The following is a 56,660-nucleotide window of genomic DNA, read 5'->3' on the forward strand; positions in this document are numbered from 1 at the left end:
TAAAATAAGCTACAGTTCTAACACGAAGCAGTTTAGTTTTTAGTTAATTTATTCAGTTTGTGGGAACCCCGGCTTTTAGCCGGGGTTTTTTTAGTTGAGCAACTGTCTATATTTTTCTTGTTTCCCTGGTTTAACAGCATCACAAACAAGTGCTTTTTTAATTACAGACGGTTCGGTGGTTTGGTTGGTAGCTAGCTCATAATATTCTTGAACAGTAAACTTGGCTGGGTGTTCTTGTTGTAAAATAAATTCGTCCCCTACCTTTACAGTTCCTTCTTCCAATACCTTTATATAGGTGCCAGGACTAGGATATTCTAAAAATTCTTTAATCACAGCGGCATTATTAAACCTAATCCCTAATTTAAAACAAGGTTGTCTAGGTTCAGATATTTGGACCAGAGCACTACCAACTTTATAAATATTACCAATATAAAGTTGCGTTTCATCAAAACTAGTTACGGTAAGGTTTTCTCCAAACATGCCATAGTGCCAATCTAGATTTGGATATTTTTCTTTCCAATACGGATAATGGTGTGTGGAATACAAATAGCATGCTTTGTAAACTCCTCCATGATGTTTTCTGTCAATCACGTTGTCTGATTTTACATCTGTTTTACCTAGGAAAATAGGTTGATTTATTGGCTTTTTAAAGATGCCCGTTTGGACTTCTTTTTTGCGCCATATTACTGTGGTCCTTTCTCCAAGGTTAGTACTTACTATTTTCATAGTTTTAAAGATAGCTATATGCCCAGTAGATTAGAACAAATTGCAAGGGAATCCGTAATAGTAAAATCCATTTTGGAATACCAGCCGCGGCTTTTTCACTACTCAACATGTAAAAATGAATGCTAAAAAATAGAATTAACATTAAAATTAAAGCGTAAATAGCCCAGTCTTTGGTGCTTGGAAAACACAGACCTACTGCTACGGCTATTTCTGCAACACCACTCCAGAGCACTAGCGTTTTGTGTGCGGGTAAATAACGCGGCATTACACGCATAAAAACTTTTGGTTTTATCAAGTGCATTGTTCCTGCAAATCCATACAAAAAAGCCATTAAATAAAGGTGCCAAGGCATAAAAGTTAGTTTTAAGATTTAAAATACCAAAAGGGAATGGTTTCTTCAACAGTGACTACCAAAGAATCTTTTTCTTTTTTCTTTCGCACTAAATTGATAACATGATTACCTTCGTTTAAGTCTCTTATATTTAAATAGGTTATAAAGCCCAGTAAATCTCTTTCGTCTGTGGTGGCAATAAAATCGGCATCTCTCATAACACCATCAATGGTAAAGTAATGCATTTGATTAAAAACTTTTAAATACTTTTTGCGTAAACTAGAAAGTTTTTTGCTATTTGCCATCGAACTGTCAGAATTATTGATGGTTAAATTAAAAAGTTCTGTTCTAATGCCCCGTTTGTCTATTTCTGGTTTTAGAATACTATCAAAATTAAACACTAAATCGTCTAAATCTTTTGAGTACGGCAAGGTGATTTCTAAATAATTGTTCTGTATTAATTTAGAAGGGATAACCATTTTTCCAGGCATGTCTTGTTTTTTTGTTAGCATATCCCGGTAACTATTTTTATGAGCAAAAACATTATTAGATGTTTCTAAATCATTAAAATAATTGGTATTACTATATTCAATATTTACAATCAGCGCAATAATTATATAAATAGGCAACAAGAAAAATATAATTCGCTTACCGAATTTATTATCTAAAAAATTATAGGTTAACGCCCTGTATAAAAAAGAAAACGTAATAAAGCTGAACACCCAGTAAATTGGAAAGTAGAGCTTGCTTACCCATTTATTCTTTTTTAGTAGGCCTTGGGTGATAAAATCTATAAATACAATTATTCCTCCTAAATTTAATACCATAAAAATAATGACGGAAAGTACTTGTAACCAGTCAGGATAACCTTTGCTAGTAATTAAGGTATGCAATAATATGGAATTGATGGCAAGTACAATGAAGAAAGAGAAAAAGTAAAATATTAACAAAAAAGTAAGGGCAAAGATGATACTGCAGTAGTTTTCTAGATTAGCTATATATCTATCAAACGGACCAATATTTTTTGCTAAGTGCTTTTCAAATTTTTTGGAGTAGTTTAATTTTTCGTAATTGATGTCGCCAGAAACATACCTTAATCCTAAAGAGCCTATCCATAACCCCCTAAGAATAATATGCGTGATTAAATTAAAGATTAAAATATACACGGAAACAAGTGCCAAAGAATGGCTAAAGACACTAAGTTCATTGCCAATATAGTTGGCTATAGCGCCTTGTTCTCTCAAAGGTTCTATTGCATTAAAAAGCCCATAAAGGACAAAACCTGAAAGTAATAATTCTAGTTCCCAACTTTGCTGTTGTAAAGCATCTAAAAAACGTTTAAAACTTGGAGTACGGTAATCTGTATTCAATTTGTGAGTTGGTTTAAAACCCAAGATACCTAAATAATTAAAATACTATCTAAAAACTGTATTGAAGACTTAAGTCTTTTTTTTGTGTATTAAAAGTTGATTTTACCTATTGAAACAATATTCAATATTCTTTAAACTCAAGAAAAATTAAGTAATTGATAATACTGTAGCTTAGAATTGGCTGTATGGTCAATCAAGTATATATTTAACCCATTCAATAAAGCAGACCGAATGCCAAGCAAACCAAAAATAGCACCAAAGGAACTTTATAATTATGTAAAGACCTCTTATTACAATTTTAGCCATAATAAGATGGCAAATAAGGCGCTAAAAACTATTGAAAAGGAAAAAGGGAAAGCAAACCCTAAAGAACTAAAATTGGCAGAAGCTTATGCTAAAGATATATTGGGTTGGAAAGGGTATGCCCCTTGGTTAAAAGCATATACAGCTATGGCTGGGGAATTTAAAGAAGGGTGGTTGCCAGAAAATTATTTTGGAAACGTAGTTGTTCCAAAACTTCAAGGAGAGGTTGGTAAAACATCATTCTTAAAACCACTTTCTAAAAGACTGTTTGAAAGTGACGCTTTCTCTGATATAGGTTACTTAGTTAATCGTTCATTTTATGATAAGAATTATAAAATATGTTCCGCTTCAGAAATAAAAGAGAAATTATTCTCAGAATCTGGTAAGATTGTTTTTAAGTTGAATAATTCTTTCCAAGGTAGGGGAGTTTTTGTGCTAGAGCAAGCTACATTTAATACAAAACAGGTGGTTAAATTTGGTGCTGGGGTGTTTCAGAATTACATAGAACAGCATTCCTTTTTTAATCAAATTATGCCTAACTCTGTTGCGACCATTCGCTTATTAACGGTTCTGGATGATTTTGGAGAATCATCTTTAAGAGCTGCTTATTTGCGAGTTGGCAGAAATAAGGATTCTCATGTAAAATCTAGTTCTCAAATTGTAGTTCCTATAGCCTTAGATTCCGGAAATTTGAACGAACTGGGGCACTCCAAAATGTGGTTTACTATTAAAGAACATCCAGATACTAATTTTAAGTTTAAAGGGGAGCAGATACCAAGATTTAAAGAAATGGTAGAAACCGTATTAACAATGCAGAAGAAAATGTCTTTTGTTCGATGTATTGGTTGGGATGTAGTTTTAGATAAAGATGACAAAATACAAGTTATGGAATGGAACGGATTCCATACGGGTATTGGTTTTGCAGAATTTACTCAAGGACCATGTTTTAAAAATTTAGGATGGGAACACTTGTGGAAAGAATAAAAAAACCGTCTAAAGTCTATTTAAAGACTTTAGACGGTTTTATATATATAGATTCCTGACTTTGCAGGAAGTAGTGTAACACTACTTAATCATCTCGTAACTTCTAGAGATAAATTTGGTCAATTCTTCACCCTTTAATAGGCCCTTAGATAAACGTGCTAAATCTAAAGATTGACTTATTAATCGTTCTTTTTTCTTTGCCGTTTTAGTGTTTAGAATTTCACCAACTAATTCGTGGTTTGTATTCACAATAAGATTATACATATCTGGCATATTCCCCATTCCAAACATACCACCGCCACCAGTCTGTTGCATATCTTTCATTCTACGCATAAATTCTGGTTCTGTGATAATAAAAGGCTGGGCGGTGCTATCCATAGCTTCTAATTGTACAGTGTAGGTACTATTTTCTCCTAAAACGCCTTCTAAATCAGCCTTTAATTTATCTTTTTCTTCATCAGATAACTTAGAAATAGTATTATCCTCTTTTTTAATAAGATTGTCTACATGGTCAGCATCTACACGAGCAAAACTTACATTTTCCTTAGAGGTTTCTAATTTCTGAATCAAGTGTGGTACAATAGGAGAGTCTAATAATAAAACCTCATAACCTTTTGCTTTGGCAGCTTCAATATAACTATGTTGGTTTTCTTGGTTAGAAGCATAAAGTAAAACTAATTTACCATCTTTATCGGTTTGGCTTTCCTTAGTCTTTTCTTGTAGTTCTTCAAATGTGTAAAATTTTCCATCTACCGTAGGGTACAAAGCAAATTTTTCTGCGCGATCATAGAATTTGTCTTCAGAAAGCATTCCGTATTCTATGACCACTTTAATATCATTCCATTTTTGTTCAAAATCTTCTCTGTTGTCTTTGAACAAGGAGTTTAGCTTGTCTGCAACCTTTTTAGTGATATAAGAAGATATTTTCTTTACCGCACCATCTGCTTGTAGATAAGAACGGGATACGTTTAAGGGAATGTCTGGTGAATCTATTACCCCGCGTAACATGGTCAAGAACTCTGGAACAATACCCTCTACATTATCCGTAACAAATACTTGATTTTGGTAAAGCTGTATTTTGTCTTTCTGTATGTTTAAGTCGTTTGTAAGCTTAGGAAAATAAAGAATACCCGTAAGATTAAATGGGTAATCTACATTTAAGTGAATGTTAAATAGCGGCTCTTCAAACTGCATAGGATAAAGTTCCCGGTAGAAGTTTTTGTAATCTTCACTTTCAAGGTCCGTTGGTTTTTTAGTCCAAGCAGGGTTAGGGTTATTAATAATGTTGTCTACTTCTTGTGTAGGCGCTGGGTCATCTTCTTTAGCATCTTCTGGTTTAGGTAGAGTTTCTGTACGTGTGCCAAATTTAATAGGTATTGGCATAAACTTGTTGTACTTAGTCAACAACTCCCTAATTTTAGCTTCTTCTAAAAACTCAGTAGAGTCCTCGGCTACATGCAACACTATTTCTGTTCCGCGCTCTGTTTTATTAGCTTCAGAAAGTTCAAATGTTGGAGAACCATCACAGACCCAACGTACCGCAGGTTCATCTTTAAAACTTTTGGTAATTATTTCTACTTTCTCTGCTACCATAAAAGCGGAGTAAAAACCAAGACCAAAATGGCCTATTATGCCCGTGTCTTTGCCAGAATCTTTGTATTTATCTAAAAATTCTTCTGCACCAGAGAATGCTACTTCGTTTATGTATTTTTTAACTTCATCCTCTGTCATACCAATTCCCTGGTCAATAATGTGGATTTTTTTAGCATCCTTATCCACTTTAACCTCTATCATTGGATTGCCGTAATCTACCTTTGCCTCACCAATTGCAGTAAGGTGTTTTAGCTTTAGGGTAGCATCTGTTGCATTAGAAACCAATTCTCTCAAAAAGATTTCATGGTCACTATACAAGAATTTTTTAATTAATGGAAAGATGTTTTCTACAGAAACATTGATTTTACCTGTTGCCATTCTTATCTGTATTTAGTTGTTTTTTGTTAGACTGTTATAAACTTTTTACTGTTGGCTTTTAGTCAAAAAAAATACCATTCTGTAAAAACTGACAAACTGGCATTTGGGGTTAAAAATTAGATATTAAGAAAGTTTAACACAAATTAATATGTTTAACATAATGCAAAATAAATTAAACATAATTATATTTGTATTGTTGTGGTGAAAAAAATGCTATGAAAAAGATACTCTACAACAAGAGTTGTTTATTTATTGGTTAGGTTGTTGAAAGTGCACTTTTGCTAGAAGGTGCACTTTCTTTTTTCTTGTTGTAACTTTAGGTTGAAATAAATAAAAAATTAATTAAACAATATTTTAGATATGGCTACAAAAAGTACTGCTTCCAAAATGACAGAAGATAAAATTTTGGGTTTTTATATGGATGAGGTTCTGGAACAAGAAGCCTATCCAAAATCAGTTTATAAGTTCTGTAAGAATCATAAGATTAAAGAAGAAGAGTTTTACACATTTTTTGGTTCGTTTGAGGCCTTAAAGGAGCGTGTTTGGCATAAATTTTATGAGAATACTATTAATGTATTGCACAAGAATGGCGAATACACCTCTTTTACAAATAAAGAAAAATTGTTAAGCTTTTATTACACATTTTTTGAGGTGTTAACCCTTAATAGGAGTTATGTTCTTTATGTTTTAGGGGAGCACGTAACTATGCCAGATAGGGTAAAGGAATTGAAGTCGTTAAGACCCAAGGTTAAGGCATTTGCAAAAGATTTGGTAGAGGCAGGGAATGAAGGCAAAACCTTGAAGATTACAAAAAAGAACCCCCAAGTTTTTGCAGAAGGAGCATGGTTTCAATTTTTGTTTCTGCTTAGATTTTGGGTAAAGGATAGTTCTGCTGGATTTGAAAAAACAGATATGGCTATAGAAAAGTCTGTAACTACAGTTTTTGATGTTTTTGATAATACACCTCTAGATAGTCTGTTAGATTTTGGAAAATTCTTGTACAAGGAAACCGTAACTAAATAATGGAGTAGAATGAAAACATTGGATAAAATACCAACAGGTAAGTTGGAACGTGCAGGGAAATTGGTAAAGACCGGTGTTAAAATTGGTGGCAACTACGTTAAATACTATGGTGCTAAATTAATAGATGCAGAAAAGGCTAAAGAGCAATTAAATGAAGATAATGCAGAAGATATTTATGACGGATTAAAGGATTTAAAGGGTAGTGCATTAAAAGTAGCTCAAATGCTTAGCATGGAAAAAAATTTGCTACCCAATGCTTATGTAGAAAAATTTTCTTTGTCTCAATTTTCGGTACCTCCATTATCTGCCCCGTTAGTACGTAAAACTTTTAAAAAGTACTTAAATAAATATCCTGAAGAAGTTTTTGATTCGTTTGAAAAAGATAGTGTCAACGCCGCGAGTATAGGCCAAGTACATAGGGCTGAAAAAAATGGAAAAAAATTGGCAGTTAAGATTCAATATCCAGGAGTTGCAAATAGTATTAGCAGTGATTTGGCTTTAGTGAAACCTGTGGCAATACGGATGTTTAATCTGCAGGGCAAAGATTCTGATAAGTTTTTTAAAGAGGTAGAAGGTAAGTTGTTAGAAGAAACAGATTATGTTTTGGAGTTGCAACAAAGCCAAGAAATTACAACAGCTTGCAAGAGCATACCTAATATGCGTTTTCCATCGTATTATCCAGAGTTGTCTAGTGAACGTATTTTAACTATGGATTGGATGCAGGGGAAACATCTGAGTGAGTTTGCCAAGACAAATTTCTCTCAAGAAGTAGGTGATAAGCTAGGTCAGGCACTTTGGGATTTTTATATGTTTCAAATTCATGGCTTAAAAAAAGTGCATGCAGACCCTCACCCAGGTAATTTTTTGGTTAATGATGCGCACGAATTAATTGCCATAGACTTTGGTTGTATTAAGTTAATACCAGATAGTTTTTATGTGCCTTATTTTGAACTGGCAGAAAAGGATAACATATCTAATCCAACAATTTTTTCAGATAAGTTGTATGAACTAGAGATATTAATGCCGACAGATACGGACCAGGAATTACAATTTTTTACAGAACTATTCAAAGAAATGCTTACGCTCTTCACTTCGCCTTTCCATGAGGATACCTTTGATTTCGGAGATGAAAAATTCTGGGGGCAAATTGCAAATTTAAGTGAGCGTTATTCCAAAGATCCGCAAATCCGTAAAATGAATGGGAACAGGGGTTCCAAGCATTTTTTATACATGAACAGAACTTTCTTTGGGTTGTACAATTTACTGCATGACCTTAAAGCTAAAGTAGAAGTAAATAATTTTAGGAAATACCTTTAAACTATATTATTTCTTTAGATAGTTGCTTTTAATTTAGCATTTCTTAATTTGCACCGCTAAATTTTTTAAAATCCAAAAAATAAAGGTGATGTTCGCCTCTAAAAACTAAAATTGTGGCTATGTACAATGCTAAGATAAAAGGGCTTGGGTTCTACGTCCCAGAAAATGTAGTAACTAATGATGATTTGTCCAAAATCATGGACACTAGTGATGAATGGATTCAGGAGCGTACAGGGATTCAAGAACGGAGACACGTTGTAGGAGGTGGTGATACTACAACTTCTATGGGTGTAAAAGCTGCAAAAGTTGCAATAGAACGGGCTGGCCTTGATAAAGACGATATAGATTTTATCATATTTGCTACCCTTAGTCCAGACTATTATTTTCCTGGTCCAGGGGTGCTTGTGCAAAGAGACTTGGGTATTAAAACGGTTGGGGCATTAGATGTGCGTAACCAATGTTCTGGGTTTGTTTACGCACTTTCTGTAGCGGACCAATATATAAAAAGTGGTATGTACAAAAACATTCTTGTGATTGGCTCAGAAGTACATAGCAAGGGGTTAGATATGACTACCCGTGGTAGAGGTGTTTCTGTGATTTTTGGAGACGGAGCTGGTGCTGCCGTGGTTAGTAGGGCAGAAGAAGGTAGTAAAAGTGGAATTTTATCTAGTCACTTGCACTCAGAAGGGCAACATGCGGAAGAATTATCTGTGATTGCGCCAGGTATGGGCAAAAGATGGGTGACAGATATCATTGCTGATAATGATACAGAAGACACTTCTTACTTCCCGTACATGAACGGACAATTTGTTTTTAAAAATGCGGTAGTTAGGTTTAGTGAGGTAATTAAAGAGGGGTTAAAAGCAAACGATTTGCAACCGCAAGATATAGATATGTTAATTCCACACCAAGCAAATTTAAGGATTGCACAATTTGTGCAAAACAAATTTGGGCTAGCAGATGATCAGGTGTATAATAATATTATGAGTTATGGTAATACAACAGCTGCTTCTATTCCAATTGCATTAACAGAAGCTTGGGAGCAAGGAAAAATTAAAGAAGGAGATTTAGTAGTGTTAGCTGCTTTTGGTAGTGGATTTACTTGGGGTAGTGTAATCTTACGTTGGTAACAGAAAAATGCCCTAGCTACAAATTGCTAGGGCAAGACAGACCTTTGGAAAAACTAACCAACCAAAAAACATTTCAAAGGTCGTTCCGTTTTTCTGCTAACATTATTAACTTATATAATAGACTGTAAAAAAGGGTTAGATGTTACAGTAAAACAAAAAAAAGAAATATCTGTAAAGAAGTAGCCCCGGGATTAACCGGGGCTTTTTACATTGATAAGCTATACTAAACACTAACCATTAACTATAAAAAATACAGTCTTACCAATGAGTTTGTAACTTATATATTTTATAAGACGTAAGAATAAATGATTCGTTACGACTAAAAATTACAATTAACAGTATTTTAATATTATGGAGACTACTTTAGTCTTTGGAGCCTCATTAAAACCTAATAGATATAGCAATATGGCTATTAAAAGGCTTCAAGAAAAAAATGTGCCGACAGTAGCTTATGGTCTGAAGGCTGGTTTGGTTCATTCTATACAAATTACGACCAATTTGGCGGAAATTCCAAAAATTGATGTGGTTACTTTGTACATAAATCCGAGCCGTCAGAAAGAATTTTACCAAGATATCATCAACCTAGAACCTAGAAAAGTAATATTCAATCCAGGTACGGAAAATCCAGAATTCTATGAGCTTCTTAAAGTTCATGGGATAGAGGTGCAGGTTGCTTGCACCTTGGTTTTGTTAGCTACAAATCAATATTAAGCAGGTTTTTTAATGGCATAAAGACCAATAAACGTTAAAAGGCCATTAAGTGGTAGCAATTCGTAACCCAGAACATAACCACCTAAATGCTTAGGGTCTATGGCGGCAATAGAGCTAATAATTATTACAGAAACTATGGCTACTACCCAAACCCACTTATCGTGTATTTGGTAGTTGGTAAATATTCCAAAGGCAAACAAACCAAGTAATGGCCCATACGTATATCCAGCTACGGTAAGTAAGCTGTCTATAACATTGCTGTTTAAGATGTATTTAAATGCAATGATAACAATGACTAGGGCTAAGCTCATATAAATGTGGGTTTGTTTTCTTACCTTCTTCTGCTTTGCTTCTGTTTTTTTGTCAATTTTTAAAAAATCTACACAAAACGAAGTAGTTAAAGAAGTTAGAGCGCTATCTGCGCTAGAATAAGCAGCGGCAATTAATCCTAGCATAAAAGTAATGCTGAGTACTAACCCTAAGCCAGAATTGAGTGCTATCTCTGGGAATAGCAAATCTGTCTTTGGATTGCCATCTAATAGCGGTAAGCTTATGTTGTTGTGGCCTGCATATATAAATAAAAGAGCACCTAACAACATAAACATAAAAGTAACGCCTACTAGGACAATGCTAAAAGAAACCATGTTTTTCTGTGCATCTTTTAAGTTTTTGCAAGTAAGGTTTTTTTGCATCATATCTTGATCTAAACCTGTCATGCAAATGGTGATGAACATACCGCCAAGGAACGATTTTAAAAAATGATTCTTCGCTTTAAAATTGTCTGTAAATACAATTCTACTGTAATTTTTAAATTCTTCTGAAGATAGAAAATCACTGAACGTCCAGTTTAATTTGTCTAGAATAAGAAGTATTGATAGCAACACTGCAATAATCATAAAAGAGGTTTGTAGTGTGTCTGTCCAAACTATTGTTTTTATTCCCCCTTTATTGGTGTAAATCCAAATGAGTAAAACAGAAAGAATTACTGTAATTTCAAAAGGTATGTGGAAGGCGTCAAAAACAAATTGCTGCAGTACTATAGCTACTAAAAACAGTCTAAAGGCTGCGCCCAGTACACGAGAAATAAAGAAGAAAAATGCTCCCGTTTTATGGCTGGTGGGTCCAAATCGTTCTAAAAGATACTCATAAATGGAGGTTAAATTAAGTCTGTAATAAATAGGTAAAAGCACAAAAGCGACAACAAAGTAACCTACTAAATAGCCAAAAACTACCTGCATGTAACTAAATTGTGAGCTATCTACCCAGCCAGGTACAGATATAAAGGTGACTCCAGATAAAGAGGCGCCAACCATGCCAAAAGCAACCAAATACCAAGGAGATTGCCTACCAGCTTTAAAAAAATCAGCATTACTATCATTCTTACCTGTAAAATAAGATATGCTCATAAGAACAAGAAAGTACCCAGCTATTAGGATGAGGATTTGGATAGCACTCATAAAATTGGATTAAAATACAAAGAACAACAACTTTGAGCAGAAGATAAAATCGTAATTTTGCAATATGGAATTTTCGTCTAAATTGTTGGAGAATGCGGTGTACGAGATGTCTCAATTACCCGGTATTGGTAAGCGAACTGCCTTAAGATTGGTGTTGCATTTATTAAGGCAGCCAGAGCAGCAAACCTACCATTTAGCAAATGCTATAGTTAAGTTAAAAGACGAAATTAATTTTTGTAAAAATTGTAATAATATATCGGATACAGTACTATGTGAAATTTGCGCAAACCCAAAAAGGGAAGCTTCAATTATATGCGTAGTAGAGGATATTAGAGATGTTATGGCAATAGAGAATACGTCTCAATTTTTAGGGCATTACCATGTATTGGGCGGTAAAATTTCTCCTATGGAAGGGATTGGGCCACAAGACTTATCCATTATTCCTTTAATTAACAAAGTTAAAGAAGGTAAGGTAGCCGAGCTCATTTTTGCATTAAGTGCATCAATGGAAGGAGATACCACCAATTTTTACATTTATAAGCAGTTAGAGGGTTTAACGGTTAAAACATCTACCATTGCTAGAGGGATTGCTGTTGGGGACGAATTAGAATATGCAGATGAAGTTACTCTAGGAAGAAGCATCTTAAATAGAATACCTTACGAAAATTCCTTAAAGACAAATTAATATGCACTGCATAATAAAATAGGGATTTAATTGTTATTTTTGCAAAATAAAAGGACTCAAACACACTCTTATTAAGAATATGTCAAAATTTGAATTGAAATTACCGCAAATGGGGGAGAGTGTTGCAGAAGCAACATTGACCTCTTGGTTAAAAGAAGTAGGGGATACTATAGAAATGGACGAGGCTGTTTTTGAAGTAGCAACGGACAAGGTAGACTCAGAGGTGCCTTCTGAGGTAGAAGGCATTTTGGTAGAAAAGAAATTTGATGTAGACGATGTTGTAAAAGTAGGGGATGTTGTTGCAATTATAGAAATTGAGGGTGAAGGTGCTGTAGCGATTACTGCGGCAGCAGTGGAAGAAGAACCTGCACTGGAAAAAGAAGCAGCGGTTTTAGAAGAGCAGATAAACCATGTTAAAAATGATGTATCTCCTGCTGGTGAAGAAGTATCATCTTCAGATAGGTTTTATAGTCCATTAGTAAAAAATATAGCTAAAGAAGAAGGTGTTTCTTTGGCAGAATTAGATGCTATAGAAGGAACGGGATTAGAGGGTCGTGTAACTAAAAATGATATTTTAGATTACGTGGCACAACGTACTTCTGGTGGTGCCATAGCGGAGCCGATAGTACCTCCGAAACAAGAAGCTCAAGTTTTAAAAGAACCAAAAACAGCTTCTGCACCTGCTGCCAAAGCTACTCCTGTAATAGCTAAGGATGGAGATGAGCTTATACCTTTAAGTAGAATGGGTAAGCTAATTGCACACCATATGGCAGAAAGCGTGTCTACCTCCGCTCATGTGCAAAGTTTTATAGAGGTAGATGTTACCAATGTGGTCAATTGGAGAAATAAGGTTAAAAATGAATTCCAAAAAAGAGAAGGAGAAAAGTTAACTTTTACACCCATCTTTATGGAGGCTATAGCAATGGCACTTAAGAAATATCCATTGATGAATATAAGTTTAGATGGGGATACCGTTGTTAAAAAGCGTAATATTAATTTAGGTATGGCTGCCGCTCTGCCAGATGGTAATTTAATTGTTCCTGTAATTAAAAATGCAGACCAGTTGAATTTGGTAGGCATGGCAAAGATGGTGAATGATTTGGCTAACAGAGCCAGAGCTAACAAATTAAAGCCAGATGAGGTTAAAGATGGCACCTACACCGTTACAAACATTGGTAGTTTTGGTAGTGTTTTTGGAACGCCAATCATCAATCAGCCACAAGTGGGGATTTTAGCCTTAGGAGCAATTAGGAAAATTCCATCGGTAATAGAAACACCAGAAGGGGACTTAATAGGTGTACGTAGTAAAATGTATCTATCACACAGTTATGACCATAGGGTGGTAAACGGTGCTTTAGGAGGTATGTTTGTTAAAGCGGTAGCAGATTACCTAGAAGCCTGGGATATTAATAGGGAAATCTAGGCTTTCTTAGAAAAGCCAGTATCTTTGCGCCCCAACGTAAGCAAAGTTTATGGAATTAAAATTAGCTAAACCCATTTGTTTTTTCGATTTAGAAACTACAGGAACAAATGTGGCAAAGGACCGTATTGTAGAAATTTCAATATTAAAGGTTTTTCCTAACGGTAATAAAGAAAGTAAAACTTGGCTGGTAAATCCAGAAATGGAAATACCAGCAGAAGTAGTTGCGGTACATGGTATTTCTAATGATAAAGTGGCTCATGAGCCAACATTTAAACAATTATCAAAAGAAATCTATAATATGATTAAGGATAGTGATTTAGCCGGATTTAATTCGGATAGATTTGATATTCCTTTATTAGCAGAAGAAATGCTACGCGCAGAAGTAGATTTTGATATGAAGCATATGGTTTCTGTAGATGTGCAAACCATTTTTCATAAAATGGAGCAAAGAACATTGTCTGCGGCATATAAATTTTACTGCAACAAATCTTTAGAAGATGCTCATAGTGCGGCAGCAGATACCAATGCAACCTATGAGGTGCTTTTAGCACAATTAGACCGTTATCCAGAGCTGGAAAATAATATCAAAAAACTTTCAGAATTTACAACTAGAAGAAAAGCGCTTGATTTTGCAGGTTTTATAGCAAAAGACAAAAAAGGTGAACCAATCTTTACCTTTGGTAAGCATAAAAACAAAAAAGTAGAAGAGGTTTTAGAAAAAGAACCTGGCTATTATGGTTGGATTATGAATGCAGACTTTCCATTGTATACCAAAAAAGTTTTAACGCAGTTAAAATTGAGCAAACTAAACAATAAGTTGTCTTAATGCGTTTGTTTTGGTTTTTTTTGCTTTGTAGTGTAGCAATTACAGGACAAGAAGTAGATTTTGAGGGTTATATTAAAGATGTAGATACAAAAGAGCCAATACCTTTTGTAAATATAAGTTTTTTAAACACCTTAGTCGGTACTTCAACTGATGAAGCAGGCCATTTTTTATTGACTATTCCTGAGCCTGTTTTGCAAAAGCAAGTGCATATATCTTCTATAGGTTATAAAGATACTATAGTAGCAGCAAATACTATTTTTCTAAAGAAAGGCTTTTACATAAAGGCAGAAGCGATGGCTTTAGAAGAGGTGGTCTTGGCAGAAGATTTTGGGGATAGTAAGGTATTAAATCCCGTAAGTAGCTATAGCATCACAAGCGGTTTTGATGCTTCCTCTACTCCTTGGATTCTAGCACTTTACTTTCCAAACATTGGTGCGGCAAAAAAATATCTAGAAAAAGTAACTATTTTTTTCAGAGATAAAAACGAGTTCACCCGAGACCGAGCAAAATTTAGGTTAAGGTTTTTTGGGGTAGACCCAATTACTAAAGAGCCAACCGTAGACTTAACCCGTAAAAGTTTGGTTTTAGAAGCGGTAAAAGGAAAAGAATTTACAGCGATAGATGTGACTGCTATGAAGTTGAAAATGCCAAAAGAAGGGGTTTATGTGGGGTTAGAGTGGCTCTTTATACCTTACAATTGGTATAAAAAGGATGAAAAAGATAATATTACCAATAAACCAAGAATAGAAGATAGGTTTGCTCCAACTTTTGGCGGTGTTTACACTACCAATAGCAATTATAAAGTGTATGTTTATGGTATGGGAGCATGGAGGCCTTTTGATGTAAAAGCAAGAGGCAATAGTCAGCATTTTATCCCAGCGGTGAGTTTAAAAATTGGTCAAAAACTATAATGCTTTTTAGCTATGAAATTAATTTGCATAGGCAGAAATTATGCTGCGCATATAGATGAGCTTAATAACGAACGTCCTACGGAACCAGTGGTGTTTATAAAACCAGATTCTGCTGTTTTGCCTAAGGAACAAGATTTTTATATTCCAGAGTTTTCATCAGATATACACTATGAAGTGGAAGTTTTGGTGAAAATTAAAAAGGTGGGAAAGCACATAGACCAAAAATTTGCGCATAAGTATTATGATGAAGTAAGTTTGGGTATAGATTTTACAGCAAGAGACCTACAATCAAAGCTTAAAGAAAAAGGATTGCCTTGGGAAAAAGCTAAGGGTTTTGATGGTGCTGCAGTAATAGGGAAATGGTTGCCTAAAGAAAAATTTAAGAATTTAAACAATCTTAAATTTTCTTTACATAAAAACGATACGTTAGTCCAAGACGGAGATACTGCCTTGATGCTTTGGAAAATAGATGAGCTTATTGCGTATGTATCTTCCTATTTTATGCTTAAAAAAGGAGATGTAATCTTTACGGGAACGCCAGCAGGTGTTGGAAAAGTCTTGCCTAATGATTACCTTGACGGTTATATAGAAAATGACCAAATTTTTTCAATCAACATAAAATAATGATTTATAGTCTAGATAAGATTAACGAGATGGCGGATGGCGATCAAGACTTCGTAGTCTCCGTAATTTCGGTTTTTCTAGAAGAAGTGCCGTCTGATGTAGCTGCTCTAGAAAACGCTATTGCTGCAAAAGATTACGAACAGATTCGTAAAATGGCACATAAAATCAAGCCCAATGTAGACCTGCTTGGTATGGAACAAACTCGTGCTAATGCTTTAGATTTAGAAACCTTAGGCAAGAATCAGGGGGACATGGACGAAATCGAAAAAAAGTTCCCAATGCTAAAATTAGATATTGAGCAGGTAATTGGTGAGCTAAAAACAGATTTTAAACTCTAGTTAAAGTAAAATAACCCCGTCGTTTTTTCTTAATTTTGCATGCTTAAAAGCTGGTTTATCTGGCAATTAACGTAAGTATTATGCAAGCAGAAATCATTACCATTGGTGATGAGATTTTAATTGGGCAAATTGTAGATACCAACGCTACGTACATGTCCAAAGCCTTGAATAAGATTGGGGTGTCCGTCTATCAAATTACTTCTATACAAGATACCAAAGCTCATATTTTAGAAGCTTTTGAAGCGGCTAAATCCAGGGTAGATTTGGTATTGATTACGGGAGGTCTGGGACCCACAAAGGATGATGTTACCAAATTTGCTTTATGTGAGTACTTTGATGATGTATTGGTAAAGAATGATGCGGTCCTTGAGCATATAGAGATGCTTTTTGAAAAATACGTTTCTACACCTATTTCGGATATGAATCGGCAGCAAGCGCAGGTTCCGAGCAAAGCGGAGGTGCTCCATAATCAATGGGGTACAGCCCCTGGAATGTGGTTGCAAAAAGATGGAGTTGTTTTTGTTTCCATGCCGGGTGTACCTTATGAGATGAAGAATTTAATGGAGCATCAAGTAATACCCCGTATCGTAAAGCGTTTTGATAGACCTTATATCATCCATAGAACCATAAATACATATGGCTTAGGAGAGAGTGCTATAGCAGAAAGAATAGAAACGTGGGAGAATAATTTACCGTCTCCTATTAAACTGGCCTATTTGCCTAGTTTAGGTAAAGTAAGATTGCGTTTAAGTGCAACAGGGAAGCAACAAGAAGTTTTAGCAGCTCAAGTAGAAGAACAAGTGCAACTATTACTGCCACAGATTAAGGATATCGTTTTTGGCGAAGAAAGTGATGAAGAAATAGAAGCAACAATAGGTAGAGCTTTGAATAGACTAGGAAAAAAACTAGCAACAGCAGAAAGCTTTACCGGAGGTAAAATTGCCAATCAATTGTTAGCTATTCCTGGGGCATCAGGTTATTTTAGAGGTAGTATGGTCACCTATGCAACAGATACTAAAATTAACGTTTTGGGAGTTCCTGAGAATGTTATTGAGAACTATTCCGTGGTAAGTGCAGAAGTAGCCAAGGCCATGGTAGAGCGTATAATGATTATTATGGAGGCAGATTTTGCTATTGCAACTACGGGCAATGCGGGGCCATCAAAAGGAGACTCAGATGCAGAAGTAGGTACTGTTTTTATAGCAATTGGCAGTCCAAGTGGTGTTACTGTGCATAATTTTAATTTTGGAGACCACCGGGAACGTGTTGTAAATAGGGCGGTAGGCAAGGCATTAGAACTTTTGCAAAAAGAAATTTTAAATTTCTGAGTTAGAATTTTGTACGTCTAAAAGAAATATCTAAATTTGCACCCTCAATAAAATCAAGCAAAATTTAAGGAGATGTCCAGAATTTGTGAAGTTACAGGAAAAAAGGTGATGTTTGGAAACAACGTGTCCTTCTCTATCAATAAAACGAAAAGAAGATTTGACGCTAATATTTTCAAAAAGAAGTTCTACATCCCTGAGGAAGACCGATGGGTTACAATGAACGTTTCTTCTAAAGGAATCAAGATAATTAACAAAAAAGGGATCTCTGCTGTCTTGAAGGACTTGAGAGCCAACGGTTTTGTTAAGTAAAAAACAGTAAAAGATGGCAAAGAAAGGGAATAGAATTCAGGTGATTTTAGAGTGTACTGAGCACAAGGAGTCTGGTATGCCAGGTACTTCTAGGTACATTACTACTAAAAATAAAAAGAATACGCCAGACAGAATGGAGATTAAAAAATTTAATCCAATTCTTAAGCGTATGACTGTACATAAAGAAATTAAATAAGTTAGGCCATGGCTAAGAAGACAGTAGCAACACTACAAAGTAGTTCAAAAAGATTAACTAAAGCTATCAAAATGGTTAAGTCTCCAAAGAGTGGAGCTTACACTTTTGTTGAGTCTGTTATGGCACCAGAATTGGTGAATGATTGGTTAAATAGCAAGTAGGCTATACCAAAAAAAGATTTTATAGACCGTCCTCGATTATTTTCGGGGACGGTTTTTTATTGCATTATAATGAACTTGTTGCCAAAACGGTTTGCTTTAAATATTTAGATGCAGTTCTACCTATTTAAATGAGCGTACTTTCCTATATTTGACTATCTTTTGTAAAAGCTCATGAGTTTATTTAAAAATATATTTTCCAAAGACAAAAAAGAGACCCTAGATAAGGGTTTAGAAAAGAGTAAGACCAGTTTTTTTGGAAAACTAACTAAAGCCGTTGCGGGTAAATCCAAGGTAGATGATGAAGTATTGGATAACCTAGAAGAGGTTTTGGTAACTTCTGATGTAGGTGTAAATACTACTTTAAAAATCATTGATCGTATAGAAGAACGGGTTTCTAAGGACAAATATTTAGGAACGGAAGAATTAAATAGCATACTTAGAGAGGAGATTGCAGGTTTACTTTCTGAAACCCATAGCGGAGAAGATAAAGAATTTGCTATCCCTACAGACAAAAAGCCCTACGTAATAATGGTAGTGGGTGTCAATGGAGTAGGTAAAACCACAACTATTGGTAAATTGGCTTATCAATTTAAAAAACAAGGTAAAAAGGTGGTCCTCGGTGCCGCAGATACATTTAGAGCTGCTGCTATTGACCAATTACAAGTTTGGGCAGAACGTGTAGATGTGCCAATTATAAAACAGAAGATGGGTAGTGATCCTGCTTCTGTAGCATTTGATACTTTAAATTCTGCCGTATCAGAAGGGGCAGATGTTGTGCTTGTAGATACTGCAGGGCGCTTACATAATAAGGTGAATTTAATGAACGAGTTGTCTAAGGTTAAACGTGTAATGCAAAAAGTAGTACCAGATGCGCCGCACGAGGTACTTTTAGTATTAGATGGCTCAACGGGTCAGAATGCGTTCGAACAAGCAAAGCAGTTTACTAAAGCTACAGAAGTAAGCAGTTTGGCTGTAACTAAGTTAGATGGTACAGCTAAAGGTGGTGTGGTAATTGGTATTTCTGACCAATTCCAAATTCCGGTAAAGTATATTGGTGTAGGTGAGGGTATAGAAGATTTACAGGTTTTTAATAAGTTTGAGTTTGTAGATTCTTTTTTTAAAATGTAATTATGTGTTATGACGTTAAAGCGCAATTAAAAACGCAATTAAAGCGCGCTAAACGTCACGGAGATTCAACAGCGATTCAAGAAATTGAAGAAAAGCTTGCTCCATTAACAGATTTGCCGTTGTACCATGCATCAGGTTTTCAACATCCAAAACTATTTATATACCCTACAGAAACACCATATCTTCCTGTAATTGCTACATGGGGCTTAATACCTCATTGGGTTACTTCTATAGAACAAAAAAATCAGTTATGGAACAAAACCATAAACGCTCGTGGTGAAACACTGCTAGAAAAAGCTTCTTTTAGAGTGCCTGCGTTACGGCAAAGATGTTTGGTTTATGTTGATGGTTTTTATGAACATCATCATCTAAACAAACACGCTTATCCTTTTTACATCAGTCTTAAAAATAAACAAGCAATGTGTTTTGCTGGGGTGTATGATGTTTGGCGAAATCCAAATACTTTTGAAGAGAGCACCAGTTTTGCTATAGTTACTACAAAGGGTAACTCATTGTTACAACGGATACATAACAACCCTAAAGTTAGTGGACCAAGAATGCCATTGATTCTATCAGAAAAAAAAGCAGAAGCGTGGTTAAAAGATGAAGATGAGCGCTTAATGGAAGGTAAAATAGCCACATTGTTAGACCCTATTCCCGAAGATGAATTGGTTTATCATTCGGTAGCTAAATTACGAGGAAAAGGCTATGTAGGTAATATTCCTACGATATCTGACGCTGTAGACTATCCAGAACTAGCACTTGCGTTTTTGTAGCTTATGGTTCATCTCTTTTTAGTGCGAATACTGTATCTTGTAAAGGACTAATTTATCCAACAAGAAAATGAAATATTCTACTTTCGGCAGTTTATTAATGACTGTAATTTTTAGCTGTTTTTTACTTTCCTGTAAACAAGATAGCAACAAAGAAAATGCGGAAAACACAATTCTTTGGGAACCTTATAATGACTCTTTAGAAGTTGCAGCTAATGCAAATCATGATAACCCACGGATGCGATATAAACTAATCCAATCTAAAGTTTTAGATAAAAATGATGTTTTTCGACCGCTTTATCAAGAAGCAAAAGCGTTTTCTAATGAGCGTTATTTGGCTTTAGAACCATATATTTTAGAACAAGATATTCCAAGTATTCAATCCTCTATAAAGCAGGGAAAGTTTACTTATGAAGAATTGGTGCTTTTTTACTTGCACCGTATTTATAAATATGAGTTAGATAACGGTACAACCCTTAATACCATAATTGCTTTGAATGCATCTGCTCTGGAGCAAGCTAGACAATTAAAATCAAATGCAGATGGCGAACACCCTATTTACGGCATGCCTATTCTGTTAAAAGATAATATTGGATTTAAAGGGTTACCGACCACTGCTGGGGCAATAGCTTTAAAAGATAATACTACAGCAGATGCTTTTATAGTAGAACGATTAAAAGAAAAAGGAGCTCTTATCTTAGGTAAGGTAAACTTAAGTGAATGGGCGTATTTCTTTTGCGATGGTTGCCCTGTTGGGTATAGTGCTGTCGGCGGACAGACTTTAAATCCATACGGTAGAAGGTTGTTTGAAACTGGAGGTTCTAGCTCCGGTAGTGGCACTGCAATCGCCGCAGGCTATGCCGTTGCAGCTGTGGGTACAGAAACCTCTGGGTCTATTTTGTCTCCCTCTAGTCAAAATTCTGTGGTAGGGTTAAAACCAACCATTGGAGTGCTAAGTAGAACAGGAATCGTTCCTATTTCTAGTACCTTAGATACCCCAGGGCCAATGACTAGGAATGTTACAGATAATGCGATTCTTTTGGCGGCTATGCTTGGATTTGATGAAGCGGACCAACATGCTATAAAAGATCTATTTTCTGCTGCGCAATTATTGGAAACACCCATGAGTTCCATAGCACAAATTAGAGTAGGTGCTATAACCACTTTAATGCAACAAGATAGTATTTATAAGACAAGGGTAGAAGTCTTAAAATCAGCTGGTGCAACTATAGTACCAATTACACCTCCAGAAGTAAAACTAGATGGTTTTTTGAGTATACTGAACATTGATATGAAGCATGATTTGCCACAATATTTAGAAACTTATGCACAGCAAAAGGATTTGGTTTCTGTGACCTCTGTTGCTGACGTAGTAACCTACAACATACAACATTCTACCTTGCGTATGCCTTATGGACAAGCCAGATTAGAGGGTATTTTAACAGATAGTACAACCATAGAAGAGTTGCAAACTATAAAATTGAATTTGGAAAAAGAAGGTAGGCGCTTTTTTGATGAAGCTTTAGATAACCAAGATCTAGACGCTATTTTGTCTATCAACAATTATCATGCGGGCTATGCAGCAGTGGCTAAATATCCTGCTATCACTATTCCTATGGGGTATAAAACTACAGGTGAGCCCATTGGTTTAACCTTAATAGGTAAACCATTGACAGAGGTTTCCTTACTATCCATAGCCAAGAATTTTGAACAGGTAATGCAGGCTCGCAAAATACCTGAGCTATACAGTAATTAATTTATTTTCATATACTCAGAAAGTAAATACCAAAGGTCAACATCAAATGTCGAAAGCGCAAAGTTTTCGGCATTTGCCGCTTCTCCTAAGCGTACTATTACTAGATTGTGACTGGGTATAACATATATTTTTTGATCATTTTTGCCTAGCGCAGCTATTAAATCTTTAGGTGCGGTGGGTATTAATTGACCTTCATAAAGAGTATTGCTGCCGGGTAGCATGTAGTTTTCTTTGCCATTAAGCCACCATAAATATCCATAGGCGGCATTCCATGGCTGTGAGGTTGTGGTCATTGCATTAAAATAGGATTCATTTCTTAATAGATTTTCATCACTCCAAATACCTTTATTCATTATTAACAACCCAAAACGAGCCATGCTTCTAGCGGTACTAAAATACACGTTGTTTGCCTCTTCTGTAGATAGCCAAAAGCCGTCCATCCCAATTTTATCTTTTAATTGAGATGTAAAGAATTCATTATAGTCAGTTTCTGTGGCTTTTGTTAGTACTTCTTGTAAAAGGGTGTAAGGACCATTATGGTAAGCCCAACGATTGCCAGCCTCAGCAGTAAAAGTTAAGCAGGTAGGTGTTACGCATGTAAACTCAGTTTCATTCAAACCTGTAGTCATGCTTAATTGATGTTTTATGGTAATTTTTAATTCTTGTTCTGGGGTCAAGGAGGTCCACCCATTACCCAAATAGTTACTGGTGGCATCGTTTAAGTTAACTAACTCTTGCGCTAACGCCTGCCCCATAGTAAAAGCAGTTAAAGTTTTGCCAGCAGAAGCCCAATACCAAGTCTTATAAGCGTCAAAGCCGTTAAAATACCATTCCTTTGCGATTCTTCCTTTTTTTAAGATGATAAAGGCTTTTGTATTTTGGTTTTCTAAATAGTTTTTTAGTTCAGTTTCTTTACTTATATCCCAGTCTAATTCAGAAGAACTCAAGGTTTCCCATTCAGAACTATGAACAGGTGGAAAATAGATGTTCTCCATTATTTCGGTTTCATCAACTATTTCCTGTTGTGTGGTATCAGAGGTGTCTTTGTCACAAGATGTAAGCTGTAAAGCAACTAGAGAAATGAAAAGAACATTCAATTTAGTCGTAAAAGGAAGATGTTTCATATTAGTTTAACGAGTAAAACAAAGAAATCTGTTGTAAAATAGACCAGTTGCCACCTTCTGTTGTATTTTTGCCCTCCATTTATAGAAACTATGCGTACGAAATCCCTAAAAAAGAACAAGATAAATGTAGTAACCTTAGGTTGTAGTAAGAATGTCTACGATTCAGAGGTTTTGATGGGGCAATTAAAAGCCAATAACAAAGAGGTTGCCCATGAAGAAGAGGGCAACGTTGTTGTAATTAATACATGCGGGTTTATTGGTAAAGCTAAAGAAGAAAGTGTAAATACAATATTGGAGTACGTACAGAAAAAAGAAGAAGGTACCGTAGATAAAGTTTTTGTTACGGGCTGTTTAAGTGAACGGTATAAGCCAGACTTGGAGCAAGAAATACCTGATGTAGACCAATATTTTGGCACGAGTGATTTGCCAGTGTTACTAAAAGCACTTGGGGCAGACTATAAACATGAACTTATAGGGGAAAGATTAACTACTACGCCTAAAAACTATGCCTATTTAAAAATTGCAGAAGGTTGTGATAGACCTTGCTCTTTTTGCGCTATTCCATTAATGCGGGGTAAGCATAAAAGCACACCGATAGAAGATTTAGTGCAAGAAGCAGAAAAACTTGCGGCAAAAGGAGTTAAAGAGCTTATATTAATAGCGCAAGATTTAACGTACTATGGTCTAGATTTATACAAAAAAAGAAATCTGGCAGAATTGTTAGAAGCCTTAGTAAAAGTAGAAGGAATTGCATGGATTCGTTTACATTATGCTTTTCCTACTGGTTTTCCTATGGATGTACTTGAGGTGATGAAGCGAGAACCGAAAGTCTGTAATTATATAGATATACCATTACAGCATATTGCAGACCCTATTCTAAAAAGTATGCGTAGAGGTACAACCAAGGCAAAGACCACTAAATTATTAGAGGATTTTAGGGCTGCCGTGCCAGAAATGGCCATACGTACTACATTAATAGTGGGTTATCCTGGTGAAACACAAGAAGATTTTGAGACTTTAAGAGAATGGGTAAAAGAAATGCGTTTTGAGCGTCTAGGGTGTTTTACCTATAGCCATGAAGAAAATACGCATGCTTATAAGTTAGAAGATAACGTGCCAGAAGAAGTGAAGCAGGAGCGTGCAAATGAAATCATGGAGATTCAATCGCAAATTTCTTGGGAGTTGAATCAAGAGAAAATTGGTAAAACCTACCGATGCATCATTGACCGTAAAGAGGGGAACTATTTTGTTGGGAGAACCGAGTTTGATTCCCCAGACGTAGACAATGAGGTTTTAATAGATGCTCGTGAGCATTATGTAAAAATCGGCGATTTTACCAATATTACTATTACAGAGGCTTCGGACTTTGACCTATACGGTATGCCTAAGAAACAATAGTTGTTTCTTTTTTGCTATATATAAAACTGTATACTAAGGCTGCTAAAACAGCGCCAAGAATTGGTGCTACCCAAAATAACCATAGTTGTTCTAAGGCCCATACTCCTTCTGCAAATACGGCCTGGCTCAAACTCCTTGCTGGGTTAACAGATGTGTTGGTAATTGGGATGCTTATTAGGTGAATTAATGTTAACGCAAGGCCGATAGCAAGGCCGGCAAATTTACCGTTAGATTTCTCGTCGGTACTACCTAAAATTACCAGTAAAAATACAAACGTAAGTACTAGCTCCGCTACAAACGCAGATATAATATTATAACCTCCTGGTGAGTGCTCATCATAACCGTTTGCTGCAAAACCACCAACCTCAAAGCCAGGCTTTCCTGTGGCAATAAGGTAAATAATAGCAGCACCTGCAATACCTCCTATAATTTGAGCTATTATATAAGGGATTACATCTTTAGATGGCATTCTACCCGCTATCCTTAAACCAATGGTTACGGCAGGGTTAAGATGGCAACCAGATACAGCGCCAATGGCATACGCCATAGTTAATACTGTTAAACCAAATGCAAGAGCAACCCCTGCAAAACCAATACCCAGTTCAGGAAATGCAGCTGCAAAAATTGCACTACCACAGCCACCGAATACTAACCAAAATGTACCGATGAATTCTGCAACATATTTTTTCATTGTTTCTAAATTATTGATGTTTAAATCTTTAGAAACACTTGTAAGAAATAAGTCACATATAAATTATTACTCAGGTAAATATTGAGCGTAAATTACTCTGCCTAATTGTGCTAGAAACGGAATGCCAATGGAGTCATATTCATAATTATCGTTATTAAAAATACCATCTTGGTTTACCAAAATAGTTCCAGATAATATAAATTCTATATCGTTTTTACTATCTACTATATAGGCTGTGTCAGTTAAAGTGCCGTAGGCATACCCTACTTTATTGTAAATTTTAATATGCTTTGGTATTGCTTCTTTTTGGTCACCGTACATAAAGAATTTTACATAACTATCATAGTACATAGAACGGTCATACCCTTGCTGATGCGGTAACACTGCCATAGCCTCTCTCAAAAAATTTAGCTGGTTTGTAGTGAGGTTAAATCGCTCTTTTTTAGGGAAGACTTCTGGGAAAAATATTCGTTTTAAGAGGGCTGTTTGACTTTGAATGGGGAAATGATTTTTTAAACTAAAATCAAACGGTTCCATTATAATTTCATTATCCTCTACATAGCCTATTCCTTTTTCTATTTCTTTTAAGGATAACGGTGTGGGAGCAGTGCTCAACAATTTAGGGGTTGGGCTTACGGTAGAATCGTTCTGGTAAATGAGTAAAGGTTGCGAATGTAACTGGTCTGCCTGGTCTGTAGAAAGCCGATGACTAATCCGTACAGGGCCAATACCGGTACGTTTGAGTCTATGGTTTAAATCGTCAAAGCCTAAAAATTCTACCAGTCTGTTATTGGCCGCATTATCACTTACTGCAAAGATGTCACGGATACATGAGCTAAAAGTAGTGACCGTGGTATCTCCTTCCACATAAAATTTAGTGTCTAACGTTAGGGTGTCTATGGCATTTAATTTTTCAAGAGCAGCAACTGCTGTTGGGAGCTTGACGGTACTGGCAGGATAAAAATAGACCGAACTATCTACCTGAAAATTAAAAGTTTTAAACTGGATACTATCTCCAATTCGGTTGATTTTTACGTATTGTAGTTGTACTTTATATTTAGCAATACTATCAACAACATTTTTAATTCTAGGGTCTTTGGATGTTAATGCAACCGCCAAAAAGTTTTCGGTAGTTTGTTCTTTCTTGCAAGAAATACTAAAAAAAAGCAACAAGCACGATACCAAATACTTCATGCAAATTAGGGATTAGGTTCGGTATATACTTGTCCCCGGTGCGGTTTAAGGTCGTCTCTAACCTGCGGCATTTCAAACTCTGCTACCACTAAAAAAACAAGACTATGACTGTCACTTATATGCGTAATTCCAGTAATATCATACTTTAATTCTTCACTAGAAACATATTCTTTTAAGTGAATTTCATAGTGTTCTGCGGTTTTTGCTGCTGCCGGACCTTTAAAATCCCAAATTAATTTTAGTTTACGGTCTAATAAATTTTTCTCCATCGCTCTTACATATCTAAAACAGAAATACCTTCTTCTGCAAATTTTTTAAAATCTTCTGCGTACTGTTTGGATTGCTTTTTAAACATTCCGGGAAGTAAAAAACCCATGGTTTTCATCAAAAAAGACTCAAAAATAAACTCACTTTCAGAACTCCACAAGGTTTTATCGCCTTGTGCTGTAAAATGATTTTTCTGTATGTTGTGAACGCCTTTACTATCGTATGCCATGTACAATTTGTCTGGTAGCTCTTTTTTTAAAATAGTCTCTACCATTTCCACTTCTCTTTTATTCATTAAAAAGCGCATACTCATGCGGGAACCCTCTTCGCCGCGTTCACCACTTAAATGTTCATGACTTAATAGACCACGCATCCAATGTTTCATGTTTTGCTCATCTAAAAGTATTTTTAGAAATGCTTTTATGGGAAGATTTATTACGATAGTAGTTGTATACTTCATACAAGGTGGTTTGGTTATCTACTAAGGTATTGAATAAAAATAGACCTCAAAAATCTGTTAATCGGTAGTGCCGCTATTGCAACCCTTTAAGGAATTGTTATTTTTGCCAAATGCCGTTTGGAAAAATGAACTTAAAATTGTTAGGCATCACGTGTTTGGTCTTTGGTCTGACTAGCTGTGGTAAACTATTTAAAAAGCAAGAAGATAAACCTGCATTAGCCAGAGTGGGGGACGCTTATTTATACCAAGAAGATATTGCTACTTTAGTCACAGCAAACATGTCTAAGGAAGATAGTGCTGCATTTGTGAGTAATTATATAAATACTTGGGCTTCTAAGCAATTGTTAATGAACAAGTCCAAAATAAATTTACCAGAAAACAAATTAGCTGAATTTGATAGATTGGTGAGTGATTACAAAACGGATTTGTATACCAGAGCTTATTTGGAGGCATTGGTTCAGAAAGCTCTTGATACTACTATAACAGAAGAACAGTTGTCCGCTTTTTACCAAGAACAAAAAGAAAACTTTAAGCTCAATGAGCGTGTGGTACAATTACGCTTTGTTGTATTGCCACCGCAGTTTTTAAATATGGAAGAGGTAAAAACAAAGTTAAAAAGCTTTAAACCAGAAGATAAACAGTTTTTAGATTCCATTGCTGTACAATTTAAAAAAATTCATTTGAATGATTCTATTTGGATAAGTACCTCGAGACTAACTACAGAGATTCCTGTTTTGAATACTGTGAGGCCAGATGATTACCTAAAAAAATCACAATTTTTTGAATTGCAAGACTCTCTAGGGGTATATTTGGGAAAGGTGAATAATGTGTTGAAGGTAAATGATATAGCGCCTTTGCCCTACGTGGAGCCAAATATTAAGCAAATCATTTTAAATAGAAGACGTCTTGAATTAATGCGGAAATTGGAGACGGAGTTAATTGATGAAGCCGTAAAAACAAAAGACTTTGAAATTTATGCTAAGTAAGAACATCCTAGCCGGAATCTTTTCTATCCTTATTACTTGTGTTTATGCACAAGAAGAAAGCGCAACTGCGGATTCTACAGTAACTAGAAATTATAAAAAATTAGATGGTATTGCCGCTGTAATAGGGGATTATGTAATCTTGGATTCTGATGTACAAAAAACCTTGATTGATTTAAAAAGTCAGGGAGCTTCTACAGAAGACATTACCCATTGCCAGTTAATGGGCAAACTTATGGAAGACCGTCTGTATGCACACCAAGCAGTACAAGATAGTTTATTGGTTTCTGATGATCAGGTAAATGCTACTAGTGATAGACAAATACAACAATTATCTCAGCAAATAGGTAGTGTAGAAAAGATGTTGAAATACTACAACAAACCGGATTTAAAATCTTTTAAAGACGAGTTGTTCGAGATTAATAAGCTACGCATGTTGTCTGAAAAAATGCAAGCCAAAATTGTAGAAGATATAGAAGTAACGCCAGAAGAAGTGAGGCAATTCTTTTATGCTATACCAGAAGAAGAACGACCTGTATTTGGTGCAGAATTAGAGATTTCTCAAATTGTAAAGGCTCCAGAACCTAGCGAAGAAGAACAACAAAAAGTAATAAACAGGTTAAAGGAGATTAAGCAAGATGTAGAAGAAAATGGCTCTAGTTTTAATGTGAAAGCTATTTTATATTCACAAGATCCTGGGTCAAAAACCAAAGGAGGTTTTTATAGTATGACAAGGGAAACTCCTTTTGTGAAAGAATTTAAAGATGTGGCCTTTAGTTTGCAAGAAGGTGAAATTTCTGAGCCTTTTAAAACCATTTTTGGGTATCATATTATTTACATGGAAAAAATAAGAGGGCAAGAAAGAGATTTACGCCACATTTTATTGGTTCCAGAGGTGTCTGACCAACGTTTAAGAGAAGCATCAAAAGAGTTAGATTCTATTAGGCAACATATTCTAGATGGTAAATATACTTTTGCAGAGGCTGCTACTAATTTTTCTGATGAAAAAGAAACTAAGTTTGATGGGGGCGTCCTTCGTAATCCAATCAATTTTGATTCTAAATTTGAGTTGACTAAAATGGATCCTGCCTTGTACAACCAAGTACGTAATTTAAAGGATGGGGAAATTAGTTATCCAATTAAAGAAGATGATCCAAGGGGAGGGCCTCCAAAATTCAAAATCATGCAAATCACAAACAGGTTCGATGAACATAAGGCAGATTTTGCAAAAGATTATATTAAAATCCAAGAATTAGCGTTAAGGGAAAAGCAGTTCAAGGCTATTAAAAAATGGATGGCAGAAAAAATAGAAGACACCTATATTCATGTAGATGAAGATAACAGAGGGTGTGATTTTGCCAACAATTGGCTTAAAAAGTAATTGAATGTCCGACGTAGAAGCAGTTAAACAACTCGTACAGAAACATAAGGAACTTAAAGAAGAAATTGGTAAAGTCATTATTGGGCAAACCAATGTGGTAGAACAAATATTAATTTCTATCTATACGGGTGGGCATTCCCTTTTAATAGGAGTGCCAGGACTGGCTAAAACGTTAATGGTAAACACCATTGCACAAACTTTAGGACTCAATTTTAAACGAATTCAGTTTACACCAGACTTAATGCCAAGTGATATTCTTGGTAGCGAAGTCTTAGACAAGGACCGTAATTTTAAATTTATAAAAGGGCCGGTTTTTGGTAATATTATATTAGCGGATGAGATTAACCGTACGCCCCCAAAAACACAGGCAGCATTACTAGAGGCCATGCAAGAAAGGGCGGTTACCGTAGCGGGGCAACGTTATCCGTTAGATTTGCCTTACTTTGTACTGGCAACACAAAACCCAATAGAACAAGAGGGTACCTACCCGTTACCAGAAGCACAGTTAGACCGTTTTATGTTCGCTATAGAACTAAAATATCCTTCTGTTACAGAAGAGGTGCAGGTAGTGAAAGCAACAACAAGTACAACAAACTACATACCTAAAGCCATTTTTAATGCAGCATCAATAATTGATGTTCAACAACTTATTCGTAAAATTCCGATTGCGGATAATGTAATTGAATACGCAGTTAATTTGGTGAACAATACTAGAGCCAATCTAGACGGTGCACCTGACATAGTTAAAAACTATGTGGATTGGGGTGCAGGTCCTAGAGCTTCTCAAAACTTAGTATTGGCAGCCAAAGCACACGCTGCAATTAATGGCAAGTTCTCTCCGGACATTGAGGATGTTAAAGCCATAGCGCATGGCATCCTTAGACACAGAATACTTAAAAATTACAAAGCAGAAGCAGAAGGGATATCAGAAGATATCATTATTAGTAAACTATTGGCTTAGATTTGTTATAAATTAGATTTATCACAAAATACTTCAATAAGGTATGCACCCTGTTTTAGTACTTTTGTGTTTACTGAATAGTATTGACCAAAACTAAAACTAAACTAGCAAAACCTAAGCTTTATTTAAACATCTATGAGTATTTATCAGGATTATCTTAAAGAGATTGAAGAGAGAAAAGCTCAGGGACTTCACCCAAAACCAATAGACGATGGTGAATTACTGAGTGCAATTATTGATCAAATCAAAGATTTGAACAATGAACACAGAGAAGATTCGCTCAAGTTTTTTATTTATAACACCTTGCCGGGTACCACAAGTGCAGCAGGTGTTAAAGCGGCTTTTTTAAAGGAGATTATTTTAGGAGAAACGAAGGTTGCTGAAATAACTCCGGAATTTGCCTTTGAGCAGCTAAGTCATATGAAGGGAGGTCCTTCTATTCAAGTGCTACTAGACTTGGCATTGGGTAATGACATGGCAATAGCCAATGCTGCCGCAAAAGTTTTAAAAACACAGGTATTTTTATACGAGGCGGATACAGAACGTTTAGAAGAGGCGTATAAAGCAGGAAATACCATTGCTAAAGAATTATTAGAAAGCTATGCTCAGGCAGAGTTTTTCACCAAATTACCAGAAGTAGAAGAAGAAATACAAGTGGTAACGTATATTGCTGGAGTGGGAGATATTTCTACAGATTTACTATCTCCAGGTGCTGATGCCCACTCTAGATCAGATAGAGAATTGCATGGTCAATGTATTTTTGAGCATAATAAAGACATGCAAAAAGAAGTGTTGAAGCTAAAAGAACAGCATCCAGACAAAAGAGTGATGTTGATTGCGGAAAAAGGAACCATGGGTGTGGGTTCTTCTAGAATGTCTGGTGTAAATAATGTGGCATTGTGGACAGGAATACCTTCTAGTCCATACGTTCCATTTATAAATATTGCACCTGTTATCGCAGGTACCAATGGTATCGCGCCTATATTTTTAACAACTGTTGGTGTAACCGGTGGTATAGGTATTGACCTTAAGAACTGGGTAAAGCAGAAAGATGAAAATGGTAACACCATTGTAGATGAAGACGGGGAACCAATTTTAAAAGAAGAGTACTCAGTAAAAACCGGAACGGTACTTACCATCAATACAAAGACTAAAAAACTGTATAATGGTGATACAGAGTTAAAAGATATTTCTACGGCCTTAACACCGCAGAAAATGGAGTTTATAAAAGCTGGTGGTTCGTATGCTGTAGTATTTGGTAAAAAACTTCAAACAATAGCTTGCTCTATTTTGGGTATAGACATACCCCAAGTATATGCACCTTCTAAAGAAATTTCTATTGAAGGTCAAGGTTTAACCGCGGTAGAGAAGATTTTTAATAAGAATGCGGTAGGGAACACGCCAGGTAAAACATTGCATACAGGTTCTAACGTAAGAGTAGAGGTTAACATTGTAGGTTCTCAGGATACTACAGGGTTAATGACCTCACAAGAGTTAGAAATGATGGCGGCTAAAGTAATTAGTCCAATCGTTGATGCGGGATACCAATCGGGTTGCCATACAGCTTCTGTATGGGACGATAAATCCAAAGCAAATATTCCTAGGTTAATGAAGTTCATGAACGACTTTGGTTTAATTACAGGTCGTGACCCAAAAGGGAAATACCATGCCATGACAGATGTTATCCATAAGGTATTGAATGATATTACGGTGAGTGATTGGGATATTATTATAGGTGGTGATTCGCATACGCGTATGTCTAAAGGAGTTGCTTTTGGTGCAGACTCTGGTACAGTGGCTTTGGCTTTGGCTACAGGAGAAGCTACGATGCCAATTCCGGACTCCGTTAAAGTTACCTTCAAAGGAAACATGCGCAGTTACATGGACTTCCGCGATGTAGTACATGCTACGCAACAACAAATGTTGAAGCAGTTTGATGGAGAAAACGTATTTCAAGGTAGAGTTATAGAAGTACACATTGGTACATTGACCTCTGACCAAGCGTTTACGTTCACAGATTGGACAGCAGAGATGAAAGCAAAGGCTTCTATTTGTATTTCTGAAGACGAGACATTGATTGAATCTTTAGAAATTGCTAAAAATCGTATCCAAATCATGATAGATAAGGGTATGGATAATGAAAAGCAAGTACTTAAAGGTCTGGTAGAAAAAGCAGAGGCTAGAATTACAGAGGTTAAAACGGGTATTAAACCAGCTCTTAAGCCAGATGCAAATGCTAAGTATTATGCAGAAGTGGTGATAGATTTGGATGAGATTGCCGAGCCAATGATTGCTGATCCAGATGTAAATAACGAGGATGTATCTAAAAGATATACGCACGATACCATTAGACCGTTATCTTTCTACGGGGGCACCAAGAAGGTAGACCTTGGGTTCGTTGGTTCTTGTATGGTGCATAAGGGCGATATGAAGATTTTAGCACAAATGCTAAAAAATATAGAAGCACAGCAAGGTAAGGTAGAATTTAATGCGCCATTAGTCGTAGCGCCACCTACCTACAATATTGTTGACGAATTAAAAGCAGAAGGCGATTGGGAAGTATTACAACGTTACTCAGGTTTTGAGTTTGATGATAATGCACCAAAAGGTTTGGCTAGAACCAAATACGAGAACATGTTGTATTTGGAGCGCCCAGGTTGTAACCTATGTATGGGTAACCAAGAAAAGGCAGAACCTGGAGACACCGTTATGGCTACCTCTACAAGATTGTTCCAAGGTAGGGTTGTTAAAGATTCTTCTGAGAAAAAAGGAGAGTCCTTACTTTCTTCTACACCAGTGGTGGTATTGTCTTGTATTTTAGGAAGAACACCAACAATGGAAGAATACGAGGCAGCTGTAGATGGTATCGTATTAACTAAATTTAAACCGTCTCAGAAGCAATTGGTAATGTAAAGCTATTGCTTAGTTTATAAAGTGTAAAGCCCAAGATTTTCTTGGGCTTTTTTAGTTTTTGAGATAAGGTTTTGTCTTATGGCGAACATACTACTGTATTCCGTTATTTATATTGAGGGCCTTGCTATAATAAGTTTAGATAGCGGTATAATGCTTATCTAGTTTATTTGTAGTGGAAATTTTAAGAATTATAACTAATTTGTAGAATCAAAAAAAGAAAATAAATAAACAGTATATGGCATTCGACATTGATATGATTAAAGGAGTTTACTCCCAAATGGCCGAACGAGTTGATAAAGCACGTGATGTTATTGGAAAACCAATGACATTGGCCGAAAAAATATTATACTCTCACCTATGGGATGGAGCACCGAAAACAGCGTTTAGAAGAGGAAAAGATTATGTAGACTTTGCTCCAGATAGGGTAGCGTGTCAAGATGCTACGGCACAGATGGCCTTATTGCAATTTATGCAAGCAGGTAAACCAAAAGTTGCCGTGCCAACCACAGTACACTGTGATCACCTAATACAAGCTAAAATTGGGGCAGATAAGGATTTGCAAAATGCAATTAATCAATCTTCCGAGGTGTTCAACTTCTTAGAGTCAGTATCTAACAAGTACGGTATTGGATTCTGGAAGCCAGGTGCAGGTATTATTCACCAAGTAGTTTTAGAAAATTATGCTTTTCCTGGCGGAATGATGATAGGTACAGATTCTCACACGGTAAATGCCGGTGGTTTAGGCATGGTAGCTATTGGTGTTGGTGGAGCAGATGCTGTAGATGTAATGGCCGGAATGGCATGGGAACTTAAGTTTCCTAAATTAATTGGAGTAAAATTAACTGGAAAATTGTCAGGATGGTCAGCACCAAAAGATGTAATACTTAAGGTAGCAGAAATACTTACCGTTAAAGGTGGTACGGGTGCTATCATTGAATATTTTGGCGAAGGTGCTACTTCCATGTCTTGTACTGGTAAAGGTACCATTTGTAATATGGGAGCAGAGGTAGGTGCAACTACTTCTACCTTTGGATATGATGAGTCCATGGCTCGTTACCTAAAGTCTACGGGTAGGGCAGATGTGGCAGAAGCTGCAGATGCTATTAAGGATTATCTAACGGGTGATGATGAGGTGTATGCCAATCCAGAAGATTACTTTGATCAAGTTATTGAAATTAATCTAGATACCCTAAAACCCCATTTGAACGGCCCGTTTACACCAGATTTAGCTACGGTTGCTGGCTCTGAAATGACAGAAAAGGCTAAGAAGAATGATTGGCCCATGAAGGTTGAATGGGGCCTTATCGGTTCTTGTACCAATTCATCTTACGAGGATTTATCTAGGGCGGCAAGTGTGGCAAAGCAAGCGGTAGAGTTGGGATTAAAGCCTAAGGCTGACTTTGGAATTAACCCAGGCTCTGAACAAGTGCGCTATACTGCGGAGCGTGATGGTCTTTTGGATATTTTTGAGCAATTAGGGGCCAAAATATTTACGAACGCCTGTGGCCCTTGTATTGGGCAGTGGGGCCGTTATGAGGATCCAAAAAATGCGCCAAAAAACACTATAGTACATTCTTTTAATAGAAACTTTGCCAAGCGCGCAGATGGTAACCCAAATACACACGCATTTGTGGCATCTCCAGAATTGGTGGCGGCATTGGCTATCTCCGGAAAGCTAGATTTTAATCCGGAAACAGATACCTTGGTAAATGATGAAGGACAAGAAGTAAAGTTAAAAGAACCAACCGGGTTCGAGTTACCTCCAAAAGGTTTTGATGTGGAAGACCCAGGTTACCAAGCACCGAAAGCAGATGGTTCTGGTGTAGAAGTAGTGGTAAAAGAGGGTTCTGAACGTTTACAGTTGCTAGACCCATTTATGCCTATTACTAAAGACGATTTACAAGGAATGAAGCTTTTGATAAAAGCATATGGCAAGTGTACTACAGACCATATTTCTATGGCAGGTCCGTGGTTGCGTTTTAGAGGGCATCTAGACAACATTGCCAATAACACTTTAATAGGAGCAGTTAATGCTTATAATGAGAAAACCAATTTTGTAAAGAATCAATTGACAGGGGAGTACGGTCCAGTACCAGACACTCAACGGGAATACAAAGCAAAAGGTATTAAATCTATCGTAGTTGGTGATCACAATTATGGTGAAGGTTCTTCTCGAGAGCATGCAGCCATGCAACCCAGACATCTAGGGGTAGCGGCAGTTCTAGTAAAATCTTTTGCTAGGATACATGAAACCAACCTTAAAAAGCAAGGTATGTTGGCCTTGACCTTTGCTAACGAATCGGATTATGATTTAATTCAGGAAGATGATACTTTCAATTTTTTAGATATCGAAAGTTTTGCCCCAGATAAACCGCTAACAATAGAAGTAGCGCATGCTGATGGCAGTAAGGATACAATTAAAGTGAATCATACCTATAATGATGCACAAATTGGATGGTTTAAAGAAGGTTCTGCTTTGAATGTTATTAAGAAAGAAAATGCTGCCTAAATTTAACGTAGCATAAATGATGAATAAAAAACTCCTGAATTCTCAGGAGTTTTTTAGTTTTGTGCAAATCTGAAAACCATTCATGAAGAATAAAAAGAAGACCTTTTTCAATTTACTTATTATCCTTTTTATTGCTGCCTTTTTTGTAACACCTCTAGGGCATTATGGTAAATTGTTTTTAAATAGAATATTCGCTACATCACCCGCAGAAATCGCTGTTGCTGAACAGCAAAAAATAACCGACTACGATTGGAAACTTAAAGACGAGGATTGGAACTTTTTTAATTTTGAGGTATCTAAGAACAGAGTTGTAATTATTAACTTTTGGTCTAGTTGGCGCTTGCCTTCAGAGGCAGAATTGGCTAGTATTCAGGAGTTATACGATGATTACGAGGGAAAAGTAGATTTCTATATAATTACGGACGAGTTGCAAGCTCCCGTAGAAGAATTTATGGCAAAACACGAATTTAATTTTCCGGTTACTTACCAAATAATAGGAGAAAAGTCACCATTCCCTATACCTACACCACCGCATAGTTATGTTATAAGTAAAAGTGGTGCAATTGTAGTAAATGAGGAAGGTATTTCAGATTGGAATACTACAGAAGTGAGGTCTCTCTTAGACCGTTTGATGAGCGAATAATCCTTATTTTTTAAAGTATTTAAAAGGAACAACCAACATTCCAAAATTCTCACTTTCTTCTTTACCTAAATGTTTGTGATGGATTTTGTGTGCTCGTCTTACTCCTTTCGCATACCAATTATTGGCATTTCTAAACATCTTAAAACGTTGGTGTATAAATATATCGTGTACCACAAAATAAGCTATACCGTAAGCTAAAATTCCAAAACCTAAAGGCCAACCATACCAAAATGTTGTTTCAGCGCCTAAATAAAATAAGGTCATACTTACGATAGCGTAGAAGATAAAGAAAGCATCATTGCGTTCAAACCAGGAATCATGATCCTTGTTGTGATGGTCTCTATGTAAACTCCACAAAAAACCGTGCATCACGTATTTGTGGGTAAACCATGCCATAAATTCCATAAAACTAAATGTACCTAGGAATATTACTATCCAAAGAAAAATTTTCATGCTTATACCAATTGTAATTTGTAATTAACATAAGAGTGTGCTAAGAGACCAAATTTTTGGTAATTAGGAACTCTTATTCTTGTATTTTTTATTTCTAACGGAGGTGTGTTTTTTAATTTTTGTAGCAACTTATAATAATAGCGGTATGCCGTGTACACTCCAAATTTTGCTGTGGCTGGTAATTCTTGAATACCTGCAAATCCACGGCTAAAGTCGTCCTCTATTTCTTGTACTATTCTTTTTTTAGAAACTTCATCAAGCGCCATTAAGTTGGTATTAGGAAAATAAGAACGTTCTAAATGTTCATAATCTGCTTTTAAATCTCGCAGAAAGTTCACTTTTTGGAATGCAGATCCTAAAGCCATGGCGGAGTCTTTTAAGGTATCATATTTTTCCTTATCTCCGTTTACAAAAACACAAAGACACATTAGCCCAACTACATCTGCAGATCCATAGATGTATTGCTTGTATTCTGCTACGGTTTTGTATTCTTTTTTGTCTAAATCCATACGCATACTTTCCATAAAAGCATCTACCAAATGCATGGGTATTTCATACTTATGAAAGGTATATTGAAAACTGTTAAGAATAGGATTTAAACTTATTTTTTGTGCTATAGCATTATGCAAGTCCTTTTCAAAATTGTCGAAGAGTATTTTTTTATCGTAATCATGAAATGTGTCTACAATTTCATCTGCAAAACGGACAAATCCATAAATGTTGTAGATATCCCCACGAATACTTGGGGCAAGCATCTTTGTTGCCAAAGAGAAGGATGTGCTGTAAGATTCGGTCACCAGTTTGCTACAACCGTAACTTACGTTGTCAAAAATAGTCTTCATGCTTCACAGTGTTTTTTAATGGTTAATTCGGAAACTAATTTTCCAGATATCAGCGCCGGTGGAACTCCTGGCCCCGGGACGGTCAGCTGTCCTGTAAAATAAAGATCTACAACTTTGTTGCTTTTAAGGCTTGGTCTTAAAAAGGCAGTTTGTGTTAAGGTATTAGCCATTCCATAAGCATTTCCTTTAAATGAATTATACTCGTTAATAAAGTCATTTACACAAAAGCTTTCTTTAAATATAATGTTTTTTAACACGTCTTGTTTTGTTAATTGCTCAAAACGGTCCATTATCAAACTAAAATATTGTGCTCTTAATTCTGGAGTATCTTCTAGTCCTGGTGCTATAGGGATTAAGAAAAAACCAGCTTCGCAACCCTCTGGAGCCATAGTTTCATCTGTTATCGATGGAAAATTGGCATAAAAAAGAGGTGCTGTAGGCCATTTGGGGTTATCATAAATTTCTTGTGCGTGTAACCCGAAATCAGTGTCGAAAAAAAGGTTGTGGTGGTTAACGTTTTTTATTTTTTTATCAAATCCTACGTAAAATAGTAGCGAAGAAGGAGCATAGGTTTTTTTGTTCCAATATGCATCTGAATATTGTCTGTACTGTGTTGGTAGCAGACTTTCTGTATGTTGGTAATCTGCACCACTTATCACTACGTCTGCTTCTAACATTTGACCGTCAACAAAAACTCCTACGGCTTTACCGTTCTCTATATGTATCTTTTCTACGGGAGCATTAACTTTAATAGTAACACCTAAATCCAAGGCTAAATTTGTCATCCCTTCTATAACCTTGTACATACCACCTTTTGGGTGCCATGTGCCAAGACCAAAATCGGCATAATTCATAAAACTATAGAAAGAAGGGGTGTTCTGCGGTTTAGCGCCTAAAAACAATACAGGAAACTCAAGCGTTGCAATTAATTTGGGATTTTTAAATCTACTACGGACTTCTTGAGAAATATTCTTGAAAAATTGACCTACTCTTAAAATAGTGTCCTTTGTAACCAATTCTAATGGCGATAATCCAGGTTTAAGCACTATCTTATTAATAGCTATGTCATAGTTTTCTTGTGCCTTAGCTATAAACTCTTTTAGAGGAACACTACTACCAGACTCTATACGCTCAAATTCCTCGCAGATTTTATCCATATGGTCGCCAATAGTAATAACATCATCAGCAAAAAAAATGGAATAGGCGGGATTTAACTTATCTAGTTGGTAATAGTCCGAAGGCTTTTTGCCAAATTCTGCAAAAAACTTTTCAAAAATGTCTGGCATCCAATACCAACTAGGCCCCATATCAAAGGTGAATCCTTCCTTTTTTAATTGTCTTGCCCTGCCACCTACGGTTGCATTCTTTTCTACAATAGTTGTAGAAAACCCAGCTTTAGCCATATGGCATGCAGCAGATAGGGAAGAAAATCCTGAACCTATGATGAGTACTTTTTTCATTTTTGGTGGTTGGTATTAGAGGTGGTCAATAAACCGCTCCAAAGAGTTAAAAGTTTTTATAGAATCTGGTAATTGCAAGTTATTCATATGTTGTACTTGACTACCTAATACCGATAATTCACAATCAGCAACCTTATTAATGTCATTCTCAAATTGCTCTATATATTTTTCTAGCTGCTCTTTAGTTGGCGAAACAGTGAAGTAAGACACAAAATGTAGATTGTTGTAATACTTCATTAAATCTACCAAATTTTCAATAGGCATGGTTTGCCCTAGATAAATAGATTTGTACCCTTTAAGATTGATTTCGTAATTAAGGTATAATAAGCCCAGTTCATGAATTTCATTTTCTGGTAAAAACAACACAAAAACCTTGTCTTTACGAGTAGGCTCTATGATTTGAAGCTTCTCCGTATTGATGTATATTTTTTGTTTGATTAAATTGGTGATAAAGTGCTCGTGTGCAGGACTAATGGTATCTGTTTGCCATAATAAGCCTAACTCATTTAATAAAGGCAAAAAGACTTCGTGAAATATCTCTCTAAAATTGCGTTCTGCTAATAAACTGTTATAGGTATTAAAAAATAAGCTCTGATCAAAATTAATCATGGCTAATTTAAACGCATTGGTAGAATGACTTTTTTCACTCTTTTTAGCAACAATCTCCCTCACCAAAACTGGTATCTCACTCTCTGGAATCTTTGCAATCTTAGAAATTTTGTATCCGTTGTGATACAACAAAGTAATGTTCAATAGCTTTTGTAAGCTAGTTAAACTATATGTTCTTATATTCGTAGTGGTTCTTTCCGGAGAGAATAAATTGTAACGCTTTTCCCATATTCTTATGGTATGAGCCTTTATGCCAGAAAGGTTCTCCATATCCCGAATACTAAAAGATTTTTTTACGTTGTTCATTATTTTCTATAAAAAGTTAAACAAATCTACAATTTTATTGTTTTACTTTGTTAAAGCTAGCGTTAAAATTTTAGTGAAAAGGATATAAAAAAAGCCCTTTGCGGCTCGCAAAAGGCTTGTATAGTGCCTACGACTGGATTCGAACCAGCACGTCCTTACGAACACCACCCCCTCAAGATGGCGTGTCTACCAATTTCACCACGTAGGCATTGTGGGTGGCAAAAATAAGTAAATTATGTTACCAGCTAGTACAAAAAATAAAAACCGGCCCTAGCGAGGATACGCCAAGACCGGAAACCAAACTATTAAGTGTTGAACCTAATTAAGTTCATAGCTGACGGTTAGCTCAAAGTATTGTTCATAATCAGCACTATAGCTTTCCCAAAGCACTTTGTTATTGCTACGTTCTGATAGAAAGATTATATCTCCCACTTTTTTATTGGCAGCACTTGCTAAGCGCTCAGCATTAGTCTTTGCATCTGCTAATGCCTCTTTTATCATACGTTGATGGGTAGCTTCATCAAATGTTGATTGTTTAAGAATGGTCAAATTAATACCACCAAATCGGTTATCTGATAATAATTTGATTTGATTTTCATCCTGAGTTTCATATATCAATACGATACCTCGGTTCTGATATCCCATAAGCATGTAGGCTAGAGCATCTTCTTTAAATTTACTAGTATCAAAGCCTTTTTCTTTCAACATTTTATAGTACCCACTTTTTAAATCTTCTAAACTGGTATAGGCAGGATTTATATAGGATAGTTGGTCTGTGTTTAAAACCACTTTTGCTTTGTAGCCTGTTATGGAACGTTTCATCGCTGTAGCGCCATTTACAGTAATAGCTTTTCTATTATCAACTTCTTGTGCACTACTTAAACTACTAAGGGTAAGTACAATGATGTAAATTAAATTTTTCATGGAATAGAATTTTGGTTGAAAATTAGCTTTAGGCAATGGTAAACAAAAATGAGGCAATAACCATCCAAATACCAACGGCTATGCCTAACATTCCTAATTTACCTTGTTTGGGAGCTAATTTAGCTCGTAATTCTGCAGCTTTGGTAACTGCTTGTTCATTTTTACCAATGATAAGCGAATTGATAACTCCAAAACCTAACATAAAACCTAGGGTGGCTTCTACAAAGCTGCCTGCCAATAAAGTAGCCCACCAAATGGGAGCTGAGGTTAACCATCCTATATTAAGAATACTGGTTATTATACCCCAAACGCCCCAAATACAGAATACTAAACCAATCCACCCTTGGTAAGGTTCTATTTTTTCTAATAATTCTTTAGCGTTTGGCTTTTTGGCTAAGAGTAAAGAGGGTACGGCAATAATGCTCAATAAAATCAATGTAATTCCGTAAATCATGACTGTGTTGTTTTTATTAGTTACACTGCAAATATCCTTTAGTAGTGTTGGCTACACAGCACTGCTTTCCGTAGAAATGTATCCCTGAATTCAGGGAGTTAACTTAAGATTCATCATCTAAAAGCCCCATTTTAATAGCGTATTTGGTAAGGCCAGCAAGATTACGTACTTCTAATTTTGAGATTAAGTTTTTACGGTAACTTTCTATGGTATGTTTGCTTAAAAACAATTGGTCTGCAATTTCTTGTGTGGTAAATTCTTGAGCAATGCGTTTAAGGACTTCTTTTTCTCTTTTAGAAAGGGAATCTTCTACCTTTTCTTCGTTAGAAAGCATGCTTTTAAAATAGGTGTCTTTTATGGACCTAGAAAAATATTTATCACCCTTTAAAATCGTTGTTATTGCTAACAGTAACTCATCCTTTTCAGCGTTTTTTGGGATGTAACCGTCTACGTTTTCTTGGGTAAGGGTTTTAATAGTATCCGCATCATGCATCATACTAACCACTAATGTTTTTACTTTTGGGTGGTGTTTTTTAATATGTCGGTTTAATTCTGCACCAGTATAATCTGGCATACTTATGTCTGTAATTACTAAATCTACGGGGTCTGTAGCCTGGTTAATATCCAGATATTTAGCAATTTTATCGCCGCGATCAGCAGTGAGTACAATATCAAAAACATTAGAACCACTTAATATGCTCAACAAACCATCTAAAAACATTTTATGGTCGTCTACTAAAATTAGTTTGTGTGTACCGGTTAACTCCATAAAACAGGGATTTCTATGGTTATGGCTGTACCTCTATTTAGAGCACTGTCAATAACAATAGTGCCCTGCAAATAGTGTAAGCGTTGTTTTATATTTTTTAATCCAATACCTTGGGATGTATTTTGCAAATTAAACCCAAATCCATCATCTTCAAATAGCAATTGCAGTACATCATCTAAGATATTAATGTGCAAATCTATGTGTTTTGCTTTGGCATGTTTTAGTGTATTGGTTACTAACTCTTGCGTTATTTGGTACAATTCTACCTTTATTTTTTCAGAAATAAGGTTAATGCGTTCTTTTGGATGCGCGGAGAACGATATTTCTACAGTTGCATTTTGGTCTATTCGTTTTAAATAGTCTTTTAATAGTGCTGAAAAATCGTCCTGAATAAACTTTTTTGGCGTTAAATCGTGCGATATTTCCCGAACCAGCTCATAAGTTTCATTAACTTGTAGCGCTACCTCTTTTTGCACCTCTTTATCCATGTTAGGACTGGATAACTGTAATTTTATCCCTGCTAAGTTGCCACCAATACTGTCATGCAACTGTTTTGCAATCCTAGAACGTTCTTGGTGCTGAGCATTTAATCCTGCTTTAGCCAAAGCCAGTTCTTGCTTATTCATTAGGGTTTTCATTCGCTGTTGACTCAATTCTTCTTGTTGTTGATTGAGTTTGCTTTGGGTTTGCAGTTTTTGATAGTACACTACCAACAGACCAATAATTGGAACCAAAACAGCCAAAAAACCATACAAAACCGCTTTTTTAATGGTGCGTTGCCGGTCCAATTCGTTCTCTTTTTGTAATTGTGTTTCCTTAAGTGCTAATATTTCATTTTCCTTTTGTACCGTTTCATATTGCACCTGTAATTCCTTAATCGTTTCTTTATTTTGTTGTTGTGCAAGTTCTTTATTTAAACGGACAAATTGAGTCATCAAAGCATACGCATTTTCAAAATCACCTTTTGCTTTGTAAGTTGCAATTAGTCCTTGAATGATATCTTTTTGCATTTCTAGGTTATTCCATTGTAGTGAGTTGGCGTACCCCATAGAGAGTACCATTTCTGCCACTTCATAGTTTTCTTGCTCTCTACTTAATTGACCATAGCGTAGAATGGCTTGGGTATACAAATCATAATACCGTTGCGCTATGCTCTTCTGCATTACTTGTTCAAAATTTAAATAAGCCAAATTAACTTCTTGGTTAAGGGCATGTATGTTTCCTAAGGTTAGCGTTGCCGCTAGATAAACTTTGCTATTCTGGTCATTAATAAGTTCTTGGGCTTTTACATAATAGTTTTTAGCTTTTTGCCTATTATCTTGTTGTAACTGTATATTACCCAAATAATAGTTTGCTTCCGCTAATATTTGTGGACTCTCACTGGTATCACAAAGCTGGGTGAACAGAGCAGCAGCTTTACCTATGCTGTCTTTTTTAAAATAAGATTTGCCTAAGCCAAGCTGTAATTCATGGCGTAGATCATAGTTTTTTTGCTTATTGGTTAAATTTAATCCATGAAAAAAAGCAGCCATAGCATCATCAAAAAAGCCTTTTTGTAGATTTCCATTACCCAGTAACAGTAAAGATTGTTGTTTAAAAGTGTTGTTTTTAGAAGTTTCTTTTAAAGAACCAAGACTTAGGGTGTCTAGTTTTTTTGCGTAGTATAAAACAGAGTCGCTGTTACCATGTTGTAAATGTAACTTGGCAATTTGTGTAAATAGCTGTGCCGTTTTATCTACATCAGTAGAAGCAGACAATGCCACAAATAGGGAGTCTGGCACCGTTTTAGGTTGATGCCCAAAGGCGGTAAAGTTAATTTGCCCTTGTGCCAGAAGCGAATTTTGTAGGATACAAATAAGAAGTACTTGTATTAAAAAAAATAGGTTGATTCGGTTTTGCATTATACAGTAAAGCTAAAGAACGGTAAATGTACTTTAAATTTTAGGGTAATGAATCCCTGCTTTCAGGGGTTCTCCGTAGTATTCAAAAACATAAGCTTAAAACTTAAACGATTTTACAGAAAAACATTTAGAAGCATTTAAAAATTTAAGTTTAGTGAATTAGTAAAGAAGTAAAAACCTTATTTAACTGATAGGCGTAAATAAGGTTTGATTCACAATTCTATCAGGTATATGTAAATAAATCTAATTTTAAGACTATACGCTTAGCGGTTAGCCTGTATTTTTTTAAGTTTATTGGAGCAAAATATCTTAAAACACTGAGCAATGACCAATTACGGAGCTTCAAGCAACTTTAATCATGGATTTCCTACCCCTGGACCACAATCCCCTACTGGGCAAGATGTGATGAACCATGTTTATTTTGTTTCTAATCAAGAGTGGAAGCAAATAAGGGAAGAAGAACAATTTGACTACATTGTTATTGGGAGTGGATTTTGCGGATTAGCCTTTGTAGAGCGTGTATTAAAGAATAATCCGTTTGCAAAAATTTTGCTTTTAGAGCGGGGAGGTTTTTTTCTTCCTGAACATTTTCAAGATTTGCCAGGTCCATATAAAAAAACGCTCGGAGGCTTAAGCGAGACCTTTCCATGGAGTTTATCTTTAGAAAGTACAAAAGGGGAGTACGTTTCTTGGCAGCATGGTATGGTTCCTTTTTTTGGAGGTCGGTCTACTTTATGGAGTGGTTGGTGCCCAAGGCCTACAAAAGATGAGTTGGTCAATTGGCCAGAAAAAGTAGTAGAAGTGTTAGAAGCGTATTACAAAGAAGCAGAAGCTTTAATGAATGTAGTACCCGCAGATCAAATTACCTCTACGAGTGATGAAAAACCCATTTTTAGGCATCTTCAACTAGGTATACAGCAATTACTACAAAATAATTTGGATGCTGTACCAGAACTTACACGTGCTATACCCGCTCCACTTGCCGTAAAAACAGCCAAAGAAAATGATGTAGATTTTTCCAAATTTTCTACCCCAAGTCGTTTGCTACAGCTCATAGAAAAACAAGAACTATTGCATGCTAAAGGTCAAGGAGCTAAACTTAAAGTGGCTACCAATTGCATTGTAAGCAGAATAATAGAACAAGGAAATACCGCTACTGCATTAGATACCTCTAGGGGTGTGCTCGCATTAAATAAAGCTAAGCTCATTTTAGCTATGGGTACGTTGCCGCCAACCACTTTATTACATAATTCTTTTCCTGCTCTAAAGAATATCGGCACTCGGTTTACGGCACACTTTATTAGTGCTATCGTGGCTCGTGTGCCTAAAAAGGATTATTCTTTTTACAAAGATTTGTGTAGATTAGAGATAGGGGCGTTTTATGTGGCTGGCGTAGAACCAAAATTAGACCACGAAGGACAATTTCATGTACAATTTACAGCCTTGGCAGATGCGGACCCAGAAATAAATGCAGAAGTAGCTTTAAGGAATATGCCAGATGTTGTTGCTACAGCATCTGAAGAACAATTGATGTCTAGCAAAGACCATGTAGTCTTTGTTTGTGCTGTATTGGGTGAGCTAGATTACAAGAATAGTAAAAACTCATTTTTAAAAAATAGGGGAACAGACCCTACCACCAATGTCACCCTGAATCTCAATCTTAATAAAAATGATAACAAGGTTTGGGATGCCATGGATAAAGCCACTTTTAATATGTTAGAAGATATATGTTCTCCTAAAGGTGCAAACCAAGTAGAATATTGGGATGCTGAACAAAATAAGTGGAAGAAAACCAGACCTAAAAAGAAAAAATACAGAGTAAGTGGTTTGGTACACGAAGCTTCTACCTTGTGGATGGGAACCGATTCGGAAAGTGTAGTAGGCTTAGATTATAGACCAAAAGGGGTAGAAAATGTTTACGTAACAGGTGCCAGCTTATGGCCTACAGGAGCTTCTTGGAATCCTACTTTAGCTATGGTAGCATTAACGCAACATTTGGCAGACAATCTAAGCAAAGATTAGCTTAGAATTGAACTGACCTAGGAATTTAAATACGCTAGTATACGTTTAAAGTGAATTTATAACGAAAACCCTTTCGAAAAATTTTCGTCATCGGTATTGTTGTTTAAAGTTCTGTTTTTTAGGAAATTGCGATAATTTGGAGCATTGTTTATTTTACGCTAGGTTACCTCTGCATAGCTGAAATTTGGTTTTATAGACCACACAAAGCTTTCTTTTTCTACATTTATCAAACACAACAACTTAACTATGTACTTTTTAGGATTGGATATCGGGAGTTCTTCTGTAAAGATTGCCTTAGTAGCTTCAGATACAGGTAAACAACTAGCCGTTGAACAAGAACCAAAGGAGGAGATGTCCATGGAAGCCCACCAAAAAGGATGGGCGGAACAAGACCCTAATCTATGGTGGCATTATGCCTGTCTGGGTATAAAATCCATACTAAAATCAACCAAGGTATCCCCAGAAACCATCAAAGGAATAGGTATTTCTTACCAAATGCATGGTTTAGTAGTGGTAGATGCCCAAGGTATTCCCTTACGTAAAGCCATTATTTGGTGTGACAGCAGGGCTGTAGAAATAGGAGAAGAGGCTTTGAAAAGTATAGGTCCTTCGTATTGCACGGAACATTTATTAAATAGTCCAGCAAATTTTACTGCATCTAAGCTAAAGTGGGTAAAAGATAATGAACCCGCTATTTTTGATAAAACGGCTAAGTTTTTACTTCCGGGAGATTACATCGCATTAAAGCTATCGGGAGAAAGTACTACCACAGTTTCTGGTTTATCAGAGGGTATTTTTTGGGATTTTAAACAAGATAGATTGTCAGAGGAGTTATTAACACATTATGGTTTTTCTAAAGAACAAATACCGAACATAGTACCCACTTTTGGCTTGCAAGGCGCAGTTTCAGCAAAAGGCGCAGAAGAAAGTGGACTTGTAGCAGGTACCCCTATTTTATACCGTGCTGGTGACCAGCCCAACAATGCCCTTAGTTTAAATGTGTTTAAGCCTGGAGAAGTCGCAGCTACATGTGGTACTTCTGGCGTTATGTATGGAGTTACATCTAATTTATCTGTAAAAGAATATGCTCGAGTAAACAACTTTGCACACGTAAATTACCAAAAATCAGCCCAAAAAAGTATTGGCAAGTTATTATGTATTAATGGAGCCGGAATTCAATACCGTTGGTTAAAAAATACCTTAGGTATTACGGATTATGAAACTATGAATGAGCTGGCGTCCACTGTAGCTGTGGGGTCAGATGGTATACAATGTATTCCTTTTGGTAACGGGGCAGAACGCATGTTAAAGAATAAAGATGTAGGTACACGCTGGGTCAATATCAATCTAAATAGGCATCAAAAAGCACATTTGTGCAGGGCAGCTTTGGAGGGTATCGCCTTTAGCTTTGTATATGGTTTTGAAATTATGCAAGCAGATGGCATTGAGCCAACGGTGATTAAAGCAGGGAATGACAACATGTTTCGTTCCAGAATTTTTGCAGAGACCATAGCTACACTTATAGGTCAAGAAATAGCGCTGTATAATACTACAGGAGCCATAGGTGCTGCACGTGCCTGCGTACTAAAAGAGGGGGATTACAATGCTTTTTCTGCTTATACTCAAAATGATTACGTAAAAACATATCACCCTAAAAAAGAAAAACAAGCCTACCAATTGGCATATAATAATTGGAAAAAAGAATTGAACCTGATTTTAAATACAATAGCATAAACAACATGGCAGTACTAGGAGATAAAGAATATTTTAAAGGCATAGGCCAAATACAGTTTGAAGGAAAAGAATCTGATAATCCTTTGGCATTTAAATTTTACAATCCGGAACAAGTTGTAGCGGGTAAAACCATGCGAGAGCATTTTAAATTTGCTATGGCGTATTGGCATACGTTATGTGGTACTGGGGGCGACCCATTTGGGCCTGGAACAAAAGATTTTCCTTGGAGTACAAGTAATGACCCGGTTGCAGCTGCCAGAGATAAAGCAGATGCCGCATTTGAGTTTGCTACCAAAATGGGTTTCGATTATTATTGTTTTCATGATTATGACTTGGTAGATGAAGGAAGCAGCTTGGCAGAGTCTGAAAAACGAGTGCAGGCAACCGTAGCGTATTTAAAGGAAAAAATGGAGGCTTCTGGCGTTAAATTGCTTTGGGGAACGGCCAATTTATTTTCTAATCCACGCTATATGAATGGTGCTGCGAGTAATCCTAATTTTGATGTAGTTGCATATGCTGGAGCACAATTAAAAATAGCGATAGATGCCACTATAGCTTTAGGTGGAGAAAACTATGTTTTCTGGGGTGGTAGAGAAGGGTATATGAGCCTTTTAAATACCAAAATGAAACTGGAACAGGATAATATTGGTAGGTTTATGCGGATGGCACGTGATTATGCCCGTAGCAATGGATTTACTGGAAACTTTTTTATTGAACCCAAACCCATGGAGCCTTCTAAACATCAGTACGATTTTGATAGCGCTACCTCTATTAACTTTATTCGTGAACAAGGATTAGAAAAAGACTTTAAATTGAATATAGAAGTGAACCATGCCACCCTTGCGCAACATACTTTTCAGCACGAATTGCAGGTGGCAGCAGATGCAGGCATGTTAGGAAGTATAGATGCCAACCGGGGAGATTACCAAAATGGTTGGGATACAGACCAGTTTCCTAATAACTTTTTAGAGACAGCAGAAGCCATGATGGTGTTGCTTAAATCTGGTGGTTTGCAAGGTGGTGGCGTTAATTTTGATGCAAAAACCCGTAGAAATTCCACAGATTTAGAAGACTTGTTTTTAGCCCATATTGGTGGGGCAGATACGTTTGCTAGAGGCCTGTTAATTGCGGATGCAGTCTTACAAAAATCTCCATTAGAAGGCTTACTTAACCAGCGATACGAATCTTTTGATAATGGTGCGGGAGCAGATTTTATTGCCGGAAAATTAAATTTAACAGATTTATATACTTACGCACAACAAAAAGGGGAACCACAACAAATAAGTGGCAAGCAAGAATTGTTTGAGAATATTTTAAATCAATATAGTTAAAAATTACCCAGATGGAATCTATTTTAGAAACTGCAGACTGGTGGGTATTAGGAGCCTATTTAGCCGCATTAATTGGGGTTGCCATCTGGGTGTTATTACAGGGTAATAAAATAAATTAATTGTAAAAATGTTCTTTGACTATGTTAATCTTATTTAGTTAACAATCTATTTTGTGCAGTTCGTCTAATAAATCCAAAAGTGTGTAAGTTATCTTATTTTATGGCGTTATGTAAATGTCCAAATCTTAGTATTAACCTAACCGCTTATAGCTTATGGATTTAAAACAACGATTAGAATCATGTAAAAAATGCCAAAACAGAGAATTTTCGGAATTTGGTATTGTGTGCTCTTTATCGGGTAGTAAACCCGATTTTAATAACAGTTGCGCAAGTTTTGCTTTAGACCCAAAACAAGCTCATAAAATGCATATGAGGCAGCAGTATGAGGTTGTAGCAAAGGAAGAAAATAAAAACCAAATTTGGGTAGTTATAGGTGTTGCTCTTATCGTCTTGAGAATCATATTCAGATTTTTAAGAGACTAGCAAATATCCTAATTACAAAAATATGCCACCTTTGGGTGGTTTTTTTTTAGCCCTGTTTTTAAAGCGATAAGAGTTTGCTATCAGAATTACATTGGAAAAGATGAGCTACTTTACGTTTTCTTTTAGGTAAGAAATCTTATGTAAAAACGTAATAACATTCTTATAACGTTTTAGAAAAATTCGCACTACTTTTTCCTAAAGAAATTTTCAGATTCAAGAAACCTACGTAAATTGGTGCACCGAACCAGACTTAGCCTAAAGGATGAAAAAGTTTACCTTAAAGGACATTGCCAAACATTTTAGTGTTTCTGTTTCTACTGCTTCTAAAGCCATTAATGACAGTCATGAAATTAGTGAGGAGCTTAAACAGCGCATACAACATTATGCCAAAGCCAACAATTACAGACCTAACCGTATTGCATTAAGTTTACTTAAAAAAAATACCAAAACATTGGGTGTGGTAGTACCAAGTATTCTTAATTATTTTTTTGCTCAAGTGTTTTATGGTATAGAAAAGGCGGCCAATGCAAGAGGCTACAATATTATAAGTTGCACTTCTGATGAATCCTTTGTAAAAGAACAACGTACTTTAGAATTATTCAGCACGGGAACGGTAGACGGTTTAATCCTGTCGTTGGCAGAAGAAACACAATCTAAAGAAGATTATGAGCATGTACGTAATTTTATGAGCTATCAAATTCCTTTGGTAATGTTTGATCGTGTATGCGATGAAATTCAGTGCGATAAAGTTGTAGTAGACGATGAAGAAGCCGGCTTTAACATAGCAGAATTTTTGTTTGATACCGGTTGTAAAAAAATAGCCATTGTGTCTTCTATCTCTAATTCCAGTGTTGGTAAATTACGAATAGCAGGCTTTAAAAAATCCTTAGCCCAAAGAGGATTAGTTTATGAGGATAAGCTTAATGTTAAGGTGGGTAAAGAGGACGATTTACAATTACTACTTACACTGCTTTTAGCATCCAAAGAGGTGGACGGTATTATCGCCTTAGATGAGATGACAGCGGTAGACGTGCTCAATATTTGCAAGCAAAAGAAGATTAAGGTACCAGAAGAGTTGGCCATAGTAGGTTTTACTAATGGTAAACTCTCTAAGTATGTATCTCCATCATTGACAATGGTCAGTCAACACGGAAAATATATTGGAGAAACTTCTGCAAATATGTTAATAGACCGTATTGAGCAGGTAGATAAAGAACTGCCCTATACTACTAAATTGGTAAAAACTAGTATAATTCCTAGGGAATCCACATTGCCCTTGCCAGAATAGTTACCCCATAAATTAAGGAACTTTTGGCCATTTTTCTGCTTTGTAGACTTTAACTTTACTAAGATTAAAAGCGATAAAGAATGAATTGGGTATTGTTGATTATTGCAGGTTTGTTTGAGGTTCTTTTTGTCTTTTGTTTAGGAAAAGCCAAAGAGAGTACAGGCAATACCATGTATTTGTGGTACACTGCATTTACATTAAGTTTAACCTTAAGCATGTCTTTGATGATTAAGGTAACTAAAACTTTACCTATGGGTACAGCATATGCGGTATGGACTGGTATCGGCGCAGTAGGTTCTGTAGCCCTAGGAATTTTGGTTTTTAAAGAACCTGCAACTTTTTGGCGATTGTTATTCTTAACCACACTTATTGGTTCTATTATTGGCTTAAAGGTAGTTTCGCATTAATTTAAAATTAGAAATAATAGGTATTTCTTTGGTTTGTAGTAATTTAGAAGAAGACAGAACACGTACATCCAATTTAAACCACAACACCATGAAATCCTTTCAGCTTTATACTTTGCTAATTTGCATTTGTGTATACCCTTATACATTTACCTATGGGCAAAACATTAACCCCACGATGGAGTTGAAAACCGAAGGACTCCATTTTGCCGCATTCTACGATTTAATTTTTCATGGCGAATTTGAGGAAGTAGAGATGCAAGCAGAAGATATGGTATTTCCTTTTTTATTAAAGCAATATTTACTTACTGCAGGTGTGCAATGCAAAGCACAGCTACCTAAGAATAAGGTAGAAATAATGGAAGATTATTGTATTAAGGCAGAGGAAACCATTTTTGCAAATGGTGAAAGAAGTACGCGTTGTATCACTTGGGGTCAAAGGGGTACGGATATCTTTGCTAGACCAGAACTATACGCTGCTTTTACAGATTTGGAATATCGCGTTAGCCAGAAAGGAATTCAAACCTTTTTAACTCTGGTAAGAGATAAAAATGGTATAGGTCATTCTGTAGATAGGATGCATAAGGTTAATGGAATTAAGGAGGATATGGCGAATTTTTTTATGCTGAATGCATGTGCCAATTCTGCCATTAGACGGTTTGAAGATAATCTTAGGCTGTTTGCTTTGGGGCAGCCGGGAATAAAAATGAATACCGTAAGTAAGTTTACTAAAATGAAGAAGAATGGAGGGCCCATTGGAGAACAAAATCTCACCAAATTATTAGATGATTTGATTATAGACCAAGCGAGAACTTGGATGATGAATAGGTACATTGCAGGTAGTGTCTCTAAGCTGGTGCAATACCAAAAAGATGGACAAGGTAGACCTATTAGTGTTCGTGCAGATTATAGTTTTAAGGGTTTTGGTAATGGTAAAGGATGGGTGCAAGTAAATTTTGAAAATGGTTTACCTAAATGCATTTATTTCTATGATTTTCCAGAAAATTGTAAAACCCCAAGCGGTAGCATTGTAGCTAGTTATGCTGCTGGTAATTACGCACAGTAGTCCATTTAGTTAACTATTCTAAGTTTAAAAATCATTTCTACAATCTAAGAGAAAACTGTATTTTGGGTGTTTTTCTAATTTTAGGACTAATTTTTAACTAAAGTTACCCCATGTCTTTTTACAGTAAAATGGCCAAAGTAGGCACCAAGTTCGTACCAAAACACAAGTTATTTAAATACGGTTTTAATTGGTCTCCCATGTACAAGCGCAGTACTGCAAAAATTGTGGCAATAGAACCAGACTTATCGTACATAAAAATAAAATTACCTATAAGTTATAAGAATCGTAATTATGCCAATTCTATTTTTGGTGGTAGTATGTTTGCTGCGGTTGATCCCATCCCAATGGTGCAATTAATCAATATTTTAGGGGATAATTATGTAGTGTGGGATAAAGCAGCACAAATAAGATTTAAACGGCCTGCCAAACAACATTTGTATGCAGATTTTAGGGTGAATAAGGCAGAAATACAACAAATACAAGCAGATGTTGCGGCTAATAACGAAATAGAAATCAGTAAGACTACCTATCTGACCAATGAGGATGGAACTACAATTTTTTGTGAAGTAGATAAAACTATATACATCGCCAAAAAATCCTTCTACAAAGAAAAATTGGCCCGTAGAAAACAACAAAAATAGACTTTTTAAAACTGAACTATCAAGGTTACGTTAAAAGCAGGTTTAAAATCTAAACAATTGGTTAGTTTTGTACTTTAATACAATTTAAGGTAAAGTATGGCTAATAAAATAAAACTCGATATCGTTTCTGATGTGGTATGCCCTTGGTGTACTATTGGATATAAGCGAATAGAAAAAGCGATGGAAGAATTGGGCGTTGCCGATAAATTTGAAATAGAATGGCAACCGTTTGAACTAAATCCACATATGCCCAAAGAAGGTGAAAATATAATAGACCATATTACTAATAAATACGGTTCTACTTTAGAACAACAGCGAGAGTCTCAAAGACATATGACAGAGGCTGGTGCAGAGCTTGGTTTTACGTTTGATTATTTTGATGAAATGCGTATGGTAAACACTTTGGATGCACATGTGTTGTTAGAATACGCACATAAATTTGATAAACAGACCGAATTAAAAATGCGCTTAACCAAGGCGTTCTTTAGTGAACGCAAAGACGTATCTGATAGAGCCGTATTAAAAGAAGCTTTAGAAGATGTGGGTTTAAATGCCGAAGAAGCTTTAGCTACTTTGGAAGGAGATAAGGTGCGTTATGAAGTAAAAAATAAAGAAACCTATTGGCATGGTCTCGGGGTAAGCTCAGTACCTACATTTGTATTTGATAAAAAAAGTGGGGTTACAGGAGCCCAACCGGTGGAAGTATTTAAACAGGTATTGCAAGATGTGATTGAAAAGAAACAGAAACAACAATAAAAAATTAAAGCCTTTTACACACTTGTAAAAGGCTTTTTTGTATGTTGTACCATTTGATCGGAAGAACCTTGGAGAAAATACACGTTTTAGATTATAAGCTAGTTATTTTAAAGGGTACAATGCCATACCTCTGAAAAAGTGTTTTTGGCACGGATAATGGAAAAGTAATACGCTTTTATGAGAATACCTAAGGCGTTATTTAAAGCGCATTTTACACAGAAAAAGAAGAGTGTATATTTTGTAGGATATTTCACATTATTGTAGGATTGTTACCAAATAATTCTAACGGTTGTAATAAATTCGCACTCCTTAAAAACAGACTTACTTATGGGATTCCAAATAGAATGGAGAACTAATAGTGTTTACGTAAAGCATTTTAAACAGTTAAAAATTGCGGATATTAGAACTACAGACAATATCTTATATCAAGACCCAAGATTTGCTCACGTTGCTGCCCAAATTTATGATTTTACTGAAGCGGATAATCAGATAGAAGATTACAGTAAGGTAAGCGAAATTGTGGGATTTGATTTGGGTGCGACTTTTTGGAAAAGACATATGAAAGTGGCAGTGGTTTCCACCGATAAGGGAATAGAAAAACTGATTGATATTTATAGAGAAGGCATGTTAAACACCAATTGGAAGGTGGGTCTTTTTGCGACCCTAGAAGAGGCTGAAGCTTGGTGCGAACGAGAATAATCCTAACGTTATATTAGCATTCTTGTAAACTAGTTTCTTTATTTTTACTTTTAAATAGTTACTTTATTATTAGAATATAAAGCTTAGTACCCCAATCTTTAAGCCTTTATCCATGAATAATTTATGTACCGTGTATTGCGATTCATCTGTAATAGATAGAGTTCCCGTTTTAATACAACAGTATTTTCCTAAAGCGAAGTGGCAGGTAGAAGAAAATGAGGCGCATAGCGTGTTCACCTTTGCGCAGAAACATGGTTTTTTTAAAGGAAAGTCCAATTTTAAAATATCTGTCAGAGAACGTAATGCAGACCTTAGTTTAGAAAAGGATACCTCTTTGCTAGCCACAAACCTAAAAGGAATGCTAGGATATATAAGCACGTTTCCTGTTAAATATCCTGCAGCAGTAGACCAATTGCAAGAAACAATACCTAGAATGGTTTCAGAAGTGGCAATTTTGGCAGATGTAGAAAATTCTTCAGCCTTAAAACAGTTAGTAGATATGCTTACTACAGCTACAGATGGGTTTGTTTTTGCACAACAAAAGGGTTTTGTAGGTGTGGCAGAATACCCACATTTCCTGAATGGTGATTACAAGGTGATTTTAGATGTACATGGTGCTTCTGAAATACATAAAGACCTGGGCGTTTTTGTTGCTTTAGATAGTCAGCCAGAAATAACTTTATTGCCAGACCAGATAGCGCGTAAACAAAGAAATATAGCGTACATAAAGAAACTTGGTTTAAAAACTATAGACCATTTACCTGCAGTAGAATCAGAAACAGAAGTTCAATTAAGAAGCGCAGAAGAAATTGCGTATAGAGCAATATGTTTGGCTATTATAAATTTAGTGGCTTTTGATAGTATAACGGGAGATAGGGCATTGCAAATGATACGGGAATATAACTTGGAAGGTAAAATTACCCCTGATGAACTTACGTTTTTAAATAAACCTACAGCACAAGCCAAAACGCAAATGACGTGGCGGTGCGAGGGTATCTGGACATTGTGTTGGGCCTTAGGTATTGTAGAAGAGTTGGGTGATGCCAATCAGTTGGCAGATTTAAATAAAATTCCACAAGAAGCGTATCCCATTGTTCCTAAAAGGCATCCAGATACATTTGTACAGAAACATACGACGGTTAGGAGTGCAAAAGAAATTTTAGACCAGAACGATTTATACTACAGATTGAACTGGGCTTGTGTAGACGCTAGGATAAACAACAAAACAATATCAGAAGTAAATCCAAGTCTTTGTTATGAACGGCAGTATGCATTAAACTGGCTCATTACATACATGGACCTGGGCTGGGATGATGTTTCTTGTGATACCTAGCTAATAACCCTTGTAATTTTAGGATATATTTAAGTGGTAAAGTAATTTACAGCTAGTATTTTGTGCTTCTAATCCATTTGAAAACAATATTTTACCACTATGAGAAATGTTTTGGGTCTATTCCTTATTTTAATCAGTACAAGCGTAACTTTACAGGCACAGACGAAACAAGACAGTATTGAAATTAAACAAGTAGCCCTAGATTATTTGGTGTCACAGCACACAGTAAAGCCAGAATTGTTTGAACGCTCGGCGCACCCCAGAATGGTAAAGCGAACGTTTTGGAAAAATAGGATAGCTAATAAAGAATACTTAAGAGAAACGTTTAAAGATGGGATGGTTTTATTAGCAGAAACCTACAACGTAAAAGGAGATAAATTTCCAGAAAACCCAACAAAGGAAGTCGTATTATTAGATGTTTATGATAAGGTAGCATCCGTAAAGTTGGTTGCAGACGAATGGATTGATTATATGCATATTGTCAAGTTAAATGGCGAATGGCAAATTGTGAATGTGCTATGGCAATTTAAAGATGGTAGCTTGCATTAGCTGTATGATTGCTACTATGTGGTTATAAAGATGATGAATTTATGTACTACAATCTAGTTGTTTGCAATTACAGGTTCTTCTAATTTTAAGAATGATATAGCTAAACTTATTTTAAGTTTAAGTAGAAGTACAGTAGTGTATCTCGCATATTTATAACTAACCGTTTGTTAATAATGAGTGGTTGGCATCGTCCTGAAATAGGTTGACTAAAAAAGTTATCATATTTAGCAATCTATGGAAGAATCAAAAAAACCACCCTGTCGAAAAAAGAA

Annotated in this window: 55 protein-coding genes and 1 tRNA gene; 37 read left to right on the top strand and 19 right to left on the bottom strand. The window is 36.0% G+C overall.

Features of this window, described 5'->3' with window-relative positions; all coding sequences use genetic code 11:
* Positions 1–90 precede the first annotated feature (90 nt).
* From FBT53_RS14740 to FBT53_RS14750, 3 genes are read right to left on the bottom strand one after another with little or no spacing between them, the layout of a single operon-like run.
* Positions 91–726, bottom strand: a complete 636-nt coding sequence (locus FBT53_RS14740; RefSeq protein ID WP_136951959.1) for an MOSC domain-containing protein — start codon at positions 724–726, stop codon at positions 91–93.
* A gap of 4 nt (positions 727–730) precedes the next feature.
* Positions 731–1,078, bottom strand: coding sequence for a DoxX family protein (locus FBT53_RS14745; RefSeq protein ID WP_136951960.1), 348 nt, complete (start codon positions 1,076–1,078; stop codon positions 731–733).
* An 11-nt stretch (positions 1,079–1,089) separates the two neighbouring features.
* Positions 1,090–2,427 carry a hypothetical protein gene (locus FBT53_RS14750; RefSeq protein WP_136951961.1) on the bottom strand — a complete coding sequence of 446 codons (1,338 nt, stop codon included), beginning with the start codon at positions 2,425–2,427 and terminating at the stop codon, positions 1,090–1,092.
* 231 nt (positions 2,428–2,658) lie between these two features.
* On the opposite strand from FBT53_RS14750, the gene FBT53_RS14755 reads away from it, so the two are divergent.
* Complete coding sequence (locus FBT53_RS14755; RefSeq protein WP_136951962.1) at positions 2,659–3,714, top strand: sugar-transfer associated ATP-grasp domain-containing protein; 1,056 nt, start codon at positions 2,659–2,661, stop codon at positions 3,712–3,714.
* Between the two features lie 81 nt (positions 3,715–3,795).
* Here the strand turns inward: FBT53_RS14755 and htpG are convergent, their stop codons facing one another.
* Positions 3,796–5,685, bottom strand: coding sequence for a molecular chaperone HtpG (htpG, locus tag FBT53_RS14760; RefSeq protein ID WP_136951963.1), 1,890 nt, complete (start codon positions 5,683–5,685; stop codon positions 3,796–3,798).
* Positions 5,686–6,045: 360 nt separating this feature from the next.
* Between htpG and FBT53_RS14765 the strand changes: the two genes are divergently transcribed.
* The 4 genes from FBT53_RS14765 (at position 6,046) to FBT53_RS14780 (ending at position 9,866) form a co-directional block, all read left to right on the top strand.
* Positions 6,046–6,708, top strand: coding sequence for a TetR family transcriptional regulator C-terminal domain-containing protein (locus FBT53_RS14765; RefSeq protein ID WP_136951964.1), 663 nt, complete (start codon positions 6,046–6,048; stop codon positions 6,706–6,708).
* Positions 6,709–6,717: 9 nt separating this feature from the next.
* Positions 6,718–8,025, top strand: coding sequence for an AarF/ABC1/UbiB kinase family protein (locus FBT53_RS14770; protein WP_136951965.1), 1,308 nt, complete (start codon positions 6,718–6,720; stop codon positions 8,023–8,025).
* A 119-nt stretch (positions 8,026–8,144) separates the two neighbouring features.
* Positions 8,145–9,155, top strand: coding sequence for a 3-oxoacyl-ACP synthase III family protein (locus tag FBT53_RS14775; protein ID WP_136951966.1), 1,011 nt, complete (start codon positions 8,145–8,147; stop codon positions 9,153–9,155).
* Between the two features lie 351 nt (positions 9,156–9,506).
* Complete coding sequence (locus FBT53_RS14780) at positions 9,507–9,866, top strand: CoA-binding protein (RefSeq protein ID WP_136951967.1); 360 nt, start codon at positions 9,507–9,509, stop codon at positions 9,864–9,866.
* On the opposite strand, the gene FBT53_RS14785 is transcribed toward FBT53_RS14780, so the two are convergent.
* A complete protein-coding gene (locus tag FBT53_RS14785; RefSeq protein WP_136951968.1) occupies positions 9,863–11,323 on the bottom strand; it encodes a sodium:solute symporter in 1,461 nt (486 codons plus the stop codon). The genes FBT53_RS14780 and FBT53_RS14785 overlap by 4 nt on opposite strands.
* A gap of 64 nt (positions 11,324–11,387) precedes the next feature.
* Here FBT53_RS14785 and recR point away from each other — a divergent pair, with 64 nt between their 5' ends.
* The 13 genes from recR to FBT53_RS14850 all read left to right on the top strand — a co-directional run bounded on the left by recR (position 11,388) and on the right by FBT53_RS14850 (position 21,781).
* Entirely contained in the window at positions 11,388–12,008 is a 621-nt protein-coding gene (gene recR, locus FBT53_RS14790) for a recombination mediator RecR (RefSeq protein ID WP_136951969.1), read from the top strand.
* A 79-nt stretch (positions 12,009–12,087) separates the two neighbouring features.
* Positions 12,088–13,431, top strand: coding sequence for a dihydrolipoamide acetyltransferase family protein (locus tag FBT53_RS14795; RefSeq protein ID WP_136951970.1), 1,344 nt, complete (start codon positions 12,088–12,090; stop codon positions 13,429–13,431).
* A gap of 49 nt (positions 13,432–13,480) precedes the next feature.
* Positions 13,481–14,257 carry a 3'-5' exonuclease gene (locus FBT53_RS14800; RefSeq protein WP_136951971.1) on the top strand — a complete coding sequence of 259 codons (777 nt, stop codon included), beginning with the start codon at positions 13,481–13,483 and terminating at the stop codon, positions 14,255–14,257.
* On the top strand, positions 14,257–15,168 hold the full coding sequence (locus FBT53_RS14805; protein ID WP_136951972.1) for a carboxypeptidase-like regulatory domain-containing protein: 912 nt from the start codon (positions 14,257–14,259) through the stop codon (positions 15,166–15,168). The genes FBT53_RS14800 and FBT53_RS14805 overlap by 1 nt, the downstream gene beginning before the upstream one ends.
* 12 nt (positions 15,169–15,180) lie before the next feature.
* A complete protein-coding gene (locus tag FBT53_RS14810) occupies positions 15,181–15,792 on the top strand; it encodes a fumarylacetoacetate hydrolase family protein (protein ID WP_136951973.1) in 612 nt (203 codons plus the stop codon).
* Complete coding sequence (locus tag FBT53_RS14815; RefSeq protein WP_136951974.1) at positions 15,792–16,130, top strand: Hpt domain-containing protein; 339 nt, start codon at positions 15,792–15,794, stop codon at positions 16,128–16,130. Before FBT53_RS14810 ends, FBT53_RS14815 begins: the two co-directional genes overlap by 1 nt.
* Before the next feature lie 80 nt (positions 16,131–16,210).
* Complete coding sequence (locus FBT53_RS14820) at positions 16,211–17,458, top strand: CinA family nicotinamide mononucleotide deamidase-related protein (RefSeq protein WP_136951975.1); 1,248 nt, start codon at positions 16,211–16,213, stop codon at positions 17,456–17,458.
* A 72-nt stretch (positions 17,459–17,530) separates the two neighbouring features.
* Positions 17,531–17,767, top strand: coding sequence for a 50S ribosomal protein L28 (gene rpmB / locus FBT53_RS14825; RefSeq protein ID WP_136951976.1), 237 nt, complete (start codon positions 17,531–17,533; stop codon positions 17,765–17,767).
* A 13-nt stretch (positions 17,768–17,780) separates the two neighbouring features.
* Entirely contained in the window at positions 17,781–17,963 is a 183-nt protein-coding gene (gene rpmG / locus FBT53_RS14830; RefSeq protein WP_031444791.1) for a 50S ribosomal protein L33, read from the top strand.
* A gap of 8 nt (positions 17,964–17,971) precedes the next feature.
* On the top strand, positions 17,972–18,124 hold the full coding sequence (locus FBT53_RS14835; protein ID WP_136951977.1) for a DUF4295 domain-containing protein: 153 nt from the start codon (positions 17,972–17,974) through the stop codon (positions 18,122–18,124).
* A 171-nt stretch (positions 18,125–18,295) separates the two neighbouring features.
* The gene (ftsY, locus tag FBT53_RS14840; RefSeq protein WP_136951978.1) at positions 18,296–19,252 is read left to right on the top strand and encodes a signal recognition particle-docking protein FtsY; all 957 of its coding nucleotides are present in this window, start codon (positions 18,296–18,298) and stop codon (positions 19,250–19,252) included.
* Positions 19,253–19,254: 2 nt separating this feature from the next.
* Complete coding sequence (locus FBT53_RS14845) at positions 19,255–20,028, top strand: SOS response-associated peptidase (RefSeq protein ID WP_136951979.1); 774 nt, start codon at positions 19,255–19,257, stop codon at positions 20,026–20,028.
* A gap of 67 nt (positions 20,029–20,095) precedes the next feature.
* Positions 20,096–21,781, top strand: coding sequence for an amidase family protein (locus FBT53_RS14850; RefSeq protein WP_136951980.1), 1,686 nt, complete (start codon positions 20,096–20,098; stop codon positions 21,779–21,781).
* Here FBT53_RS14850 and FBT53_RS14855 read toward each other — a convergent pair.
* A complete protein-coding gene (locus FBT53_RS14855; protein WP_136951981.1) occupies positions 21,778–22,905 on the bottom strand; it encodes a serine hydrolase in 1,128 nt (375 codons plus the stop codon). The genes FBT53_RS14850 and FBT53_RS14855 overlap by 4 nt on opposite strands.
* Before the next feature lie 90 nt (positions 22,906–22,995).
* Between FBT53_RS14855 and rimO the strand changes: the two genes are divergently transcribed.
* Positions 22,996–24,303, top strand: coding sequence for a 30S ribosomal protein S12 methylthiotransferase RimO (rimO, locus tag FBT53_RS14860; protein WP_136951982.1), 1,308 nt, complete (start codon positions 22,996–22,998; stop codon positions 24,301–24,303).
* On the opposite strand, the gene aqpZ is transcribed toward rimO, so the two are convergent.
* From aqpZ to FBT53_RS14880, 4 genes are read right to left on the bottom strand one after another with little or no spacing between them, the layout of a single operon-like run.
* Complete coding sequence (gene aqpZ, locus FBT53_RS14865; RefSeq protein WP_255578317.1) at positions 24,290–25,012, bottom strand: aquaporin Z; 723 nt, start codon at positions 25,010–25,012, stop codon at positions 24,290–24,292. The two genes, rimO and aqpZ, sit on opposite strands and share 14 nt — an antisense overlap.
* 48 nt (positions 25,013–25,060) lie before the next feature.
* A complete protein-coding gene (locus tag FBT53_RS14870; protein ID WP_136951984.1) occupies positions 25,061–26,188 on the bottom strand; it encodes a serine hydrolase in 1,128 nt (375 codons plus the stop codon).
* A 5-nt stretch (positions 26,189–26,193) separates the two neighbouring features.
* The gene (locus FBT53_RS14875) at positions 26,194–26,457 is read right to left on the bottom strand and encodes a hypothetical protein (RefSeq protein ID WP_136951985.1); all 264 of its coding nucleotides are present in this window, start codon (positions 26,455–26,457) and stop codon (positions 26,194–26,196) included.
* Positions 26,458–26,462: 5 nt separating this feature from the next.
* Complete coding sequence (locus tag FBT53_RS14880) at positions 26,463–26,915, bottom strand: SRPBCC family protein (protein WP_136951986.1); 453 nt, start codon at positions 26,913–26,915, stop codon at positions 26,463–26,465.
* Between the two features lie 125 nt (positions 26,916–27,040).
* Between FBT53_RS14880 and FBT53_RS14885 the strand changes: the two genes are divergently transcribed.
* The 6 genes from FBT53_RS14885 to FBT53_RS14910 all read left to right on the top strand — a co-directional run bounded on the left by FBT53_RS14885 (position 27,041) and on the right by FBT53_RS14910 (position 36,305).
* Positions 27,041–27,901, top strand: a complete 861-nt coding sequence (locus tag FBT53_RS14885; protein WP_240729844.1) for a peptidyl-prolyl cis-trans isomerase — start codon at positions 27,041–27,043, stop codon at positions 27,899–27,901.
* The gene (locus FBT53_RS14890) at positions 27,891–29,279 is read left to right on the top strand and encodes a peptidylprolyl isomerase (protein WP_136952012.1); all 1,389 of its coding nucleotides are present in this window, start codon (positions 27,891–27,893) and stop codon (positions 29,277–29,279) included. The genes FBT53_RS14885 and FBT53_RS14890 overlap by 11 nt, the downstream gene beginning before the upstream one ends.
* Positions 29,280–29,283: 4 nt before the next feature.
* On the top strand, positions 29,284–30,240 hold the full coding sequence (locus FBT53_RS14895; protein ID WP_136951988.1) for a MoxR family ATPase: 957 nt from the start codon (positions 29,284–29,286) through the stop codon (positions 30,238–30,240).
* Positions 30,241–30,375: 135 nt separating this feature from the next.
* Positions 30,376–33,153, top strand: a complete 2,778-nt coding sequence (locus tag FBT53_RS14900) for a bifunctional aconitate hydratase 2/2-methylisocitrate dehydratase (RefSeq protein ID WP_136951989.1) — start codon at positions 30,376–30,378, stop codon at positions 33,151–33,153.
* Between the two features lie 235 nt (positions 33,154–33,388).
* Positions 33,389–35,662, top strand: coding sequence for an aconitate hydratase (locus tag FBT53_RS14905; RefSeq protein WP_136951990.1), 2,274 nt, complete (start codon positions 33,389–33,391; stop codon positions 35,660–35,662).
* 82 nt (positions 35,663–35,744) lie between these two features.
* A complete protein-coding gene (locus FBT53_RS14910; RefSeq protein ID WP_136951991.1) occupies positions 35,745–36,305 on the top strand; it encodes a TlpA disulfide reductase family protein in 561 nt (186 codons plus the stop codon).
* Between the two features lie 3 nt (positions 36,306–36,308).
* On the opposite strand, the gene FBT53_RS14915 is transcribed toward FBT53_RS14910, so the two are convergent.
* From FBT53_RS14915 to FBT53_RS14955, 9 genes are all read right to left on the bottom strand, one after another.
* On the bottom strand, positions 36,309–36,758 hold the full coding sequence (locus FBT53_RS14915) for a sterol desaturase family protein (protein WP_136951992.1): 450 nt from the start codon (positions 36,756–36,758) through the stop codon (positions 36,309–36,311).
* Positions 36,759–36,760: 2 nt separating this feature from the next.
* A complete protein-coding gene (locus FBT53_RS14920) occupies positions 36,761–37,600 on the bottom strand; it encodes a phytoene/squalene synthase family protein (protein ID WP_136951993.1) in 840 nt (279 codons plus the stop codon).
* Complete coding sequence (locus tag FBT53_RS14925; protein WP_136951994.1) at positions 37,597–39,060, bottom strand: NAD(P)/FAD-dependent oxidoreductase; 1,464 nt, start codon at positions 39,058–39,060, stop codon at positions 37,597–37,599. The genes FBT53_RS14920 and FBT53_RS14925 overlap by 4 nt, the downstream gene beginning before the upstream one ends.
* A gap of 15 nt (positions 39,061–39,075) precedes the next feature.
* Positions 39,076–39,975, bottom strand: coding sequence for a MerR family transcriptional regulator (locus tag FBT53_RS14930; protein ID WP_136951995.1), 900 nt, complete (start codon positions 39,973–39,975; stop codon positions 39,076–39,078).
* Positions 39,976–40,099: 124 nt separating this feature from the next.
* A tRNA-Leu gene (locus FBT53_RS14935) sits at positions 40,100–40,183 on the bottom strand.
* 110 nt (positions 40,184–40,293) lie between these two features.
* On the bottom strand, positions 40,294–40,899 hold the full coding sequence (locus FBT53_RS14940) for an SIMPL domain-containing protein (protein WP_136951996.1): 606 nt from the start codon (positions 40,897–40,899) through the stop codon (positions 40,294–40,296).
* Between the two features lie 28 nt (positions 40,900–40,927).
* On the bottom strand, positions 40,928–41,353 hold the full coding sequence (locus tag FBT53_RS14945; protein WP_136951997.1) for a hypothetical protein: 426 nt from the start codon (positions 41,351–41,353) through the stop codon (positions 40,928–40,930).
* Positions 41,354–41,456: 103 nt separating this feature from the next.
* Positions 41,457–42,122: a response regulator transcription factor gene (locus tag FBT53_RS14950; RefSeq protein WP_136951998.1), complete on the bottom strand. Its 666-nt coding sequence runs from the start codon at positions 42,120–42,122 to the stop codon at positions 41,457–41,459.
* The gene (locus FBT53_RS14955) at positions 42,113–44,023 is read right to left on the bottom strand and encodes an ATP-binding protein (protein WP_136951999.1); all 1,911 of its coding nucleotides are present in this window, start codon (positions 44,021–44,023) and stop codon (positions 42,113–42,115) included. Before FBT53_RS14955 ends, FBT53_RS14950 begins: the two co-directional genes overlap by 10 nt.
* Positions 44,024–44,347: 324 nt before the next feature.
* Between FBT53_RS14955 and FBT53_RS14960 the strand changes: the two genes are divergently transcribed.
* The 12 genes from FBT53_RS14960 (at position 44,348) to FBT53_RS15015 (ending at position 56,388) form a co-directional block, all read left to right on the top strand.
* The gene (locus FBT53_RS14960; RefSeq protein ID WP_136952000.1) at positions 44,348–46,045 is read left to right on the top strand and encodes a GMC oxidoreductase; all 1,698 of its coding nucleotides are present in this window, start codon (positions 44,348–44,350) and stop codon (positions 46,043–46,045) included.
* 246 nt (positions 46,046–46,291) lie between these two features.
* Positions 46,292–47,779, top strand: a complete 1,488-nt coding sequence (locus FBT53_RS14965; protein ID WP_136952001.1) for a xylulokinase — start codon at positions 46,292–46,294, stop codon at positions 47,777–47,779.
* Between the two features lie 5 nt (positions 47,780–47,784).
* Complete coding sequence (gene xylA / locus FBT53_RS14970) at positions 47,785–49,110, top strand: xylose isomerase (protein ID WP_136952002.1); 1,326 nt, start codon at positions 47,785–47,787, stop codon at positions 49,108–49,110.
* 272 nt (positions 49,111–49,382) lie between these two features.
* Positions 49,383–49,652, top strand: coding sequence for a hypothetical protein (locus FBT53_RS14975; RefSeq protein WP_136952003.1), 270 nt, complete (start codon positions 49,383–49,385; stop codon positions 49,650–49,652).
* Between the two features lie 262 nt (positions 49,653–49,914).
* Complete coding sequence (locus FBT53_RS14980; RefSeq protein ID WP_136952004.1) at positions 49,915–50,940, top strand: LacI family DNA-binding transcriptional regulator; 1,026 nt, start codon at positions 49,915–49,917, stop codon at positions 50,938–50,940.
* A gap of 80 nt (positions 50,941–51,020) precedes the next feature.
* The gene (locus FBT53_RS14985; RefSeq protein WP_136952005.1) at positions 51,021–51,347 is read left to right on the top strand and encodes a multidrug efflux SMR transporter; all 327 of its coding nucleotides are present in this window, start codon (positions 51,021–51,023) and stop codon (positions 51,345–51,347) included.
* A 175-nt stretch (positions 51,348–51,522) separates the two neighbouring features.
* Positions 51,523–52,410 (top strand): hypothetical protein, encoded by an 888-nt coding sequence (locus tag FBT53_RS14990; protein ID WP_136952006.1) that lies wholly within the window; start codon positions 51,523–51,525, stop codon positions 52,408–52,410.
* A 110-nt stretch (positions 52,411–52,520) separates the two neighbouring features.
* A complete protein-coding gene (locus tag FBT53_RS14995; protein WP_136952007.1) occupies positions 52,521–53,051 on the top strand; it encodes a PaaI family thioesterase in 531 nt (176 codons plus the stop codon).
* Between the two features lie 96 nt (positions 53,052–53,147).
* Positions 53,148–53,807 carry a DsbA family oxidoreductase gene (locus FBT53_RS15000; protein WP_136952008.1) on the top strand — a complete coding sequence of 220 codons (660 nt, stop codon included), beginning with the start codon at positions 53,148–53,150 and terminating at the stop codon, positions 53,805–53,807.
* Positions 53,808–54,134: 327 nt separating this feature from the next.
* Positions 54,135–54,506, top strand: a complete 372-nt coding sequence (locus tag FBT53_RS15005; RefSeq protein WP_136952009.1) for a hypothetical protein — start codon at positions 54,135–54,137, stop codon at positions 54,504–54,506.
* Between the two features lie 112 nt (positions 54,507–54,618).
* The gene (locus FBT53_RS15010) at positions 54,619–55,839 is read left to right on the top strand and encodes a DUF4272 domain-containing protein (RefSeq protein WP_136952010.1); all 1,221 of its coding nucleotides are present in this window, start codon (positions 54,619–54,621) and stop codon (positions 55,837–55,839) included.
* A gap of 99 nt (positions 55,840–55,938) precedes the next feature.
* Positions 55,939–56,388: a nuclear transport factor 2 family protein gene (locus tag FBT53_RS15015; protein ID WP_136952011.1), complete on the top strand. Its 450-nt coding sequence runs from the start codon at positions 55,939–55,941 to the stop codon at positions 56,386–56,388.
* Positions 56,389–56,660 lie beyond the last annotated feature (272 nt).

It is taken from the genome of Flavobacterium sp. ASW18X (assembly GCF_005144745.1).
Taxonomy (GTDB): domain Bacteria; phylum Bacteroidota; class Bacteroidia; order Flavobacteriales; family Flavobacteriaceae; genus Croceivirga.

What these genes read in the sequence shown, in the direction of transcription:
- FBT53_RS14920 (WP_136951993.1), bottom strand. Translation starts at nt 37,600, where the DNA reads ATGAAGACTATTTTTGACAACGTAAGTTACGGTTGTAGCAAACTGGTG.
- FBT53_RS14745 (WP_136951960.1), bottom strand. Translation starts at nt 1,078, where the DNA reads ATGCCTTGGCACCTTTATTTAATGGCTTTTTTGTATGGATTTGCAGGA.
- FBT53_RS14875 (WP_136951985.1), bottom strand. Translation starts at nt 26,457, where the DNA reads ATGGAGAAAAATTTATTAGACCGTAAACTAAAATTAATTTGGGATTTT.
- FBT53_RS14950 (WP_136951998.1), bottom strand. Translation starts at nt 42,122, where the DNA reads ATGGAGTTAACCGGTACACACAAACTAATTTTAGTAGACGACCATAAA.
- FBT53_RS14870 (WP_136951984.1), bottom strand. Translation starts at nt 26,188, where the DNA reads ATGAAGTATTTGGTATCGTGCTTGTTGCTTTTTTTTAGTATTTCTTGC.
- FBT53_RS15010 (WP_136952010.1), top strand. Translation starts at nt 54,619, where the DNA reads ATGAATAATTTATGTACCGTGTATTGCGATTCATCTGTAATAGATAGA.
- FBT53_RS14765 (WP_136951964.1), top strand. Translation starts at nt 6,046, where the DNA reads ATGGCTACAAAAAGTACTGCTTCCAAAATGACAGAAGATAAAATTTTG.
- FBT53_RS14800 (WP_136951971.1), top strand. Translation starts at nt 13,481, where the DNA reads ATGGAATTAAAATTAGCTAAACCCATTTGTTTTTTCGATTTAGAAACT.
- FBT53_RS14930 (WP_136951995.1), bottom strand. Translation starts at nt 39,975, where the DNA reads ATGAACAACGTAAAAAAATCTTTTAGTATTCGGGATATGGAGAACCTT.
- FBT53_RS14835 (WP_136951977.1), top strand. Translation starts at nt 17,972, where the DNA reads ATGGCTAAGAAGACAGTAGCAACACTACAAAGTAGTTCAAAAAGATTA.
- FBT53_RS14905 (WP_136951990.1), top strand. Translation starts at nt 33,389, where the DNA reads ATGGCATTCGACATTGATATGATTAAAGGAGTTTACTCCCAAATGGCC.
- recR (WP_136951969.1), top strand. Translation starts at nt 11,388, where the DNA reads ATGGAATTTTCGTCTAAATTGTTGGAGAATGCGGTGTACGAGATGTCT.
- FBT53_RS14895 (WP_136951988.1), top strand. Translation starts at nt 29,284, where the DNA reads ATGTCCGACGTAGAAGCAGTTAAACAACTCGTACAGAAACATAAGGAA.
- FBT53_RS14845 (WP_136951979.1), top strand. Translation starts at nt 19,255, where the DNA reads ATGTGTTATGACGTTAAAGCGCAATTAAAAACGCAATTAAAGCGCGCT.
- ftsY (WP_136951978.1), top strand. Translation starts at nt 18,296, where the DNA reads ATGAGTTTATTTAAAAATATATTTTCCAAAGACAAAAAAGAGACCCTA.
- rpmB (WP_136951976.1), top strand. Translation starts at nt 17,531, where the DNA reads ATGTCCAGAATTTGTGAAGTTACAGGAAAAAAGGTGATGTTTGGAAAC.
- FBT53_RS14965 (WP_136952001.1), top strand. Translation starts at nt 46,292, where the DNA reads ATGTACTTTTTAGGATTGGATATCGGGAGTTCTTCTGTAAAGATTGCC.
- FBT53_RS15000 (WP_136952008.1), top strand. Translation starts at nt 53,148, where the DNA reads ATGGCTAATAAAATAAAACTCGATATCGTTTCTGATGTGGTATGCCCT.
- FBT53_RS14795 (WP_136951970.1), top strand. Translation starts at nt 12,088, where the DNA reads ATGTCAAAATTTGAATTGAAATTACCGCAAATGGGGGAGAGTGTTGCA.
- FBT53_RS14925 (WP_136951994.1), bottom strand. Translation starts at nt 39,060, where the DNA reads ATGAAAAAAGTACTCATCATAGGTTCAGGATTTTCTTCCCTATCTGCT.
- FBT53_RS14885 (WP_240729844.1), top strand. Translation starts at nt 27,041, where the DNA reads ATGAACTTAAAATTGTTAGGCATCACGTGTTTGGTCTTTGGTCTGACT.
- xylA (WP_136952002.1), top strand. Translation starts at nt 47,785, where the DNA reads ATGGCAGTACTAGGAGATAAAGAATATTTTAAAGGCATAGGCCAAATA.
- FBT53_RS14780 (WP_136951967.1), top strand. Translation starts at nt 9,507, where the DNA reads ATGGAGACTACTTTAGTCTTTGGAGCCTCATTAAAACCTAATAGATAT.
- FBT53_RS14960 (WP_136952000.1), top strand. Translation starts at nt 44,348, where the DNA reads ATGACCAATTACGGAGCTTCAAGCAACTTTAATCATGGATTTCCTACC.
- FBT53_RS14775 (WP_136951966.1), top strand. Translation starts at nt 8,145, where the DNA reads ATGTACAATGCTAAGATAAAAGGGCTTGGGTTCTACGTCCCAGAAAAT.
- FBT53_RS14770 (WP_136951965.1), top strand. Translation starts at nt 6,718, where the DNA reads ATGAAAACATTGGATAAAATACCAACAGGTAAGTTGGAACGTGCAGGG.
- FBT53_RS14755 (WP_136951962.1), top strand. Translation starts at nt 2,659, where the DNA reads ATGCCAAGCAAACCAAAAATAGCACCAAAGGAACTTTATAATTATGTA.
- FBT53_RS14880 (WP_136951986.1), bottom strand. Translation starts at nt 26,915, where the DNA reads ATGAAGTATACAACTACTATCGTAATAAATCTTCCCATAAAAGCATTT.
- FBT53_RS14855 (WP_136951981.1), bottom strand. Translation starts at nt 22,905, where the DNA reads ATGAAACATCTTCCTTTTACGACTAAATTGAATGTTCTTTTCATTTCT.
- FBT53_RS14810 (WP_136951973.1), top strand. Translation starts at nt 15,181, where the DNA reads ATGAAATTAATTTGCATAGGCAGAAATTATGCTGCGCATATAGATGAG.
- htpG (WP_136951963.1), bottom strand. Translation starts at nt 5,685, where the DNA reads ATGGCAACAGGTAAAATCAATGTTTCTGTAGAAAACATCTTTCCATTA.
- FBT53_RS14915 (WP_136951992.1), bottom strand. Translation starts at nt 36,758, where the DNA reads ATGAAAATTTTTCTTTGGATAGTAATATTCCTAGGTACATTTAGTTTT.
- FBT53_RS14805 (WP_136951972.1), top strand. Translation starts at nt 14,257, where the DNA reads ATGCGTTTGTTTTGGTTTTTTTTGCTTTGTAGTGTAGCAATTACAGGA.
- rpmG (WP_031444791.1), top strand. Translation starts at nt 17,781, where the DNA reads ATGGCAAAGAAAGGGAATAGAATTCAGGTGATTTTAGAGTGTACTGAG.
- FBT53_RS14975 (WP_136952003.1), top strand. Translation starts at nt 49,383, where the DNA reads ATGGATTTAAAACAACGATTAGAATCATGTAAAAAATGCCAAAACAGA.
- FBT53_RS14890 (WP_136952012.1), top strand. Translation starts at nt 27,891, where the DNA reads ATGCTAAGTAAGAACATCCTAGCCGGAATCTTTTCTATCCTTATTACT.
- FBT53_RS14945 (WP_136951997.1), bottom strand. Translation starts at nt 41,353, where the DNA reads ATGATTTACGGAATTACATTGATTTTATTGAGCATTATTGCCGTACCC.
- FBT53_RS15005 (WP_136952009.1), top strand. Translation starts at nt 54,135, where the DNA reads ATGGGATTCCAAATAGAATGGAGAACTAATAGTGTTTACGTAAAGCAT.
- FBT53_RS14910 (WP_136951991.1), top strand. Translation starts at nt 35,745, where the DNA reads ATGAAGAATAAAAAGAAGACCTTTTTCAATTTACTTATTATCCTTTTT.
- FBT53_RS14785 (WP_136951968.1), bottom strand. Translation starts at nt 11,323, where the DNA reads ATGAGTGCTATCCAAATCCTCATCCTAATAGCTGGGTACTTTCTTGTT.
- rimO (WP_136951982.1), top strand. Translation starts at nt 22,996, where the DNA reads ATGCGTACGAAATCCCTAAAAAAGAACAAGATAAATGTAGTAACCTTA.
- FBT53_RS14995 (WP_136952007.1), top strand. Translation starts at nt 52,521, where the DNA reads ATGTCTTTTTACAGTAAAATGGCCAAAGTAGGCACCAAGTTCGTACCA.
- FBT53_RS14980 (WP_136952004.1), top strand. Translation starts at nt 49,915, where the DNA reads ATGAAAAAGTTTACCTTAAAGGACATTGCCAAACATTTTAGTGTTTCT.
- FBT53_RS15015 (WP_136952011.1), top strand. Translation starts at nt 55,939, where the DNA reads ATGAGAAATGTTTTGGGTCTATTCCTTATTTTAATCAGTACAAGCGTA.
- FBT53_RS14740 (WP_136951959.1), bottom strand. Translation starts at nt 726, where the DNA reads ATGAAAATAGTAAGTACTAACCTTGGAGAAAGGACCACAGTAATATGG.
- FBT53_RS14990 (WP_136952006.1), top strand. Translation starts at nt 51,523, where the DNA reads ATGGAGTTGAAAACCGAAGGACTCCATTTTGCCGCATTCTACGATTTA.
- FBT53_RS14820 (WP_136951975.1), top strand. Translation starts at nt 16,211, where the DNA reads ATGCAAGCAGAAATCATTACCATTGGTGATGAGATTTTAATTGGGCAA.
- FBT53_RS14900 (WP_136951989.1), top strand. Translation starts at nt 30,376, where the DNA reads ATGAGTATTTATCAGGATTATCTTAAAGAGATTGAAGAGAGAAAAGCT.
- FBT53_RS14985 (WP_136952005.1), top strand. Translation starts at nt 51,021, where the DNA reads ATGAATTGGGTATTGTTGATTATTGCAGGTTTGTTTGAGGTTCTTTTT.
- FBT53_RS14815 (WP_136951974.1), top strand. Translation starts at nt 15,792, where the DNA reads ATGATTTATAGTCTAGATAAGATTAACGAGATGGCGGATGGCGATCAA.
- FBT53_RS14850 (WP_136951980.1), top strand. Translation starts at nt 20,096, where the DNA reads ATGAAATATTCTACTTTCGGCAGTTTATTAATGACTGTAATTTTTAGC.
- FBT53_RS14955 (WP_136951999.1), bottom strand. Translation starts at nt 44,023, where the DNA reads ATGCAAAACCGAATCAACCTATTTTTTTTAATACAAGTACTTCTTATT.
- FBT53_RS14940 (WP_136951996.1), bottom strand. Translation starts at nt 40,899, where the DNA reads ATGAAAAATTTAATTTACATCATTGTACTTACCCTTAGTAGTTTAAGT.